At 70.4% G+C, this 57,671-nt stretch carries 22 protein-coding genes and 1 pseudogene (1 of these 23 running past the window's edge); 12 read left to right on the forward strand and 11 right to left on the reverse strand.

Annotated elements, in window-relative coordinates; translation table 11 throughout:
- Nucleotides 1–4 precede the first annotated feature (4 nt).
- From D7X99_RS24645 to D7X99_RS24655, 3 genes are all read right to left on the reverse strand, one after another.
- The gene (locus tag D7X99_RS24645; protein ID WP_121779924.1) at nt 5–1,549 is read right to left on the reverse strand and encodes a DNA polymerase Y family protein; all 1,545 of its coding nucleotides are present in this window, start codon (nt 1,547–1,549) and stop codon (nt 5–7) included.
- Between the two features lie 18 nt (nt 1,550–1,567).
- Entirely contained in the window at nt 1,568–2,422 is an 855-nt protein-coding gene (locus D7X99_RS24650; RefSeq protein ID WP_121779925.1) for an ImuA family protein, read from the reverse strand.
- 247 nt (nt 2,423–2,669) lie between these two features.
- A complete protein-coding gene (locus D7X99_RS24655; protein WP_121779926.1) occupies nt 2,670–3,887 on the reverse strand; it encodes a VWA domain-containing protein in 1,218 nt (405 codons plus the stop codon).
- 270 nt (nt 3,888–4,157) lie between these two features.
- Between D7X99_RS24655 and lon the strand changes: the two genes are divergently transcribed.
- Nucleotides 4,158–6,617, forward strand: a complete 2,460-nt coding sequence (lon, locus tag D7X99_RS24660; protein WP_121779927.1) for an endopeptidase La — start codon at nt 4,158–4,160, stop codon at nt 6,615–6,617.
- Between the two features lie 96 nt (nt 6,618–6,713).
- Nucleotides 6,714–7,694 (forward strand): aldo/keto reductase, encoded by a 981-nt coding sequence (locus D7X99_RS24665; RefSeq protein WP_121779928.1) that lies wholly within the window; start codon nt 6,714–6,716, stop codon nt 7,692–7,694.
- Between the two features lie 23 nt (nt 7,695–7,717).
- Here the strand turns inward: D7X99_RS24665 and D7X99_RS24670 are convergent, their stop codons facing one another.
- The 4 genes from D7X99_RS24670 to D7X99_RS24685 form a co-directional block, all read right to left on the reverse strand.
- On the reverse strand, nt 7,718–8,686 hold the full coding sequence (locus D7X99_RS24670; RefSeq protein ID WP_121779929.1) for an FHA domain-containing protein: 969 nt from the start codon (nt 8,684–8,686) through the stop codon (nt 7,718–7,720).
- A complete protein-coding gene (locus D7X99_RS24675; protein ID WP_121779930.1) occupies nt 8,674–10,020 on the reverse strand; it encodes a serine protease in 1,347 nt (448 codons plus the stop codon). Before D7X99_RS24675 ends, D7X99_RS24670 begins: the two co-directional genes overlap by 13 nt.
- Before the next feature lie 68 nt (nt 10,021–10,088).
- On the reverse strand, nt 10,089–10,757 hold the full coding sequence (locus D7X99_RS24680) for a hypothetical protein (protein WP_121779931.1): 669 nt from the start codon (nt 10,755–10,757) through the stop codon (nt 10,089–10,091).
- Between the two features lie 54 nt (nt 10,758–10,811).
- Nucleotides 10,812–42,323: a non-ribosomal peptide synthetase gene (locus D7X99_RS24685; protein WP_158627062.1), complete on the reverse strand. Its 31,512-nt coding sequence runs from the start codon at nt 42,321–42,323 to the stop codon at nt 10,812–10,814.
- A 313-nt stretch (nt 42,324–42,636) separates the two neighbouring features.
- Here D7X99_RS24685 and D7X99_RS24690 point away from each other — a divergent pair, with 313 nt between their 5' ends.
- From D7X99_RS24690 to D7X99_RS24730, 9 genes are all read left to right on the forward strand, one after another.
- Nucleotides 42,637–44,238: an MBL fold metallo-hydrolase gene (locus D7X99_RS24690; RefSeq protein WP_121779933.1), complete on the forward strand. Its 1,602-nt coding sequence runs from the start codon at nt 42,637–42,639 to the stop codon at nt 44,236–44,238.
- Nucleotides 44,239–44,322: 84 nt separating this feature from the next.
- Nucleotides 44,323–45,330 (forward strand): CPBP family intramembrane glutamic endopeptidase, encoded by a 1,008-nt coding sequence (locus D7X99_RS24695; RefSeq protein WP_158627063.1) that lies wholly within the window; start codon nt 44,323–44,325, stop codon nt 45,328–45,330.
- A gap of 76 nt (nt 45,331–45,406) precedes the next feature.
- Nucleotides 45,407–45,886: a hypothetical protein gene (locus D7X99_RS24700; protein WP_120593861.1), complete on the forward strand. Its 480-nt coding sequence runs from the start codon at nt 45,407–45,409 to the stop codon at nt 45,884–45,886.
- Nucleotides 45,887–46,040: 154 nt separating this feature from the next.
- Nucleotides 46,041–47,138, forward strand: a complete 1,098-nt coding sequence (locus D7X99_RS24705) for a 6-phosphofructokinase (protein WP_121779935.1) — start codon at nt 46,041–46,043, stop codon at nt 47,136–47,138.
- Between the two features lie 22 nt (nt 47,139–47,160).
- A complete protein-coding gene (locus D7X99_RS24710) occupies nt 47,161–49,113 on the forward strand; it encodes a serine/threonine-protein kinase (RefSeq protein ID WP_121779936.1) in 1,953 nt (650 codons plus the stop codon).
- The gene (locus tag D7X99_RS24715; RefSeq protein WP_121779937.1) at nt 49,110–50,108 is read left to right on the forward strand and encodes a hypothetical protein; all 999 of its coding nucleotides are present in this window, start codon (nt 49,110–49,112) and stop codon (nt 50,106–50,108) included. The genes D7X99_RS24710 and D7X99_RS24715 overlap by 4 nt, the downstream gene beginning before the upstream one ends.
- A gap of 22 nt (nt 50,109–50,130) precedes the next feature.
- Entirely contained in the window at nt 50,131–52,029 is a 1,899-nt protein-coding gene (locus D7X99_RS24720) for a sigma 54-interacting transcriptional regulator (protein WP_120593857.1), read from the forward strand.
- Between the two features lie 19 nt (nt 52,030–52,048).
- On the forward strand, nt 52,049–52,633 hold the full coding sequence (locus D7X99_RS24725) for a hypothetical protein (protein ID WP_121779938.1): 585 nt from the start codon (nt 52,049–52,051) through the stop codon (nt 52,631–52,633).
- Nucleotides 52,630–54,267 (forward strand): carboxypeptidase regulatory-like domain-containing protein, encoded by a 1,638-nt coding sequence (locus D7X99_RS24730; protein ID WP_233613698.1) that lies wholly within the window; start codon nt 52,630–52,632, stop codon nt 54,265–54,267. The genes D7X99_RS24725 and D7X99_RS24730 overlap by 4 nt, the downstream gene beginning before the upstream one ends.
- 8 nt (nt 54,268–54,275) lie before the next feature.
- Here D7X99_RS24730 and D7X99_RS24735 read toward each other — a convergent pair whose 3' ends face one another.
- From D7X99_RS24735 to D7X99_RS24745, 3 genes are all read right to left on the reverse strand, one after another.
- Nucleotides 54,276–54,785, reverse strand: a complete 510-nt coding sequence (locus tag D7X99_RS24735; RefSeq protein WP_169819991.1) for a hypothetical protein — start codon at nt 54,783–54,785, stop codon at nt 54,276–54,278.
- A gap of 97 nt (nt 54,786–54,882) precedes the next feature.
- Nucleotides 54,883–55,851 carry a tol-pal system YbgF family protein gene (locus D7X99_RS24740; protein WP_233613701.1) on the reverse strand — a complete coding sequence of 323 codons (969 nt, stop codon included), beginning with the start codon at nt 55,849–55,851 and terminating at the stop codon, nt 54,883–54,885.
- A 178-nt stretch (nt 55,852–56,029) separates the two neighbouring features.
- Nucleotides 56,030–56,764, reverse strand: a complete 735-nt coding sequence (locus tag D7X99_RS24745; RefSeq protein ID WP_121779941.1) for a hypothetical protein — start codon at nt 56,762–56,764, stop codon at nt 56,030–56,032.
- Between the two features lie 180 nt (nt 56,765–56,944).
- Here D7X99_RS24745 and D7X99_RS24750 point away from each other — a divergent pair, with 180 nt between their 5' ends.
- Nucleotides 56,945–57,370, forward strand: a complete 426-nt coding sequence (locus D7X99_RS24750) for a YciI family protein (RefSeq protein ID WP_120593852.1) — start codon at nt 56,945–56,947, stop codon at nt 57,368–57,370.
- Between the two features lie 4 nt (nt 57,371–57,374).
- Here D7X99_RS24750 and D7X99_RS24755 read toward each other — a convergent pair.
- Nucleotides 57,375–57,671: pseudogene (locus D7X99_RS24755) on the reverse strand (DNA mismatch repair protein MutL) (its annotated part continues 850 nt past the right edge of the window); the annotation flags it as partial.

Here is a 57,671-nt window from a genome sequence, read left to right on the forward strand (position 1 = left end):
CCCCTCAATCGAACAGCCCTTGCAGGTAGAAGTCCCCGTCCCGCCCGTCCCGGTACACCCAGGCGGGCCCCAGCCCCTCGAAGTGCACGCGGTAGTAGTCCCTCTGGTACGGGGTGTCCGTCCACCATTCGCCACCCAGTCGCTCCGGCCCCGCCATCGCCATCACCCGGTGCCGCCGCCCCGCGAGCCGCGCCGCCAGCATCTCCCCGGACGCCGTCACCTCCGCGTCCAGCCGGGCCGGCTGGGCCAGGAGCCGCGACGGACGCTCCCGGGCGGCCCCCGTCTCGCGCCAGACGGTGATGGGCGCCCCGGGCCTTTCGCCCTCCGGCGCCGGAGCCAGCGGACCCGACGGGGACAGCAGGCCGCGCCGCGCCTCCGGAGGGTGGAAGGCCCGGGGCGTATGCGCGGACTCCGGCCGGTGCACGGCCTCCAGGGACGCGGCGAACAGCGCCCCCTCGCCCAGCGTCGTCGCCAGCCGCGACAGCACGCCCTCCAGGGCCGCGTCCCCCTCCGGCGCGTCCCCCAGCGCCAGCTGCTGGCCCAGGTCCTCGTCGTGCGCGTCCACCCGCACGGAGACCTCCGCCACCGGCCGCTCCAGCCGCACTTCCCCCAGCCGGTGCCGAGCCAGGTCCAACAGCAGCTTCGCTTGCGCCGTGGGCCGCGCCAGCAGGAGCGGCACCTGGGCCTCGCCGGTGGGGTCCAGGCGCAGCACGAAGGTGAGCCGCACCGCCGCCCGCTGCCGCCCGGACAGCCGCGCACCCAGCCGATCCAACAGCGTCTTGAGCGCGAACTGCACGGGTTCGAAGGTGTCCGCGGGCGCGTCCAGCACCACCCGATCCTCCAGCGCCTCCTCCAGCGGCTCCGGCGTGAAGGGCGTGTCGTCCACGCCTCGGCACCGCGCATGGGCCCGGGCCGCACCGGCGCCTCCGCGCGCCGTCACCGCCCCAGCCGGCAGCACCGCCACCTCTCCCAACGTGGAGAGCCCCAGGACGGAGAAGGCCTTCGCCGCCGCGTCCTCCAGCGCGCCCAGCGGAAGGGGCGCCAGCGCCCGAGCGCCCTGCCCCTCCGGCACCACCGCCACCCGCTGGGATCCATACCGCGCCAGCACTCGCGAGGTGAACGCCTCCGACGCCACCGTCACATGCGCCCGGTAGCCCTGCTCGCCGCAGACCTCCAGCACGCGCGCGCCCAACTCCCTTTCGCCGCCCACCAGGTGCGCCGCGCTCGCGTCGAACCACAGCCCGTCCGGCGAGTCGCGCTGGAAGCCAGGACACAGGCCGAGCAGCGACTCCCCCAGCGCGGCCAGCGCCTGGGCCTCGTCCTTCAACCGGTACGGGAAGTTCCGCAGCTCGGGCTCCAGCGCGGTGGCCGCCGTCAGCGTCATCCCCGTCCGCACGCCGGCCTTCAGCGCGCGCGTGGAGGCGAAGGCCACCCGGCGCTGGCCGCGCACCTCCTCCACCAGCACCAACGGCTGGCCCGCGAGGGCGGGCGACTCAATGACCTTGCGCTGAACCGGGAAGCGCGTGACGTACAGGTAGCCCCTCCGCATGGCCCACCCTCTCTCTTGTCAGCGGCCGGCCGGGGACAGCGCGCTCCCCAGCGAAGGCATGGGCGCGTCCCGGCCGGGGCGCTGGCCCAGGATCCCCATGCCGTTGCGCACGCGGTCGGCGGGGTCCCGGTAGAAGCCCGGTCCCGCAGCCCCAGACACTTCCACGTCCGCGTCCAGCAGCCGCGCTCCGGCATCCAGCTCCACCTCCGGGTAGAGCTCCCGCCAGGGGCTCACGACGCGCGTCCCCATGCCTCCGCCCCGGCTTCGCTCCAACTCCACGGACCAGCCCTGGACGCCCCGGGCCTCCAGCCGCAGCCGCGCGAGCCCGTCCGCGGGCGCCTCCGGCGACGTCAGCAGCAACACCAGCGTCCCGCCTCGCGCCGCCGCGTCCGCGAGCTTGCGCGCCTCCGTCAGGGCCAACCGCTCCGGACGGCCCGGGGCGCCCACGCCGAGCGTCAGATCCACCACCACCGCCGTGAAGGCACCGCTGCGCGCCAGTTGCACGGCGGCCCACACCCGCTGCGCGAAGGCCTGGGGCCGCACGACGAGCAGCCGCTCCAGGTCCACGCCCAGCGCCGCCGCCGCGGGCGGATAGAGTTCCTTCGGACCATCCACCCACGCGCACAAGCGCAGCTCCCGGTGCGCGGCCGCCACCGCGCGCAGCGCCAGGCTGGTGCGTCCCGACGCCGCCTCGCCGCACAGCTCCACGGAGTGCCCCAGCGGCAGGCCACCTTGAGGCAGCAGCGCGTCCACCGCGTCCACGCCCGTGCGCAGCACCGACAGCGCGCGACGGGGCGCCGCCTGCAACTGGCGGATCCGTTCGCGCAGCTCCTCCACCACCGCCAACCCCGACCGTTCGACCGCCGCGCCCATGTGGCCTCCTCGCCTCGCGCACCGCGCGCGCATGGGGCCAGTATCCGAAGCCCTCTGACACCCAAACAGGCTGCATTCCGAGTGCATCGGACCTGTCGCGTCGGGTGCTCCGCTCGACGGAAGGAGGCGGATCCGCGCGCATTATTTTTTTGGCACCGGACATGACAGGTCACGTGCGGACCCACGAAAAAGGGCCCCGCGTCCTTCGCGGGGCCCTTCGGGTGATGCGCGGCGGATCAGCTCCGGGCTATCCGGCGCACAGCACCTTCACCTCCACCTTCGTGTCGCCCACGCGCCTGAGGCATGGGCCCAGGAAGAAGATGCGCGCGGAGCGGTCGCCGCTGGGGGGCTCGTAGCGGAAGTCGCCGTTGCCCGCCGTGCACGTCTGCACGGATCCATCCGCGCGCGTGACGTTCACCACCGCGAGCCGCGGATCCGGCAGGTTCACCACGGCCACGCTCTGCGCCACCGTGGCCAGGTCCGCGATGTCCAGCAGCGTCTGCTGGTAGCTCGTCTTGCAGATGGAATCCAGGTTCGCCCGGGTCGCGTCGAACGCCTTCGCCATGTCGCTCTGCCGGTAGCCGGGCCCGTAGGACGTCGGGCAGTCGACGTTGCGCACGTAGGTGGTGCCGCTCGTCGTGTCCACGATCAGCTCCGCGCGCTTGTCCGTCACCGCCACCGGCCCGATGGTCGCCCACAGCACCTCGCGCGACGCGCCCTGGCTGTCACGCAGGCTCTGGAAGGCCTGGTAGTACTCCGACACCGGCGTCAGCTTGTCCCCCTGCTCCGTGCACGAGTCCACGGCCCGGTCCTCGCCCAGCGCCACCGGGGGCGGCCGCTGCGTGGAGCTGCAGTCCTCCTCGTCGGACACCACCACCACCAGCAGGCGGGCGTCGTCCCGCAGGAAGCCTCCGTTGCCCCCTTCCGCCAGGGGCTGGGTGGCCAGAGGCGAGGCGACCGCCAGCCGCACCGCCTCGAAGGGCGCCTCCTGACCGCTGCCGGAGGTTCCCTGGTCCACCAGCCGCTGGAACTTGGGCAGCAGCAGCGGATCCGAACCCTCGATGAAGCGCTCGGCGGTGGGCAGGTTCGCCTCGTCCCTCACCGGCCGCAGCCGGCCTTCCTGATCCGGGAAGGAGCGGATGACGTCCGCCCCGTCCGCGAAGCGCTGGCGCTGGTACACGGAGGTGGTGATGACCCCCACGCGGAAGTCCTGGGACACACCGTTGCCCTCCTTCAGCGCGGCCAGGAATGCGGGCAGTTCCGTCGCGATGCCCTGCTGCTCCTCGCTCATGGATCCGGAGTTGTCGATGACGAAGAGGATGTCCGTTTTCTGGGGGGCCACCAACGGAGGGCTCGCCTCGCAGGCGTCCGGGACCGTGGAGCCGTCATCATCCACGGGGGAGTGGCATCCGAGCGCCAGGAGCGCGGACAGCGACAGCAGGTGGGCGCAGGTGTGGAGCTTCACATCGTCCTCCAGTGCGGGGACGCGCGCTCGCGCACCGCATCAGGCGTGAGAGGGGGCAAGCATGCCCCACCCCTTCACCGGACGCGAGACTTCTGGGCCGTTACATAGAGGAGAGTCGTACAGCCGACGAGGCACGGAAATAACGCACATCGCGTTTGCCATGTCCCGTTTGGTTGTTACGTTGGTTCATCCGCCGCAGAAAACAACCGGATGGTTCACCGGCCCGGCCGCTTGCTGACCGGGTTCAAGCAAGGAAGAGGCCGAACTCCCATGTCTGACGAGAAGAAGAAGGGCACCGCGGCCAGCGCCATGCCCACCGCGATGGCCCCTCCGGGGCTCATCAACAAGGAAGACATTCCGCAGGTGCTGCCCATCCTGCCGCTGCGCAACAGTGTCTTCTTCCCTGGCGGAGTGCTGCCCCTGGCCGTCGGCCGCCAGAAGACGATTGCGCTGATCAAGGACGCCGTCCGTGACGACCAGGTCATCGGCGTCGTGACGCAGCGCCGCGCCGAGGAAGAGGATCCGGGCGCGTCCGACCTGTACACGATGGGCACCGTCGCCCGCATCGTGAAGCTCTTGAAGATGGGCGAGGACAACTACTCGCTCGTGGTCCAGGGCCTCGCGCGCTTCCGCGTGATGGAGCTGGTCCAGGAAGCCCCCTACCTGAAGGCCCGCGTCGACGCGGTCGAGGACAAGACCTCCTCCGAGAACGTCGAGGTCGAGGCCCTGGGCATCAACCTGAAGAAGCTGGCGCGCGAGGTCATCGAGCTGATGCCCGAGCTGCCCGCCGCCGCCACGGAGCTGGTGGAGAGCATCACGCATCCGGGCCACCTGGCGGACCTCATCGCCGCCAACGTGGACGTGCCCATCGAGGAGAAGCAGGCCGTGCTGGAGACGGTCGACCTCAAGGCGCGCATGAAGCTCGTCCTGGAGCTGCTCAACCGCAAGCGAGAGATCCTCAAGCTCTCCAACAAGATCGACTCCGCCGTGAAGGGCGAGATGTCGAAGACCCAGCGCGAGTACTACCTGCGCCAGCAGCTCAAGGCGATCAAGGAAGAGCTCGGCGAGATGGGCGAAGAGGAAGAGGAGCTGGACGAGCTCCAGGAGCGCCTGAAGAAGGCCGCCCTGCCCCCTGAGGTGGAGAAGGTCGCCCAGAAGGAGCTCAACCGCCTGAAGACGATCCCGGCGGCCTCCAGCGAGTACACCGTCGCGCGCACCTACCTGGACTGGATCGCGGACCTGCCGTGGTCGAAGATCAGCGAGGACAACCTCGACATCGAGAACGCGCGCCAGCAGCTGGACAAGGATCACTTCGGCATCAAGAAGGTGAAGAAGCGCATCCTGGAGTACCTGGCCGTCCGCAAGCTGAAGAACGACATGCGCGGGCCCATCCTGTGCCTCGTCGGTCCCCCGGGCGTCGGCAAGACGTCGCTGGGCCAGAGCGTGGCCAAGGCCACGGGCCGCAAGTTCGTGCGCCTGTCGCTGGGCGGCGTGCGTGACGAGGCCGAAATCCGTGGCCACCGCCGCACGTACGTGGGCGCGCTGCCGGGCCGCTTCATCCAGAGCATGAAGAAGGCCGGGACGAAGAACCCGGTCATGATGCTGGACGAAATCGACAAGCTGGGCGCGGACTTCCGCGGCGACCCGAGCGCGGCGCTGCTGGAGGTGCTGGACCCGGAGCAGAACAGCACGTTCAGCGACCACTACCTGGACGTGGCGTTCGACCTGTCGAAGGTCATGTTCGTCGCCACTGCGAACCAGCTGGATCCCATCCCCGGGCCGCTCCGGGACCGCATGGAGATCATCGAGCTGACGGGCTACACGTTCGAGGAGAAGCAGGCCATCGCCCGCATCCACCTCGTGCCGAAGCAGCTCAGGGAGCACGGCCTCAACGGGGACCACATCGAGATACAGGATGAGGCACTGCTCATCCTGACCACGTCGTACACCCGCGAGGCGGGCGTGCGTAACCTGGAGCGCCGCATCGCGGACATCTGCCGCGCGGTGGCGGTGGAAGTGGCCGGCGGCAAGATGGAGAAGCAGACCATCGGCGCGGAGCGCGTGAAGGAGATCCTCGGGCCCGAGATGTTCTACTCGGAGGTCGCGGAGCGCACGGAGGTTCCCGGTGTGGCGACGGGCCTCGCGTGGACCGCGGCGGGCGGCGATCTGCTCTTCATCGAAGCGACCAAGATGGCGGGCAAGGGCGGCATGACCCTGACCGGCCAGCTGGGCGACGTGATGAAGGAGTCCGCCACGGCGGCCCTGAGCTACCTGCGCAGCAAGGCGGAGGCGCTGGGCATCCCGTCGAACTTCCTGGAGAAGACGGACCTGCACCTGCACTTCCCCGCGGGCTCCATCCCCAAGGATGGTCCTTCGGCCGGCGTCACCATCCTGACCGCGCTCACCAGCCTGCTGACGGGCATCCGGGTGCGGCACGACACGGCGATGACGGGCGAGGCCACGCTGCGTGGCCTGGTGCTGCCGGTGGGCGGCATCAAGGAGAAGGTCCTGGCGGCGCACCGCGCGGGCATCAAGCGCGTCATCCTGCCGGAGCGTTGCCGCAAGGACCTGATCGACGTGCCGGATCAGGCGAAGAACGAGCTGGAGTTCATCTTCGCCACGAAGATGGACGAGGTCCTCAACGCCGCGCTGGAGACGTCTCCGTTCAAGGAGGGCGCCGCGATCACGGCGCCCACCACGGACACGCCCCCGGCGGAAGTCCGGGCGTAACGAGGTCCAGGGTTTGAAGTGACGCGGGCAGGTTCCCTTCATCGGGGACCTGCCCGTCGTCTTTTTCATGCAGGGCATACGCGAAGGAGCGGACCAATGAAGTACGCCAACCTGGGTCACACCGGCCTGCGGGTCTCCCGCATCTGCCTGGGCTGCATGAGCTACGGCACCCCGAAGTGGCGCCCGTGGGTGCTGGACGAAGAGGCGGCGCAGCCCTTCTTCCGTCGCGCGGTGGAGCTGGGCGTCACCTTCTTCGACACCGCGAACATGTACTCGGACGGGGTCAGTGAAGAGGTGACGGGCCGCGCGCTGCGCAAGTACGCGAAGCTGGACGAGGTGGTGCTGGCGACGAAGGTCTACTTCCCCACGGGCAGCGGCCAGAACGAGCGCGGCCTGTCGCGCAAGGCGATCACCCAGGCGTGCGAGGCGAGCCTCAAGCGGCTGGGCGTGGACACCATCGACCTCTATCAAATCCACCGGATGGATCCGAACACGCCCATCGAGGAGACGCTGGCCGCGTTGGATCAGCTCGTGCGCCAGGGGAAGGTGCGCTACCTGGGCGCGAGCTCCGCGTACGCGTGGCAGTTCATGCGCGCGCTCAGCGTGTCCGAGCGCAACGGCTGGGCGCGCTTCGTGTCCATGCAGAACCACTACAACCTGGTCTACCGCGAAGAGGAGCGGGAGATGCTGCCCCTCTGCGAGGCGGAAGGCGTGGGCGTCATCCCGTGGTCGCCGCTGGCGCGAGGGCTGCTCGCGGGTTCGCGCAAGTCGCTGGACGACAAGGAGGCCACGACGCGCGCGGGCTCCGACACACTGTCGCCCATCCTCTACAACCAGCCCGGGGACTGGGACGTGGTGGAGGCGGTGAAGCAGGTGGCGGAAGCGCGCAAGGCCCCGCCCGCGCAGGTGGCGCTGGCGTGGCTGTTGTCCAAGCCCGTCGTCACCGCGCCCATCATCGGCGCGACGAAGCCCGAGCACCTGGAGGACGCGGTGAAGGCCGTGAGCCTCAAGCTCACGCCCGAAGAGGTGAAGGCGCTGGAGGCTCCCTACAAGCCGCACGCGGTGCGCGGCCTGTAGGCGGTGCCATAGGTGGACGCGCTTCAGCGCTCCTTCACGAGCGCGTCCACCTTCTTCTCCAGCGGCTTCACGTCCTCGAAGAACGAGTCCATGGAGTGCGCCGGGGCCACGCGCAGCACCGGCGGCAGGAGCGAGCGGGGGAACTCCAGCTCCTCGCTGAAGGGTTCGTTGCCCAGCATCTCCGACGCGTTCGTGAGGACCAGCACGCCCACCGACGCGATGACGAGCCCGCGAACCACCCGCTTGCCGCTCCAGCGCGTCACGTAGCGCAGGTGCCAGTAGAGCCCCCACCCCACCAGTCCCAACACGGCCAGCATGCGCACGAAGCCCAGCCACGAGCCCAGCGAGAAGCTGAAGCTCACGAGCGCGAACAGGGGCGGTGAAAGCGCGAAGCCCAGCAGCACCAGGGCGGCGATGGTGGTGTGCACTCGGAAGTGGAAGCGCTTCCGCGCGATGCGGCTCGCCAGCGACCAGCCCCCGGCCCACAGGAGCGCCAGTCCCAGGGGCACCACCGCGGACATCAGCAGGTCGCCCCAGTCCGTCTTCCGGAACTGGGTCACCCGCTCGGAGATGAAGGACGTCACGACCAGCGCCTGCAGCGTGACCGCGAAGGCCCGGGGGCGCTCGATCAGGCGCTCGCTGGGGGCTTCGGGGGCTTCGTTGACGACGGTGTCCTCCACCACGAAGGAGCGGGGCCGGAAGCGCAGCACCGTGTCCCCCACGGACACGCGCGCGTCCGGGGTGATGACCAGTTCCTTCAGTGGCGCCCACGGCTCCACGCTGAAGGTGCCGTTGACGCTGCCCACGTCATGCAGCACCACCGCGCCGTCCTCGCGCCGCTCCAGGCGCAGGTGTTCGGCGGAGACCTTCGGGTCGTCCAGGATGATGTCGTTGGCGTAGCCGCGCCCCACCGTCACCGGCAGCGTGTCCAGCCGGTGGCGGGACTGGACGGCGTCCCCTTCCAGCACCTCCAGGAAGATCACTTCGCCCATGACAGGCCCTCCAGGTAGCGGCGCGCCAACTTGCGTGCGTTCTCCGCGGAGAAACCGCCCAGCGTGAGGCTGGTGTCCACGCCGTGCGTGGATGCGTTCAGCGTGGCCGCGCGCAGCACCAGATCATAGAGGCCCGGGAAGCGGCGGTAGGCGCGCATGCAGATGGCGGCGCGCACCGTGAGGCCGTTCACGTCCACGAACTCCGACCTGCAGCGGAAGTTGGTGACGTCCTCGCGCGTGGCGGCCACCGCGTCCGGGTCCTGCGAGAAGAGCGTGCTGTAGAGCGCGGAGAAGCGCATCGCGCCCAGCTTCTGGCTTTCGACGTGCTGGTGCAGGTAGGCCACCACGCCCGTTCGGTGGCTGGAGGACAGGAAGATGTCCTCCTCGGAGGAGCACTGGTAGCTCGTCACCGTGTAGGGCGTCTCTGGATCATGCGGCGTGTCGCCCCAGCACTTGAGGAACGGGCTCCAGCGGCCGGGGACGCGGTACTCGCCCAGCGACTGCTTCGGCAGGTCCGTGGCCATCAGCCGGTCGGTGATGCGCTGCTGGTTGGCCAGCAACTGGTCCTTCACGGATGTCATCAGCGCGGCCGGATCCGGAGGCGCTTCCTGCTCCAGCGCCCGGTCGAGCAGCGCGCGCGCACGGGCCACCGGCACCAGGAAGCCCACCTGGTTGCCCATGGTGGCCACGTTGACGCCCACGACGCCGCCTTCTCCGCTCAGCGTGGGTCCGCCGCTCATGCCGGGGTTGATGGCGCCGGTGAAGTGCACGCGCTCGTAGAGGGCGTCGCGCACCAGGCCGTTGTAGGTGCCCTCCACGATGGTGGTGCCCAGGTCGCGCGGGTTGCCCATGGCGAACAGGCGCGTGCCCTGCGGCGGTTCATGCTCCTCCAGCTTGAAGTAGTCGCTGACGGGCGTGTCCACCTGGATGACGGCCAGGTCGCTCGCCACGTCCACCGCGAGCAGGCGCACCGGCACCGTCGCGTCGCCGCGGTCCAGCTCCGCGGTGTAGTCCTCCGGGTGGAGCACCAGGTCGGAGACGACGTGGTAGTTCGTGAGGGCGTGGCCCTTCGCGCTCACGAAGAACGCGGAGCCGATGGAGGACTTCGTCCCGGAGCGGCGCTCGATGATGCGCACCTGCGAGACGCGGCCCTGGATGCGGCGGAACAGCTCGTGCGTGGCCGGAGGCAGCGAGGCCACCGGCAGGGGCGGCGCCACCGCGTCCGCGACGCCAGCGTCCGGCGCCGGAAGAGCGGGCGGAGCTGGGGACGCCGAGGGCGCCGGAGGAGCCACGGGCCCCTGCGCGAGCACGGCGACAAGGAGAAGGGAGAACATGGGCGGGTGGCACCGTATCCCACCGCGAGCCCCACCGGGGGACGCCTTGGCCCTCCTGTCAGGCCACGCTACGAAGTGGCCGGTCCTTCCCCCTGCCGGCGGCGGCGCCAGGCCGCGTACGACACCAGCAGGGCCCCGGCCAGGGTGCCCGCCAGCGCCCCCGCGAGCCGCCGGGAGACGACGCCCGACACCGGGGCCTCCATGCGGAAGGTCTCCAGCGAGGCGCGCACCCCGGGTGCCAGGGCGTCCCAGCGGGCGGCGGGCGCGCTGACCGTCACCACGGCGTGGCGGCCTTCGGAGGCCAGCCCCGTCACCAGCACCGTGCGCACCTGCCCTGCTTCACGGAGTGTCCCCAGCACCTCCACCCGGGGCACGGGCCCGCCCACGCGGTCCACCCGCTCCGGCGTCAGCGCCACGCCCAGCTCCCGTTGGAAGTGCTGGACCACGGCGGTGGAGAAGGAATCGCGCTCGGAAGGACTGGCGGAGAAGCCTCCGTCCACCACGGCGATGAGGAACGTGGCCGCGTCCGGGCCCTCTCCGTCCGACAGCGCCGCGGACAGGGCGCGCGTGCGCACGCCGTCCTCCGACACCGCGCCCACCTGCGAGCCGGTGTAGCGCTCCCAGCGCGCCATCCGGAACGTGTCCGGAGGCCGGAAGCTGTAGCCATCCCGTCGCAGCTCCGTGCCGAGCGCACCGGACAGCGACAACCACACACCGGTGAGGACGGGCAGGAGCACGGGCCCCGAGGATAACCCCGAAGCCCGCGCCACGCCCGCTCCCCTGCCCCGCCGCTACCCGATCTTCTTCTTCAGGTCGTCCACCGGCGTCGTGTGCGTGACGATGCGGGACTGGAGCTCCCGCGCCACGTTGGTGATGAGCGGCTTGCGCATCATCGTCATGTGCGTGCCCGGCATGTCCACGACCTCCACGCCGCCGGTGACGAGCTCCTCCCAGCCGGTGTGCTCACGCGTGTCCGGCCGCTGGCTGGCGCGCAGCAGCACGATCTTCCCGTCGAGCGGCTTCGCGTCGTACTGCGTGAAGGCGCGCGAGGTGGACTCGAACACCCGGTACAGGTTGCGCACGCGATCCACGCCCACGTCGGCGATCTGCGTGTCACCCTGGCTGCCCACTTCGTAGAAGTAGTTCACGCGCTCCGCTTGCGTCATCTGGGAGATGCGCTCGCGCAGCTCCAACGGGTCGCGGCCCGTGGTGGCCGCCAGCATCATGGTGAGCTCGGAGGTGAGCATGTCCTCCAGGACCTGCTCCGGCGTCTTGTCCGGCACCATGTGCTGCACGGTGTAAGCGTCGATGCTCGCCAGCAGCGCCACCTCTTCGCCCACGGCGCGCAGCTGCCGCGCCATCTCGAAGGCGATGATGCCGCCCAGCGACCAGCCCGCCAGGTGGTAGGGCCCGTGCGGCTGCACTTCGCGCACGGACGCCAGGTACAGCGCGGCCATCTCCGCCACGGTGCCCAGGGGCTCCTCGCCCTCGGTGCCCCGGGCCTGGAGGCCGTAGCACGGCTGATCCGCGTCCAGCTCGCGCGCCAGGTCCACGTAGCAGAGGACGCCGCCGCCCGCCGGGTGGATGGCGAACAGCGGAGGCTTGGTGCCCTCCGGCTTCAGCGCCACCAGCGGCGACCAGGCGCGTGACTCGGCCTCCAGCAGCGCGGCCAGCTTCTCCACCGTCGACGCCTGGAACAGCGACGCCAGGGGCAGGTTCTTGCCGGTGAGCTGCTGGATGCGGCCCATGAGCTGCACCGCCAGCATGGAGTGGCCGCCCAGGTCGAAGAAGTCGTCGCGGATGCCAATGGGCGACATCCCGAGCGTCTCCTCCCAGACGCGGACCAGCTGCAGCTGAAGCGGCGTGCGCGCCACCACCAGCGTGGAGCCTTCCGCGCGCGTGGTGTCCGGCGCGGGCAGCGCGCGGCGATCCACCTTGCCGTTGGACGTGAGCGGCAGCGACTCCAGCGTCATGAAGGCGGACGGCACCATGTACTCCGGCAGCGTGCGCCGCAGCTGCTCGCGCAGCTCCGGGACTCCCGCCACGCTCTGACCCGGCGCGCCCACCAGGTACGCCACCAGGCGCTTGTCGCCCGGCACGTCCTCGCGCACCAGCACCACGGCCTCGCGCACGCTCGGGTGCGAGAGCAGGCCCGCCTCGATTTCGCCCAGCTCGATGCGGAAGCCACGCACCTTCACCTGGAAGTCCGCACGGCCCAGGTACTCCAGCGTGCCGTCAGGGCGCCACCGCGCCAGGTCGCCGGAGCGGTAGAGCCGCGCGCCCGGAACAGCGCTGAACGGATCCGGGATGAAGCGCTGCGCGGTCAGCTCCGGCCGGCCCAGGTAGCCACGGCTGAGGCCGTCGCCGCCCACGTACATCTCACCCGTGACGCCCGGAGGCACCGGCTGTCCGTGCGCATCCAGCACGTACACCTGGAGGTCCGGGATCGCCACGCCGACCTCGCTGCCGCGCCCGCCCTCCGCGTCCGCCGCCTTGAGTGCGCGGTAGGTCACGTGAACGGTCGTCTCGGTGATGCCGTACATGTTGACGAGCACCGGCGCGTTGTCCGCGTGGCGCGCGTACCACGGACGCAGGCTGCCGAACTCCAGCGCCTCGCCGCCGAACACGACCGTGCGCAGGGACAGGCCCTCGTGGTCGCCCGTGCGCTCCTCGTGTTGGATGAGCTGACGGAACGCGGACGGCGTCTGGTTGAGCACCGTGACGCCCTCGCGCTTGAGCAGCGCGTGGAAGTCCGCGGGCGTGCGGCTGACCTCGTAGGGCACCACCACCAGCTTGCCGCCGTACAGCAGCGCGCCCCACATCTCCCAGACGGAGAAGTCGAACGCGTACGAGTGGAACAGCGTCCACACGTCCTTCGCGCCGAAGTCGAACCAGTGCTTCGTACCGTCGAAGAGGCGCACCACCTGGGCGTGCTCAATCTGCGCGCCCTTGGGACGGCCCGTGGAGCCGGACGTGTAGATGACGTACGCCAGGTGATGCGGCGCCACGCCGCTGTCTGGCGTCGTCGTGGGCGCGGAGGCCCAAGCGGCGGCATCCGAGTCCAGGCACAGGCGCTTCGCCGCGCCCGACGGCACCACGTCCAGCAGGTGCTGCTGCGTGAGCACCACCGGCACGCGCGCGTCCTCCACCATGAACTCCAGGCGATCCCGCGGGTACGCCGGATCCATGGGCAGGTACGCGCCGCCGGCCTTGAGGATGGCCAGCAGGCCCACCATCAGCTCCAGCGAGCGCTCCACCGCGAGGCCCACCAGGACCTCCGGCCCCACGCCCAGCGTGCGCAGGTGATGCGCCAGCTGGTTCGCCCGCGTGTCCAGCTCGCGATACGTGAGGCGCTGTTCGGCGTAGGTGACCGCGATGGCGTCCGGGGTACGGGCCGCCTGCCGCTCGAACAACGTGTGCAGGCACGCGTCCACCGGGAAGCGGAAGGACGTGTTCCAGTCCGTCACCACCTGCGTGCGGTCCTCCTCCGTGAGCAGCGGCAACTGGTGCAGCCGCGCGTCGGGGTTGGCCCCGATGCCTGCCAGCAACACGCCCAGGTGACGGGCGAGCCGCTCGGCGGTGCTCGCGTCGAACAGGTCGGTGTTGAACTCGAGCCCGCCCTCGATGCCGTTCGCCGTCTCCGTGAGGCCCAGCGACAGGTCGAACTTCGCGGTGCGGTGCTCCACCTCCACGCCTTCCAGGGTGAGGTCGGTCAGCGTGAACGCCCCTTCCGGCGCGTTCTGCAGCGTCATGGACACCTGGAACAGCGGCGTGCGGCTGGTGTCGCGCGTGGGCGCCAGTTCCTCCACCAGCTTCTCGAACGGGACCTCCTGGTGCGCGTACGCGCCCAGCGTCGTCTCCCGCACGCGGCCCAGCAGCTCGCGGAACGTGGGGTCGCCGTCCAGCTTCGTGCGCAGCACCAGCGTGTTGACGAAGAAGCCGATGAGGCCCTCCGTCTCCGCGCGCTGGCGGCCCGCGATGGGCGTGCCCACGCTGATGTCATCCTGTCCCGAGTAGCGCGACAGCAGCGTCTGCCACGCGGCCAGCAGGACCATGAAGGGCGTGGTGCCCTCCTTGAGCGCCAGGGCCCTGAGCGTCTCCGTCAGCTCGCGGCTGACCTTCACCGGGACGCTGGAGCCGTGCGACGTCTGCACCGCCGGACGCGGACGGTCCGTGGGCAATTCCAGCGCGGAGGGCGCGCCGGTCAGCTGCTGCTTCCAGTATCCGATCTGCTTCTCCAGCACCTCGCCCTGGAGCCAGCCACGCTGCCAGCCCGCGTAGTCCGCGTACTGCACCGGCAGCTCCGGCAGGGACGGCTTGCCGCCGTTGGAGAAGGCCTCGTAGGACGCGGCCATCTCGCGCACCAGCACGCCCATGGACCAACCGTCGGAGACGATGTGGTGCATGACGAGCAGGAGGATGTGCTCCTCCTCGTCCAGCTTGAGCAGCTTCACGCGCAACAGCGGACCAGTGGCCAGCTGGAACGGCTGCACCGCTTCGTCGTCCGCGAGCCGGCGGGCCTCGTCATGGCGCTCCGGATCCGCGATGTCGGAGAGGTCCACCACCGGGAGCGGCAGCGACACCGCCGGGTGGATGACCTGCGTGGCCTGTCCGTTGTCCAGGTGGAACGACGTGCGCAGCGATTCGTGCCGGCGCACCAGCTCCGTGAAGCTCTGCTCCAGCGCCATCACGTCCAGCGAGCCCTTCAGGCGAAGGACCATGGGGACGTTGTAGGCCGGGCTGGACGCGTCCAGCTGGTGCAGGAACCACAAGCGCTGCTGCGCGAACGACAGCGGCAGGCGGCCTTCGCGCGGCATCGGCACGATGGCGGGCGCCTGGGTGCCCGCACCGGCCTGGAGCGCCTGGTCGATGAGGACGGACAGCTTCTGCACCGTGGGCGCGTTGAAGACGTCCCGCAGCTGCAGGTCGATCCGGAAGATGCTCCGGACGCGAGACAGCACCTGCGTGGCCAGCAGCGAGTGTCCGCCCAGCTCGAAGAAGTCGTCCGTCGAGCCCACGCGATCCACGTTCAACAGCTCGCTCCACGCTCCGGCGAGCAGCTGTTCGGTGGGAGTGCGCGGCGCGATGAACGCGTCGTCCTGCGCGCGCTCGTCGCTGGGGACGGGTAGCGCCTTGCGGTCCACCTTGCCGTTGGAGGTCACCGGCAGCGCCTCCATCACCACGAAGGCGGACGGCACCATGTACTCCGGCAGCGTGCGCTCCAGGTGCTCGCGCAGGCCCTTGCGGTCCAGGGACTCCACGTCACCCGCGACGTAGGCCACCAGCCGCTTATCGCCGGCCACGTCCTCGCGGACGACGACGACGGACTCGCGCACGCCGTAGGCGCCCATGAGGGCGGATTCGATCTCCCCCAGCTCGATGCGGTAGCCACGCACCTTCACCTGGTGGTCGACGCGGCCCATGTATTCCAGCGTGCCGTCTGCGCGCCAGCGGGCCAGGTCGCCGGAGCGGTACAGCCGCGCGCCAGCGTCGGTGCTGAACGCATCCGGCACGAACTTCTCCGCCGTGAGCTCCGGCCGGCCCAGGTAGCCGCGGCCCACCTGCACGCCGCCGATGTACAGCTCACCCGGCACGCCCACCGGCACGGGTTGCAGCTGCGAATCCAGCACGTACATCCGCGTGTTGGGCAGCGGCTTGCCGATGCGCACCGCGCCGGAGGCGGAATCCTCCGGGGCCACGACGTGCACCGAGCAGCCCACCACCGTCTCCGTGGGGCCGTACTCGTTGATGAGCCGCGTGGCCGGCGCGTGCTTGCGCCAGAACGCCAGCTCTTCCGAGAAGAGCGCCTCGCCGCCGATGACGAAGGCGCCCGTGCGCCCCGCCGCCGCGTCCGCGCCCAGCAGGTCCGACAACAACCGCAGGTGGCTGGGCGTCAGCTTCACCAGGCTGAAGCCCGTGCCTTCACGCAGCACGTCCGCCAGGCCTTCCACGCCCCGCGTCTCGGACACCATCACCACGCCCCGGCCCGCGACCAGCGGCGCCAGCATGCTGGTGACGGTCAGGTCGAACGCGAGCGACGAGTGCACCGGTGCGCCCGCGCCCGTATCCAGCCCGTACGCCGACAAGCACCACGTCAGGTAGTTGGACACGCCGCGGTGCTCGATGGCCACGCCCTTCGGCTTGCCCGTCGAACCGGACGTGTAGATGACGTACGCCAGGTTGCCAGCCGTCACCGCCGTCACGGGCGCGTCCTCGCGCTCGCGGGAGATGCTGCGCTTCCAGTCACCATCCAGGCTGATGAGCTGCTGGGTGGTGACGGGCAGCTCGTCCGCCAGCGAGTCCTGCGTCAGCACCACCGGCACCTGCGTGTCCTCCAGCATGAAGGACAGGCGATCCAGCGGGTACTTCGGGTCGAGCGGCACGTAGGCGCCGCCGGCCTTGAGCACGCCCATCACGGCGATGACCATCTCCAGCGAGCGCTCCAGGCACAGTGCGACCTTCACCTCGGGCCCCACGCCCAGCCGGCGCAGGTGGTGCGCCAGCTGGTTGGCCTTCGCGTCCAGCTGCCGGTACGTGAGCTGCTCACCCTCGAAGGTCGCGGCGATGGCGTCCGGGGTGCGGGCCACCTGCTCCTCGAAGCGCTGGTGGATGCAGGCATCGCGCGGGAAGTCGGCCCGCGTGTCGTTCCACGTCGTCAGCAACTGCGTCCGCTCGCCATCCGTGAGCAGCGGCAGGCGCTGCACGGGCACGTCCGGCTGGGACGCCACGCCCTCCAGGAGGACGCGGAGGTGCTCCAGCATCCGCTCGGCGGTGCCGGCGTCGAACAGGTCGGAGTTGTACTCCATGGCTCCGCGCAGCTCGCCGTCCACCTCCGACAGGGTCATGTTCAGGTCGAACTGCGCGGTGCGGTGCTCCAGCGGGACGGCGCGCAGCGTGAGGCCCTTGACCTCCAGCTCCGGCACCGGCGCGTTCTGGAACGACAGCAGCACCTGGAACAGCGGCGTGCGGCTGGTGTCGCGCGTGGGCGCCAGCTCCTCCACCAACTTCTCGAAGGGCACTTCCTGGTGCGCGTACGCGCCCAGCGTCGTCTCCTTCACCTGGGCCAGCAGCGCGCGGAAGGACGGGTTGCCCGTCAGCGTCGTGCGCAGCACCAGCGTGTTGACGAAGAAGCCGATGAGGCCTTCCGTCTCCGTGCGGCCACGACCCGCGATGGGCGTGCCCACGCTCACGTCGTCCTGTCCGGAGTAGCGCGCGAGCAGCACCTGCCACGCGGCCAGGAGCACCATGAAGGGCGTGGCGCCTTCCTTGAGCGCCAGGGCCTTCAGCGTGTTCGTCACCGGCTTGCCCACGCGCAGGTTCACGCTGGCGCCCCGGTACGTCTGCACCGCCGGACGCGGGCGGTCCGTGGGCAGCTCCAGCGCGGCGGGCGCGCCGGTCAGCTGCTGCTTCCAGTACGCCATCTGCTGGGCCAGCACGTCACCCTGCAGCCAGCCTCGCTGCCAGCCCGCGTAGTCCGCGTACTGCACCGGCAGCTCCGGCAGGGACGGCGCGCGGCCGGAGGCGAAGGCCTCGTAGAGGGCCGCCATCTCCCGCACCAGCACGCCCATGGACCAGCCGTCGGAGACGATGTGGTGCATCGTCGCGAGCAGCACGTGCCGCTGGGCCTCCAGCTTGAGCACCTTCACGCGCAACAGCGGGCCGTTCGCCAGGTGGAACGGACGCTGCGCCTCTTCGTTGGCCCGACGCTGGGCCTCGGCCTCGCGGACGTCCTCGGGCTGACCGGACAGGTCCACCACCTGAATCGGCAGCGTGGCGGCCGGGTGGACGACCTGCGCGGGCTGGCCATCGCGCATGGGGAACGTGGTGCGCAGCGACTCGTGACGGCGCACCAGCTCCGTGAAGGCGCGCTCCAGCGCGGACACGTCCAGCGTGCCCTCCAGCCGCACCGGCAGCGGGAGGTTGTAGAAGGCGCTGTCCGGCTCCAGCTGGTTGAGGAACCACAGGCGCTGCTGGGCGAACGACAGCGGCATCCGCTCCGCGCGCGGCAGCGGCACGAGCGGCGGAGCCCTCACGCCCCTGCCCTGCGCCACGAGCGCGTCCACGCGCCGGGCCAGGTCCGACACCGTGGGCGCCTCGAAGAGCGTGCGCAGCGGCAGCTCCACGTCGAAGGCCTCGCGGATGCGCGACGCCAGCCGCGTGGCCATGAGCGAGTGGCCACCCATCTCGAAGAAGTGGTCCTCCACGCCCATGCGCTCCACGCCCAACAACTGCGCGAAGAGGGCCGCGAGCAGCTCCTCGGTCGGCGTGCGCGGGGCCACGAAGGTGCGCGTGCGCGACACCTCGCCCGTCGGCGCGGGCAGGGCCTTGCGGTCGATCTTGCCCGCGGGCGTCAGCGGCAGCGCTTCCAGCACCACGAAGGCCGAAGGCACCATGTACTCTGGCACCTCGGTCTTCAGGTGGCGGCGCAGCTCCACCGCGTCCAGCGTGCCCGCGGCCTGGGGCACGACGTACGCCACCAGGCGCTTGTCGCCCGGCGCGTCCTCGCGCACCACCACCGCCGCCTCACGCACCTCCGCGTGGTGCAGCAGCACGGACTCGACCTCACCCAGCTCGATGCGGAAGCCGCGCACCTTCACCTGGGAGTCGATGCGGCCCAGGTACTCGAGCTCGGCCAGGGACGTCCACCGCACGCGGTCACCGGTGCGGTACAGCCGTGCGCCCGGCTCCTGGCTGAACGGGTTCGGGACGAACCGCTCCGCCGTCAGGTCCGGCCGGCCCTGGTAGCCACGCGCCAGGCCCGCGCCCGCCACGTACAGCTCGCCCGGGACGCCCGTCGGCTGGGGCCGGAGCGCGTCATCCAGCACGTACACCTGCACGTTCGCCCACGGCTTGCCGATAGTCAGCCGCTCCGGGTTCGCGCCGTTCTCGGTCAGCGTCGCGCAGACCGTGGCCTCCGTGGGGCCGTAGGCGTTGATCATCAAGCGCCCTTCGCCCCACTTGCGCGCCAGCTCCACGCTCAGCGCTTCGCCGGCGGAGATGACGGTGCGCAGGCCCTCCAGCCCTTCCGTGCCCAGCTGCGCGAGCACCGACGGCGTCAGGGTGATAGCGGTGATGCGCTGCTCCTGGAGCAGCGTGCGCAGCGGCTCATCCGGCAGCAGCCGGTCGCGCGGCGCGAGCACCAGCGTGGCCCCGGCGACGAGCGTGCCGAACACCTCGCACACGCTGGCGTCGAAGCTGGACGCCGCGTACTGCAGCACGCGGCTGCCCGGCGCGTAGCGGTGCGCGCGGCCCGCCTGGATGGCCGTGTTCACCAGTCCCTGGTGCTGGAGCAGCGTGCCCTTGGGACGGCCCGTGGAGCCGGACGTGTAGATGACGTACGCCAGGTTGGCGGAGGTCATGTTCACGGACGGCGCCGTGGTGGGCAGTGCCTGGAGCACGTCCCGCACGTCATCCAGGTGCAGCCCGACACGGTCTTCCGCGTGCAGGCCCGGCATGGGCTCGCCGCGCGTCACGAGCACCGTGGCGCCGCTGTCCTCCAGCATGTAGTCGAGCCGGTCGATGGGGTACGCAGGGTCGAGCGGCACGAACGCGCCGCCGGCCTTGAGCACGCCCAGCATGCCGACCACCAGGTCCAGCGAGCGGTCCAGGCAGAGCGCCACGCGCACTTCCGGCGCGACCCCCAGGGTGCGCAGGTGGTGCGCCAACTGGTTCGCCTGCGCGTCCAACTGCGCGAACGTGAGCGACGTGTCCTCGTAGACGAGCGCCACGGCGTTCGGCGTGGCGCGGGCATGCGCCTCGATGAACGACTGGATGCAAGCCTCGCGCGGGAAGTCCACGCGGGTGTCGTTCCACACCACCAGCGCCTGCCGCGCCTCGTCCTCCGTCATCAGGGGCAGCGCCATCACGCGCTGGTCCATGTCCGTGGTGATGCCTTCCAGCATCATCACCAGGTGCTGCACCAGCCGTTCGGCGGTGGCGCGGGAGTACAGGTCGGAGTTGTACGCGAGCCGGCCCAGGAAGCCCTCGGACGCGTCCGCCAGCGACAGGGACATGTCGAACTTCGCCGTGCGCGCTTCCGCCTCGAACGTCTTCAGCGTGAGGCCGGCCACGGACACCTGACCGGACAGATCCTCCGCCTGGAGCACGAACATGGCCTGGAAGAGCGGCGAGCGGCTGGTGTCGCGCACCGGGTGCAGCTCCTCCACCAGCTTCTCGAAGGGCACTTCCTGGTGGACGTGCGCGGACAGCACCGTGTCACGCACCTGGGTCAGCACGTCGCGGAAGGACGGGTTGCCCTCCAGCTTCGCGCGCAGCACCAGCGTGTTGACGAAGAAGCCGATGATGCCCTCCGTCGACGAGTGCCCGCGGCCCGCGGCCGGTGAGCCCACGCTGATGTCATCCTGGCCCGCGTGGCGCGCCAGGAGCACCTGCCACGCCGCCAGCAGGAACATGAACGGCGTCACGCCCTTCTCGCGGCACAGCGCCTTGATCCGCTGCGACAGCGCCTGCGGCACCTTCACCGCCACGCCGCCGCCCGAGTACGTCATCACCGCCGGGCGCGGGAAGTCCGTGGGCAGCTCCAGCGCGGAGGGCGCGCCGGACAGCTGCTGCCGCCAGTACTCCACGTGCTTGCCCATCACGTCGCTGCGCAGCCAGTCGCGCTGCCAGCCCGCGTAGTCCGCGTACTGCACCGGCAGCTCCGGCAGCGGCGACGGCTTGTCCTCGCGGAAGGCCGCGTAGAGCGCGGCGATCTCGCGGACGAGCAGGCTCATGGACCAGCCGTCCGTGATGATGTGGTGCAGCGACAGGAGCAGCACGTGCTCCGTCTGGGACATGCGCAGGATGAGGGCGCGCATGAGCGGCCCCGTGGCCAGGCGGAAGCCGCGGTTGGTCTCCGCGTCGGCCAGGCGCTTCGCCTCGGCCTCGCGCTCCGCGTCCGGCAGGCCGGACAGGTCCACGACCTGGAGCGACGCCGGTGCGGGCGCGTGGATGCGCTGCACGGGCTGATCGCCTTCCGCGTGGAACGTGGTGCGCAGCGATTCGTGGCGGCGCACCAGCTCCGTGAAGGTCCGCTCCAGCACGGCCAGGTCCAGCTCGCCCTCCAGACGGACGGGCAGCACGATGTTGTAGAACGCGCTGTCCGGCTCCATCTGGTCCAGGAACCACAGCCGCTGCTGGGCAAGACCCAGCGGCAGCGAGCCCTCGCGCGACAGCGGCACGATGGGCGGTGCCTGGAGTCCCTGCTCCGAGCGCACGGACTGATCCACGCGCTGGGCCAGGTCCGCGATGGTGGGCGCCTCGAAGAGCGCGCGCAGCGGCAGCTCCACGCCGAACGCCTCGCGGATGCGCGAAGCGACCTGCGTGGCCAGCAGCGAGTGCCCGCCCAGGTCGAAGAAGTTGTCGCGCACCCCTACCCGCTTCACGTCCAGGATCTCCGTCCAGACCGTGGCGAGCATCTCCTCCGTCGGCGTGCGCGGCGCGGCGAACTCCGCCTCGCTGCGCTCCGTGCGGGCGTCGGACGGCGCGGGCAGCGCCTTGCGATCCACCTTGCCCGCGGGCGTCATCGGCAGCGCCTCCAGCACCACGAAGGCGGACGGCACCATGTACTCCGGCACCTCGCCCTTCAGGTGACGCCGCAGCTCCGCCACGTCCAACTCCGTGTCCTCTTGCGCGACGACGTAGGCCACCAGGCGCTTGTCGCCCGGCACGTCCTCGCGCACCACCACCGCCGCCTCACGGATGTCCGTGTGGTGCAGCAGCACGGATTCGACTTCGCCCAGCTCGATGCGGAAGCCGCGTACCTTCACCTGGAAGTCGATGCGGCCCAGGTACTCCAGCTCGCCCGTCGCCAGCCAGCGCACGCGGTCACCCGTGCGGTACAGCCGCGCGCCCGCGTCCGTGCTGAACGGATGCGGCACGAACTTCTCCGCCGTCAGGTCCGGCCGGCCCTGGTAGCCGCGCGCCAGCGCCACGCCGCCGATGTACAGCTCACCGCCCACGCCCACCGGCACCGGACGCTGTGCCGCGTCCAGCACGTACACCTGCGCGTTCGCCCACGGCTTGCCGATGGTGATCCGCTCGGGGTTCACGCCGCCTTCGGTCAGCGTCGCGCAGACCGTGGCCTCCGTGGGGCCGTAGGCGTTGATCATGAGGCGCCCGGCGCCCCACTTGCGCGCCAGCTCCACGCTCAGCGCTTCACCGGCGGACACCACACTGCGCAGACCCTCCAGCCCTTCCGTGCTCAGCTGCGCGAGCACCGACGGCGTCAGCGTGGCGGTGGTGATGCCCTGCTCCTTGAGCAGCGTGCGCAGGGGCTCGTCCGGCATCAGCCGGTCGCGCGGCGCGAGCACCAGCGTGGCGCCCACGGCCAGGGTGCTGAAGATCTCCCAGACGCTGGCATCGAAGCTGGACGCCGCGTACTGCAACACGCGGCTGCCCGGCCCCACCCGCTTCGCCGCGGCGGCGCGCAGGGCCGTGTTCACCAGGCCCTGGTGCTGGAGCAGCGTGCCCTTGGGACGGCCCGTGGAGCCGGACGTGTAGATGACGTACGCAAGGTTGTGGGCGGACACGCCCGTGCGCGGCGCCTCTTCCGGCATCCGCTCGATGGCGTCCACGTCCATGTCCAGCTGGATGGTCAGGCGGCCGTCGGTGGGCAGCGAGTCCATCAGCGACTCCTGCGTCACCAGCACAGGCGCGCCCGAGTCCGACAGCATGTAGTCGAGCCGTTCCACCGGGTACGACGGATCCAACGGGATGAACGCGCCACCGGCCTTGAGGATGCCGAGCATGCCCACCACGAGATCCAGCGAGCGCTCCAGGCAGAGCGCCACGCGCACCTCGCGTCCGACGTACCGGCGGCGCAGGTGGTGCGCCAACTGGTTCGCCTTCGTGTCCAGCTCCGCGTACGTGAGCGACTGGTCCTCGTACACGAGGGCCACCGCGTCCGGCGTGGCCTCCGCGTGCGCTTCGATGAGCGAATGGATGGTCGCCTCACGCGGCAGCTCCGCGTGCACGCTGTTCCAGCCCACCAGCACCTGGTGCCGCTCCTCGGCGGACAGCAGGGGCAACTCACCCACGGGCGCCTCGGGCTTCGTGACGATGCCCGCCAGCAGCACGTGCAGGCGCGCCATCATCCCCTCCGCGGTCGCGCGGGCGAACAGGTCGGAGTTGTACTCCAGGCGGCCCACGAAGCCGTCCGCCGCGTCCAGCATGGACAGGGCCAGGTCGAACTTCGCGGTGCGCGCTTCCGCTTCGTAGGCGCTCAGCGTGAGGCCCGGCACGGACAGCTTCGCCGCCAGCTCCTGGTGCAGCACGAACCACACCTGGAAGAGCGGCGAGCGGCTGGTGTCGCGCACCGGCTGCAGCTCCTCCACCAGCTTCTCGAACGGCACTTCCTGGTGCGCGTGCGCGCCCAGCACCGACTCCCGCACCCGCGCGAGCACCTGGCGGAACGAGGGGTCCCCTTCAAGCCGCGTGCGCAGCACGAGCGTGTTGATGAAGAAGCCGATGAGGCCTTCGGTCTCCATGCGGCCACGGCCGGCCACGGGCGAACCCACCGTGACGTCGTCCTGGCCCGCGTGGCGCGCCAGCAGCACCTGCCACGCGGTGAGCAGCAGCATGTACGGCGTGACGCCTTCCTTCAGCGCCAGGGCGCGCAGGGCATCCGACAGCTCACGCGGCAGCGTGAAGGGCAGCGTCTCACCGCGGTACGTCTGCACCGCCGGGCGAGGGAAGTCCGTGGGCAATTCCAGCGCGGAGGGCGCGCCGGTCAGCTGCTGCTTCCAGTAACCGACCTGCTTCTTCAGCACGTCGCCCTGGAGCCAGCCACGCTGCCAGCCCGAGTAGTCCGCGTACTGCACCGGCAGCTCCGGCAGCGGCGACGGCTTGCCCTGGCGGAAGGCCTCGTAGAGCGCGGCGACTTCACGCACGAGCACGCCGCGCGACCAGCCGTCGGACACGATGTGGTGCACCGTGAGCAGCAGCATGTGGCGCACGTCCGAGATGCGCACCAGCGTGGCGCGCAGCAGCGGGCCCGTGGCCAGGTTGAACGGCTTGCCCGCGTCCTCGTCCGCCAGACGCTGCGCCTTCGCCTCGCGCTCCGCCTCCGGCAGGCGCGTGAGGTCCACGAGCGGCAGCGGCATGCGGGCCGCCGGGTGGACGACCTGCACCGGGTTGCCACCCTCCGCGCGGAAGGTGGTGCGCAGCACTTCATGCCGGCGCACCAGCTCCGTGAAGGCCTGCTCCAGCGGGGCCACTTCCAGCGCGCCGTCCAGCATCACCGGCGCGGCGATGTTGTAGAACGCGCTGTCCGGCTCCAGCTGATCCAGGAACCACAGGCGCTGCTGCGCGAACGACAGCGGCAGCGTGTGCTCGCGGGACAGCGGCACGATGGCCGGCGCCTCCAGGCCGAAGCCCTGGCGGACGGCCTCGTCCACGCGAGCGGAGAGCGTCTCCACCGTGGTCGCCTCGAAGAGCGCGCGCAGGGGCAACTCCACCCGGAACGCGCTCCGGATGCGGGAGATCATCTGCGTCGCCAGCAGCGAGTGTCCGCCGAGCACGAAGAAGTCGTCCTTCGCACCCACGCGCTCCACGCCCAGCAGCTTGGACCACAGGCCCGCGATCAGCTCCTCGGTGGGAGTGCGCGGGGCCACGTAGGCGCGACCGGCTTCGGTCTCCTGCTCCGGCGCGGGCAGCGCGCGGCGGTCCACCTTGCCGTTGGACGTGAGGGGCAGCGCGTCCAGCATGACGAAGGCGGACGGCACCATGTAGTCCGGCAACCGCGACTTCAGGCCCTGGCGCAGCGCACCGGCCTCCAGCGTGTGGCCGGGCACCGCGACGACGTAGGCCACCAGGCGCTTGTCGCCCGGCACGTCCTCGCGCGCCAGCACGACGACTTCCGCGACGCCGGGCAGGCCGCTCATCGCGGCTTCAATCTCCGGCAGCTCGATGCGGAAGCCGCGCACCTTCACCTGGAAGTCGACGCGGCCCAGGAACTCCAGCGCGCCGTCCGGCAGGTAGCGCACGCGGTCGCCCGTGCGGTACACGCGCGCGCCGGGCTCCGGGTGGAACGGATCCGCCAGGAAACGCTCCATCGTGAGGCCGGGCTGTCCCAGGTAGCCCCGGGCCACACCCGCGCCGCCGATAAACAGTTCGCCGGGCACGCCCACGGGGACGGGCTGCAGCGCCGCGTCCAGTACGTACATCCGCGCGTTGGGCAGCGGCCGGCCCAGCGGCACGGAGGCCGTGGCGGCAAGCGCAGTGCCCCGCTCCACCTTCCACGTCAGCACGCCGACCGTGGTCTCGGTGGGGCCGTAGTGGTTGAAGACTTCGAGCCCGGGCACGAGTGCGTGCACGCGCGCCACGAGCGCCGGATCAGACGCTTCACCGCCCAGCACCAGCCGCTTGCGAGGCAGGACGCGCTCGGGCGACGGCGACGACAGGAGCGCCGTCAGGTGCGAGGGGACGATCTTCAAGCAGTCCACCGCGTGGCGCTCGAAGTAGTCACCCAGCGCTGCCGGGTCGGAGGCGCGGTCGCGGGAGATGAGGTGCAGCGTGCCGCCGCCGCTCAGCGTCGGGAAGACGGCGGTGTGGCCCAGGTCCGCGGCCAGCGTGGACACCGACGCGAAGCTCGCCGCCGGGGGCAGCGCCAGGCGCAGCGTCACGCCCTCCACGTAGTGGTTGAGCTGACGGTGCTCGATGGCCACGCCCTTGGGCCGGCCCGTGGAGCCAGACGTGAAGATGACGTAGGCCAGCGAGCCCGCGTCGCCCAGGCGCTTCGGGTCGTCCTCACGCTCGCGTGAGAGCAGCCCAGCGTCGGAGTCCAGGCACACGTGGCCCCTGGAGGCGTCCGCCACGTGCGCGGCGAGCGAGGCCTGGGTGACCACGAGCGAAGCCGCCGCGTCCTCCAGCACCGTGCGGAGGCGCTCCGGCGGATGCGACGGATCCAGCGGCACGTACGCGCCGCCGGCCTTGAGGATGCCCATCATGCCGACGATGGCGTCCGGGGTGCGTTCGGTGAGCAGGCCCACGCGCGCATCCGGGCCCACGCCGCGCGCGCGCAGCCAGTGCGCGAGCTGGTTGGCCCTGCGGTTCAGCTCCCCGTACGTGAGCTGGCCGTCGTCGCAGACCACCGCCACGGCGTCCGGCGTGCGGGCCGCGTGGACGGCGAAGCGCTCATGGACGAAGGTGTCGCCCGCGGACTGCGCGCCCGTGGCGTTCCACTCCACCAGCAGCTTCTGGCGCTCCGCGTCCGGCAGCAGCCTCGCGTGCTCGTGACGCGCGTGCGGGTTGGCGGCCATCGCTTCGAGGGCGCGGAAGTAGTAGCCCGCCAGCGCCTCCGTCTGGTCCGCGTCGCGCTGCGTGCCGTTGGTGCGCAGCACGAGCATCAGCGCGCCGGTGTCCGGGCGCTGGAGGAACAGCGTGCTCAGCGGAAGCTCCATCCACGCGGTGGACGGCGTCTCCTCCAGCAGGCGCACGCCTTCGAGCTGCGACAGGCCTCCGGCCACGTGGAAGTGGACGAAGTTGAAGATGGTCTCGAACAGCCGCTGGCCCCCCAGCTGCTGCTGCAACCGGCCCATGGGGTAGCGGCGGTGCGGCCAGATGTCGCCGTCCGCCTTCGACACCTGGCGCACCAGGTCCAGCCACGAGCCGTCCGCCAGCGTCACCGGGAACGGGATGCTGTTGAGGAACAGGCCCACCATGCGCTCACTGTCGGCCGTCTCCGGACGGCCGTTGGAGACCACGCCCGTCACCACCGAGCGCTGTCCCTCCATCAGCGCGCGCACGCGCAGGTGCGCCGCCAGCAGCACGGTCTTCAGCGGCACGTTGACCGCCTGTGCCACGCGCTGCAGTCCTTCCTGGAGCGCGGCGGGCACGTCCACCTGCCGCATGCTCAGCACCGGCTCCTGGCCCGCGGGCAGCGGCGCGCGAGGAGCAGGACGGTCCACTTCCGCGAGGCGCGACTTCCAGAACTGCTCGCCCTCGCCGGAGGTGAGCGACTGGTGCTCCAGCGCGACGAACTGACGGTAGGTGACGGCCAGCGGCGCCGCCTCCGGGGCCGGCGTGCCGCGCAGCAGGTTCACGTAGCCGCGGAACAGCTCCGACAACAGCGTCGCGAGGCTCCAACCATCCAGGATGGCGTGGTGGAAGATGAGCGAGAACTGGAGCGTCTTCTCCGTGCGCCGGTAGATCGCGAAGCGCAGCAGCGGCGCGCGGTTCCAGTCGAACGGACGGCAGCGGTCCGCTTCCACGAGCCTGCGCAACAGCGCGTCCTGCTCCGCGGCGGGCACGTGGCGCACGTCGTGGAGCTCCAGCGGCACCTGGGCCTCGCGGTGCACGAACTGCAACGGCTGCTCGTAACCGGTGAGGTCGAACGACGTGCGCAGGATGGCGTGGCGGCGAGCCAGCTCGGCCAGCAACTGGCGCATCTTCGCCTCATCGAGCGCCATCTCCAGGTGGTAGCTGGTGGCGTCGTGGTACATGCCGGACGCCTGGTCCAGCTCGCTCTGGAAGAGCATGCCGGCCTGGAGCACGGCCACCGGATACGCATCCTCCACATCCGCGGGGAGGCGCGCGCGGTCCGCTTCGGACAGCAGGCTGAAGGGCTCCGAGCCAGGGACGGCCTGCGCCGCGGCCTTCGACGGGGCCGCGTGCACCAGGTTCCCCAGCGCGCGGATGGTGGGCTGACGCAGCAGCTCCACCATGGGCAGATCCAACCCGCGCTCGCGAAGCTTCGCGATGAGCTGGATGCTGCGGATGGAGTCACCGCCCAGGTCGTAGAAGCTGTCGTCGATACCGACGCGCTCCACGCCCAGCACCTCCGCCCAGACCTCGCACAGCGCGGTCTCCTCCATGGTGCGAGGAGCGGCGTACGCGGTGGACATCTGCGGACGCTCGCTGCCGGGCACGGGCAGCGCGCGGCGGTCCACCTTGCCGTTGGGCGTGAGCGGCAGCGCGTCCAGCGCCATCAGCGCCGTGGGCACCATGTACGCGGGCAGCTTGTCGTGCAGGAACGCACGCATCGTGTCCACGCCCAGCGGCTCCGCGCCCTCTTCCGTGACGACGTAGGCCACCAGGGCCTTCTCGCCCGCGACCTCCTGCACGGCGACGGTGACGTCGAGCACGGACGCGTGTCCACGCAGCGCCGTTTCAATCTCGCCCGGCTCGATGCGGAAGCCTCGCACCTTCACCTGCTGGTCGATGCGACCCAGGAACTCCAGGGCGCCGTCCGCGCGGAAGCGGACCTGGTCGCCGGTGCGGTACAGCCGCGCGCCGGGCACGGTGCTGAACGGATCCGGGATGAACTTCTCCGCCGTCAGCTCGGGCTGGTTCAGGTAGCCGTGCGCCAGGCCGTCGCCGCCCGCGAACAGCTCGCCGGGGGCGCCCAGGGGCACGGGCTGCAGGGACGCGTTGAGGACATGCACGCGCGTGCCGTTGATGGGCCGGCCGATGGGCACGGAGATGCCCAGCGCGCCAGCGTTCTCCACCGGGTAGCACGCGGTGAACGTCGTGTTCTCCGTGGGGCCGTAGCCGTTGATGACGCGGCAGCCCGGCAGCTGCTCCATCACGCGCAGCACGTGCGCGGGGGACAGCACGTCACCACCCGCCAGCAGCTGACGCACGGGACGCAGGCCATCCAGGTTGCCGTCCACCATCTGATGGAACAGACCGGCGGTGAGCCACAGGGTGCTCACGCCCTCGCGGGTGATGACCTCCCCCAGCTCGTCCAGGGTGGGCGCGCGCGGCGGGAACACAGCGAGCTTCGCGCCGTTGAGCATCGCGCCCCACAGCTCGAAGGTGGACGCGTCGAACGCGAGCGGCGCCAGCTGGAGGAACACGTCCTTCGACGACAGGCTCACCCACTCCGGACCGCACACCAGGCGCACCACTGCGCGGTGGGGCACGGACACGCCCTTGGGCCGGCCCGTGGAGCCAGAGGTGTAGAGGACGTACAGCTCGTCCTCACCGCTCGGCGCGGTGTCGAGGTTGGCATCCGAGCGCTTCGCGAGCGCGGCCGCGTCGTCATCCAGGCAGACCACCTGGAGCCACTGCGCGGGCAGCTCGTCCGCGATCGCGGAGACGCTGACGAGCGCGGACAGGCCCGCGTCGTCGATGAGCATCGAGAGGCGCTCGGTGGGGAAGCTGGGGTCGAGCGGCACGTACGCGCCGCCCGCCTTGGCGATGCCCAGCACCGCCACGACGAGGTCCAGCGAGCGCTCCAGGGACACGCCCACGCGCTTGCCGGGCCTGACGCCCTGGGCGCGCAGGTGGTGCGCGAGCTGATTGGCGCGCGCGTTGAGCTGGCCGGCGGTGAGCGTCCCGCCCTCGAAGCTGACGGCGACCGCGTCCGGGGCGCGGGCGGCCTGCGCCTCGAAGACGCGCGACACGGGCTGGCCGTGCGGGTACGTCCGCGGGCGGTCGTTCCACGCGGCGAGCGTGCTGCGCTCATCCGGCGTGAGCAGCGGCAGCGTGCCGATGCGGAGTTCGGGGTCGTCCACGACGGCGCGCAGCAGCGACTCGAAGTGGGCGAACAGGCGCTCCACCGACGCGCGGTCGAGCACGTCCGTGTTGTGCTCCACCGTGACGGTGAGCCCGCCCTGCCACGGGAAGACGACGACGAGCAGGTCCCACTTGGCGGTCCCGTTCGTCTCCGCGTCCAGGAGGCTCAGCTCCAGGCCGGGGAGCTGGAGCGGCGGCAGCGGCGCGTTCTCCAGCACGAACTTCACGTTGAAGAGCTGGCCACCCGGCTCGCGCGGCGGCTTGAGCGCCTGCACCAGCGTGCCGAAGGGCAGGTCCTGGTGCTCGTAGGCGTCCAGGGTCCCCTTGCGCACGCGGTCCAGCAGCGACCGGAAGGACAGGTCGCCCGACACCTGCGTGCGCAGGACGAGCTGGTTGGTGAAGAAGCCGACCAGGGACTCCAGCTCCTCGCGGGCGCGGTTCGCGATGTCCGTGCCCACGACGATGTCGTCCTGGCCGGTGCGGCGGTGCAGGAGCGCGTCGAACGCGGCGAGCAACACCATGAACAGCGTGGCGCCCTCCCCTCGTCCCAGCGCCTCGATGCGGGACGTGAGGTCCGGGGACAGGTGGAAGCGGCGACTGTCACCGTGGAAGCGGTCGCCCGCGGGACGCGGCGCGTCCGTGCGCAGCGCGATGCGAGGCGCTCCGGCGAGCTGCTTCTTCCACCAGGAGATCTGCTGCTCCAGCACGTCGCCGCTCAGCCACTGGCGGTGCCAGAGGGTGTAGTCCGCGTACTGCACGGGCAGCGAGGGCAGCGGCGAGGACTCTCCGCGCGAGAACGCGGTGTAGAGCGCCTGGAGCTCGTTCATGAACACGCCCACGGCCCAGCCATCCACCACGATGTGGTGCATGGCGAGGCACAGCACGTGCTCGCGCGCGCTCAGCTTCAGGAGCTGGGCGCGCAGGAGCGGGCCCTGAACCAGGTCGAACGGCCGGGCGGCCTCCGCGTTCAGGTGCTTCCGGGCCTCGGCCTCCGCCTGGTCGGCGGGCAGCGAGGACAGGTCCACCACGGGCAGCACGAACGGCTTCGCCGGCAGGATGACCTGCACGGGCGCGCCGGACGCATCCTGATGGAAGACGGTGCGCAGCGCCTCGTGGCGCCGGACGATCTCCTCCAGGCCGCGGCGGAGCACGTCGACGTCCAGGTCGCCGGTCAAGCGGGCCGCGCTGGGCACGTTGTAGATGGGCGTGCCCGGCGTGAGCTGCTCGAAGAGCCAGAGGCGCTCCTGGTCGAACGACAGCGGCAGCGAACCCTCACGCGACGCGGGCTTGAGCGGCGGCGTCTTGAACTTCCGCTCGGCGCCCGTGGCCTCGTCCACACGGGAAGCCAGGGCGGCCACCGTCGGGGACTCGAAGAGCGCGCGCAGGGGCAGCTCCACCTGGAACTCGCCGCGCAGGCGCGACACCAACTGGGTGGCCATCAGCGAGTGGCCGCCCAGTTCGAAGAACGAATCCTCCGCGCCCACGCGCTCCACGGTGAGCACGCGCGCGAAGAGGGCCGCCACGCGCGTCTCCGTCTGCGTGCGAGGGGCCACGTAGGCATCGGGACGCGAGAGCGCGCCCGTGGGGGCCGGCAGGGCCTTGCGGTCCACCTTGCCGGCGGGCGTCATCGGCAGTGCGTCCAGCACCACGAACGCCGACGGCACCATGTACTCCGGCACGCCGTCCTTCAGGTGCTTGCGCAGCGAGGCCGCGTCCACCGTCCGACCCGGCTGCGGCACGACGTAGCCGACGAGCCGCTTGTCGCCCGGGACGTCCTCGCGCACCACGACCGCCGCCTCACGCACGTCCGCGTGGCGCAGCAGCACGGCCTCGATTTCACCCAGCTCGATGCGGAAGCCACGCACCTTCACCTGGTGGTCGATGCGGCCCAGGTATTCGATCTCGCCCTCGGCCAGCCAGCGCACGCGGTCGCCGGTGCGGTACAGCCGCGCGCCGGGGTCCTGGCTGAACGGGTTGGGGACGAACTTCTCCGCCGTCATGTCCGGCCGGCCCTGGTAGCCGCGCGCCAGGCCTTCGCCCGCGACGTACAGCTCGCCCGCGACACCCACGGGCACCGGATGGTGCAGGGCATCCAGCACGTACACCTGCACGTTCGCCAGCGGCTTGCCGATGGTCAGGCGCTCCGCCCGGACACCGCCATGCGTAAGGGTCGCGCAGACCGTGGTCTCGGTGGGGCCGTACGCGTTGATCAGCGTCCTCCCCTGCCCCCACTTGCGAGCCATCTCCACGCTCAGCGCCTCACCGGCGGAGACGATGGTGGACAGCCCGTCCAGCCCGTCCGTGCTCAACTGCGCGAGCACCGACGGCGTCAGCGTCACGGTGGTGATGCGCTGCGACTTCAGCAGCGTGCGCAGCGGCTCATCCGGCAGCAGGCGGTCGCGCGGCGCGAGCACCAGCGTGGCCCCGGACACGAGCGTGCTGAACACCTCCCACACGCTGGCGTCGAAGCTGGACGCCGCGTACTGCAACGCGCGGCGGCCCGTGCCCAGACCCTTCGCCGCGGCGGCCTGCCGGGCGGTGTTGTTGAGGCCTCGGTGCGGCAGGAGCGTGCCCTTGGGGCGGCCCGTGGAGCCGGACGTGTAGATGACGTACGCCAGGGTGTCGGCGTTGGCGCTGGAAGCAGGAGCGGTCTCCGGAAGCGTCCGAAGGTGCGCTGCCTCCAGGTCCATGCGCACGACGCGCAGGCCGTCGGAGGGCAGCTGCTGGCTCAGCGATTCCTGCGTCACCAGCACGGGCGCGCCGCTGTCCTCCAGCATGAAGGACAGGCGCTCACGCGGGTAGGACGGATCCAACGGCACGAAGGCGCCACCGGCCTTCTGGATGCCGAGCATCGCCACCGCCAGCTCCAGCGAACGCTCCACGCAGAGCGCCACACGCACCTCGGGCCCGACGCCCAGCGTGCGCAGGTGGTGCGCCAGCTGGTTCGCCCGCGCGTCCAGCTGCGCGTACGTCAGCGAGGCATCCTCGAACACCAGCGCCTGCGAGTCCGGCGCGCGACGCACCTGGGCCTCGAAGAGCGCCGGGAACGTCACGTCACCCGTGACGTCGCCGCGCGTGTCGTTCCACGCCACCAGCACCTGGTGACGCTCCTGCGCGCCCATCAGCGCGAGGTCGGACAGCTTCGCCGAGGGACGCGCCGCCACGGACTCCAGCAGCACCAGCAGGTGCTCCGTCATCCGGCGAGCCGTCGCCGCCGCGAACAGGTCGGTGTTGTACTCGAGCGTCCCTTCCAGTCCGCCCGCCGTCTCCGTCAGCGACAGCGTCAGGTCGAACTTCGCCGACTTCGACTCCACGTCGTACGGCGACAGCTCCACGCCCGACAGCTTCAGGTGCGGCAGCACGTCCTGCTGCAGCGCGAACATCACCTGGAACAGCGGCGCATGGCTCAGGCTGCGCTGCGGCTGGAGTTCTTCCACCAGCTTCTCGAACGGCACGTCCTGGTGCGCGTATGCACCCAGCGTCGTCTCGCGCACCTGCTTGAGGAGCTGCTGGAAGCTCGGGTTGCCCGAAAGCTTCGTGCGCAGCACCAGCGTGTTGACGAAGAAGCCGATGAGCCCTTCCGTCTCCGCCTGCGTGCGGCCCGCGATGGGCGAACCCACCGAGATGTCGTCCTGGCCCGTGTAACGCGCCAGCAGCACCTGGAACGCGGCCAGCAGCAGCTGGTACGGCGTGACGCCTTCCTGCTTCGCCAGCGCGTTCAGCGTGCGGCTCAGGTCCGCCCCCAGCTTCACCGGCACCGTCGCGCCGCGGTACGTCTGCACCGCCGGGCGCGCGAAGTCCGTCGGCAACTCCAGCACCGCCGGAGCGCCAGCCAGCTGCTGCTTCCAGTAGCCGACCTGCTTCTCCAGCACCCCGCCCAACAGCCACTCCCGCTGCCACTGCGCGAAGTCCGAGTACTGCACCGCCAGCTCCGGCAGTGGGGACTTCTGGTTGAGGACCTGGGCCTCGTAGAGCGCGGCGACCTCGCGCACGAGCACGCCCATGGACCAACCGTCAGAGACGATGTGGTGCATCGTCACCAGCAGCACGTGCTTCGCCTCACCCAGCTTCAGCAGCTTCGCGCGGAAGAGCGGGCCCGTACCCAGATCGAACGGGCGCGCGGCTTCTTCCTCCGCCAGCCGCCGCGCTTCCGTGCCCTGTGCACCGGAGACGTCCACCACCGGCAGCTCGAAGGCCTTCGCCGGGTGGATGACCTGCACCGCCTGACCGTTCTCATCGCGGAAGGTCGTGCGCAGCGACTCATGCCGACGGACGATCTCTTCCAGGGCCCGCCGCATGGCTTCCACATGCAGTGCGCCCTCCAGCTTCACACCGCCCGCCACGTTGTAGAAGGCGCTGCCTTGCTCCAGCTGATCCAGGAACCACAGACGCTGCTGCGCGAACGACAGCGACTCCGTGGCGCTCCGGGGCCGAGGCGTGATCGCCGGGGCCTTGGACGCATCACGGCCTGACACGGCCGTATCCACGAACGCCGCGAGCGAAGCCACCGTGCTCAGCTCGAAGAGCGAACGCAGCGGGACCTCGGCGCCGAAGGCGGCGCGCAGCCGGGAGACCAGCTGCATCGCCAGCAGCGAGTGGCCGCCCAGTTCGAAGAACGAGTCCTCCGCACCCACGCGCTCCACGCGCAGCAGCTGCGCGAAGAGCGAGGCCACCTGCTCTTCCGTCGCTGTGCGCGGGGCCACGTACTGGCCCTGCGCCACCTGGGCTTCCGGAACCGGCAGCGCCTTGCGGTCCACCTTCCCGTTCGGATTGAGCGGCAGCGCGCTCAGCACCACGAACGCCGACGGCACCATGTACTCCGGCAACCGCGCCTTCAGGCCCTTGCGCAGCTCCGCGACGTCCAGGGACGCACCCGCCACGTACGCCACCAGGCGCCTGTCGCCGGGCACGTCCTCGCGCACCACCACCACCGACTCGCGCACGCCGGCTTGCGAGGACAGCACCGACTCCACTTCACCCAGTTCGATGCGGAAGCCACGCACCTTCACCTGGAAGTCGATGCGGCCCAGGTACTCCAGCTCGCCATTCGGCAACCAGCGGATGCGGTCGCCCGTGCGGTACATCCGCGCGCCGGGCTCCTGGCTGAAGGGATTGGGGATGTACTTCTCCGCCGTCAGCGACGGCTTGGCCAGGTAGCCTCGCGAGAGGCCCGCACCCGCGATGTACAGCTCGCCCGGCACGCCCTGCGGTACCGGACGCAGCCATGCATCCAGCACGTACCCCCGCGAGCCCGTCAGGAGACGGCCCACCGTCGGCTCCCGCGTCGCGCCTTTCTCCACTCGCAAGTACGTCGAATACGTCGTGTCTTCCGTCGGGCCGTAGAAGTTGTAGACGGCCGCCACGTTCTTGAGCCCGTAGGCGGCCTGCGCCAGCCGGTTCAGCAGCGGCTCACCGGCGAGGTTTACCGTACGCACCGACTCCGGCACGCCTCCGCTGCGCAGCAACTCCGCCATCGCGGAGGGCACGGTGTTCACCAGCGTCACCCGGCTCGCGTCCTTCATCGTTGGGAGCGCCAGTGCGTTCTCCGCGACGATGACGGAACCACCGATGCTCAGCGGCGCGAAGACTTCAAACACCGAGATGTCGAAGTTCAGCGACGTCGACGCCAACATGCCCGACAGCTGCTGTGGCGTGAAGAACGTCGTCGCCCAGTGGAGGAAGGCCACCACGCTGCGCTGCTCGATGGCCACGCCCTTCGGACGGCCCGTCGAACCCGACGTGTACAGCACGTACGCCAGATTCCTCACGCCCGTGCGCGCATCAACGCGCGAAGCAGGGTTCTTGGAGATGTTCTCCCAATCGGTATCCAGGAACACGTTGCGCGCCGAGTGCGCGGGGAGCACGCCCAGCAACTTCTGCTGCGTCAGCACCACCGTCGCCTGCGCGTCCTCCAACATCCAGCCCAGACGATCCTGCGGGTACGCCGGATCCAACGGCACGTAGGCGCCACCCGCCTTCAGCACGCCCAGCAGCGCCACCACCATCCGTGCGGAGCGCTCCAGGCTCACGCCCACCAGCATGTCCGGGCCCACGCCCATGCCACGCAGGTGATGCGCCAGCTGGTTCGACTGCGCCTCCAGCTGCGCGTACGTCAGCACCTGTCCATCGAAGTAGACGGCCGCCGCATCCGGCGTGCGGGCAACCTGCGCCTCGAAGAGCGCCTGCATCGTCCCGGTCACCGGAGCCGGCAGGTCCGTCCCCGACACGTCCAGCAGCAGCGACTGCTTCTCCTGCGCGCCCATCAGCGACAGGTCGAACACCTTCGCCATGGGCCGCACCGCCACGGACTCCAGCAGCACGCGCAGGTGCTCTGTCATCCGCCGCGCCGTCGCCGCCGTGAACAGGTCCGAGTTGTACTCGAGCGTCCCTTCCAGTCCGCCCGCGGTCTCCGTGAGGAAGAGCGTCAGGTCGAACTTCGCCGTCTTCGACTCCACTTCGTACGGCGACAGCTCCATGCCCGACAGCTTCAGGTGCGGCAGCACGTCCTGCTGCAACGCGAACATCACCTGGAACAGCGGCGCATGGCTCAGGCTGCGCTGCGGCTGGAGTTCTTCCACCAGCTTCTCGAACGGCACGTCCTGGTGCGCATACGCGCCCAGCGTCGTCTCGCGCACCTGCTTCAGGAGCTGCTGGAAGCTCGGGTTGCCTGAAAGCTTCGTGCGCAACACCAGCGTGTTGACGAAGAAGCCGATGAGGCCCTCCGTCTCCGCCTGCGTGCGGCCCGCGATGGGCGAGCCCACCGAGATGTCGTCCTGGCCCGTGTACCGCGCCAACAGCACCTGGAATGCCGCCAGCAGCAACTGGTACAGCGTGACGCCTTCCTGCTTCGCCAGCGCATTCAGCGAGCGGCTCAAGTCCGCGCCCAGCTTCACCGGCACCGTCGCGCCGCGGTACGTCTGCACCGCCGGACGCGCGAAGTCCGTCTGCAGCTCCAACATCGCCGGAGCCCCGGCCAGCTGCTGCTTCCAGTAGCCGACCTGCTTCTCCAGCGCTCCGCCCAGCAGCCACTCCCGCTGCCACTGCGCGAAGTCCGCGTACTGCACCGCCAGCTCCGGCAGCGGCATGGCGCGGCCCTGCGAGTGCGCCTCGTAGAGCGCGGCCATCTCGCGCACGAGGACACCCAGGGACCACCCGTCGGAGACGATGTGGTGCATCGTCACCAGCAGCACGTGCTTCGCTTCGCCCAGCTTCAGCAACTGAGCGCGGAAGAGCGGACCCGTGCCCAGATCGAACGGACGCACGGCCTCTTCGTTGACGCGGCGCTGGGTCTCCGTCTCGCGTGCCGCTTCGGCCACGGTCGACAGATCCACCACGGGCAGGTCCATCCGGCCCGCTGCCTGGATGATCTGCACCGCCTGACCGTTGTCCTCACGGAACGTCGTGCGCAGCGACTCGTGCCGCGCGACGATCTCCTGGAGCGTCAGCCGCAGGGCTTCCACGTCCAGCGCGCCCTCCAGACGCACCGCGCCCGGCACGTTGTAGAGCGCGCTCCCCTGCTCCAACCGGTCCAGGAACCACAGGCGCTGCTGCGCGAACGACAGCGGCAGCACACCCTCACGCGGCACCCGCTTCAGCGGCGGCAGGTTCGCGACTTCCGCCTGCTGCTTCTTTCCGTCGACGAACGACGCGAGCGAGGCCACCGAGTTCAGCTCGAAGAGCGAACGCAGCGGGACCTCGACGCCGAAGGCAGTGCGCAGCCGGGAGGCCAACTGCATCGCCAGCAGCGAGTGACCGCCCAGCTCGAAGAACGAGTCCTCCGCGCCCACGCGCTCCAAGCGCAGCAACTGCGCGAAGAGCGTGGCCACCTGCTCCTCCGTCGCCGTGCGCGGCGCTACGTACTGGCTCTGCGACTGGGCCTCCGGAACCGGCAGCGCCTTGCGGTCCACCTTCCCGTTCGGCGTCAGCGGCAGCGCGTTCAGCACCACGAACGCCGACGGCACCATGTACTCCGGCAGCCGCGACTTCAGTCCCTTGCGCAGCTCCGCCACGTCCAGAGACGCGCCCGCCACGTACGCCACCAGGCGCTTGTCGCCGGGCACGTCCTCACGCACCACCACCACCGACTCACGCACGCCGGGCTGCGACGCCAGCGCCGACTCGACTTCGCCCAGCTCGATGCGGAAGCCACGCACCTTCACCTGGAAGTCGATGCGGCCCAGGTACTCCAGCTCGCCCGTCGCCAGCCAGCGCACCCGGTCGCCCGTGCGGTACATCCGCGCGCCCGGCTGCGCCGAGAACGGGTTCGGCACGAAGCGCTCCGCCGTCAGCGACGGCTTGGCCAGGTAGCCGCGCGCGAGGCCCGCGCCCGCGATGTACAGCTCGCCCGGCACGCCCTGCGGCACCGGGCGCAGCCACGCGTCCAGCACGTACGCCCGCGAACCCGTCAGCGGACGGCCAATCGTCGGCTCACGCGCGGCGCCCTTCTCCACTCGCGTGTACGTCGAGTACGTCGTGTCTTCCGTCGGGCCGTAGAGGTTGTAGACGCCTTCGACGTGCTTCAGTCCGTACAGCGGCTGAGCCAGCCGGTTCAGCAACGGCTCGCCCGCGAGGTTCACCGTGCGCACCGACTCCGGCACGCCCTGGCTTCGCACGAGCTCCGCCATCGCGGAGGGCACCGTGTTCACCAGCGTCACGCGGCCCGCGTCCTTCAGCGTCGGCAGCGCCAGCGCGTTCTCCGCGACGATGACGGCACCACCGCCGGTCAACGGCGCGAAGACTTCGAACACCGACAGGTCGAAGTTCAGCGACGTCGCCGCCAGCACGCCCGCCAGCTGCTGCTTCGTGAAGGTCGCCGTCGCCCAGTGCAGGAAGGCCACCACGCTGCGCTGCTCGATCGCCACGCCCTTCGGACGGCCCGTTGAGCCCGACGTGTACAGCACGTACGCCAGGTTCCCCACGCCCGTGCTCGTCGCGACAGGCGTGGTCGGCTGCCGCGCGATCACGGCCCAATCCGTGTCCACGCAGACGGCCTTCGCGGAGTGCTCAGGCAGCACGCCCAGCAGCTTCTGCTGCGTCAGCAGCACCGGCGCCTGCGCGTCCTCCAGCATCCAGCCCAGGCGATCCTGCGGGTACGCCGGATCCAGCGGTACGTACGCGCCGCCCGCCTTCAGCACGCCCAGCAGCGCCACCACCATGCGCGCCGAACGCTCCAGGCTCACGCCCACCAGCGTGTCCGGGCCCACGCCCACGCCGCGCAGGTGGTGCGCCAGCTGGTTCGCCTGCGCGTCCAGCTGCGCGTACGTCAGCACCTCGCCATCGAAGTGGACCGCGGGCGCATCCGGCGTGCGCGCAACCTGTGCCTCGAACAGGGCCTGCATCGTCCCGCTCACCGGGGCCGAAAGGTCCGTCCCCGACACGTCCTTCAGCAGCGTCTGCTTCTCCTGCGCTCCCATCAGCGACAGGTCGGACAGCTTCGCTCCCGGATCCGTGAGCAGCGACTCCAGCAGCACCCGCAGGTGCTCCATCATCCGCCGCGCCGTCGCCGCGGCGAACAGGTCCGTGTTGTACTCGAGCGTCCCGTCCAGCCCGCCCGCCGTCTCCGTCAGGTAGAGCGTCAGGTCGAACTTCGCCGTCTTCGACTCCACGTCGTACGGCGACAGCTCCACGCCCGGCAGACGGAAGTGCGGCAGCACGTCCTGCTGCAACACGAACATCACCTGGAACAGCGGCGCGTGGCTGAGGCTGCGCTGCGGCTGGAGTTCCTCCACCAGCTTCTCGAACGGCACGTCCTGGTGCGCGTACGCACCCAGCGTCGTCTCCTTCACCTGGGCCAGCAGCGCGCGGAAGGACGGATTGCCCGTAAGCGTCGTGCGCAGCACCAGTGTGTTGACGAAGAAGCCGATGAGGCCCTCCGTCTCCGCACGCGTGCGGCCCGTGATGGGCGAACCCACCGAGATGTCGTCCTGCCCCGAGTAGCGCCCCAGCAGCACCTGGAACGCCGCCAGCAGCAGCATGTACGGCGTGACGCCTTCCTTCTTCGCCAGCGCACCCAGCGCCTTGCTCAGCTCCGCGCCCAGCTTCACCGGCACCGTCGCGCCGCGGTACGTCTGCGCCGCCGGACGCGCGAAGTCCGTGGGCAGCTCCAGCACCGCGGGCGCTCCGGTCAGCCGCTGCTTCCAGTAGCCGACCTGCTTCTCCAGCACGCCGCCCAGCAACCACTCCCGCTGCCACTGCGCGAAGTCCGCGTACTGCACCTTCAGCGCCGGCAGCGGAGAACCCCGTCCGCCACGGAACGCGTCGTAGAGCGCTGCGACTTCACGCACGAGCACGCCCATGGACCAGCCGTCGGAGACGATGTGGTGCATCGTCACCAGCAGCACGTGCTTCGCTTCACCCAGCTTGAGCAACCGCGCGCGCACCAGCGGACCCGCGCCCAGGTCGAACGGGCGCACGGCCTCTTCATCCACGCACCGCCGCGCCTCCGCCTCGCGCGACGCCTCCGGGAAGCCCGTCAGGTCCGCCACCGGCAGCTCGAAGGCCTTCGCCGGGTGGATGAGCTGCACCGCCTCGCCGTTCTCCTCGCGGAACGTCGTGCGCAGCGACTCGTGCCGGCGGACGATCTCCTCCAGGCTCCGGCGCATCGCCTCCGCGTCCAGTGCGCCGTCCAGCCGCACCGCGCCCGGAATGCTGTAGAGCGCGCTGCCCTGCTCCAGCCGGTCCAGGAACCACAGGCGCTGCTGCGCGAACGACAGCGGCTGCGTGGCTCCCCTTGGCCGGGGCGCGAGCACCGCCGCCTTCGGCTCCTGCTTCGACGCCGAGATGCGCTTCGCCAGCTCCACCAGGCTCGGCCCCTGGAGCAGCAGCTCCATGGGCAGCGCGATCCCCAGCCCCTTCTCCACCGTGTGCGCCAGCTCCACCGCGCTCAGCGAATCCAGGCCGTAGCGCGTGATGGGCTCACGCACGTCCACCGTCTTCGCCGGCATCTTCAGCTGCTCCGCCACGCGCTCCACCAGCCACGTCAGCGTGGCCCGCGCGGCCTCCGGCACGTCCTCACGCACCGGCGCCGCGGCGGGCTCCGAGGCCTCGGCGGCATCCGACTCCTCCGCCTCCTCGAACCCCGGCTCGCGCCACACCAGCACCGTGCGCAGCTCGTCCGCGAGGAACTGCGCCTTGCTCGCGTGCCGCTGGATCTTCCCGCTGGAGGTCTTCGGGATGCTGCCGGGCTCGATCAGCGCCACGGCGTGCACCTGCACCTCGTGCCGCTCGGCGACGCGCTGGCGGATCTCCTTCACCGCCGCCTCCGCCATGTCCACCTGCTTGCGCAGGTTGCCCGCCTTGCGCAGGTCGATCTCCTGCACCACCACCAGGCGCTCCTCGCCCGCCACCTCCAGAGACACCGCCGCGACGCTGCCAGCGCGCAGCGCGGGGTGGCTCTCCTCCACCGTCTGCTCGATGTCCTGCGGGTAGTGGTTGCGGCCCCGGATGATGATCAGATCCTTGGCCCGGCCGGTGACGTACAGCTCGCCGTCCCGCATGAAGCCCAGGTCGCCGGTGCGCAGGAACGGGCCTTCGTCCGTGCCCTTCACTCGCGCGTGGAACGCCTCCGCCGTCGCCTCCGGCTTGTTCCAGTAGCCCAGCGCCACGCTGGGGCCGCGCACCCAGATTTCACCCACGCCGCCGGGCGCGCACGCCTCGCGCGTCTGGGGATCCACGATGGCCACGGGGTGTCCCGGCCGCTCGTCGCCGCAGCCCACCAGGACGCGCGCCTCCGGCTTCGCCGCGTCCACCAGCACCGCCCGGCGCTGCTCCAACGCCGGAGCATCCAGCGCGCAGCGCACCGGCGGCGCCTCCACGCGCCCGCCCGACACCAGCAGCGTCGCCTCCGCCAGGCCGTAGCACGGGAAGAAGAACTCACGCTTGAAGCCGTGCGGCCCGAAGGCCTGCTCGAAGCGATCCAGCGTCGCCGGACGGATGGGCTCCGCGCCGGTGAACGCCACCCGCCACGAGCTCAGGTCCAACGACTGCCGCTCCTCCGCCGGGATGCGCCGCACGCACAGGTCGAACGCGAAGTTCGGCCCGCCGCTGATCGTGGCCTTGTAGCGGGTGATGGCCTCCAGCCACACGCGCGGGTTCTTGAGCATCGTCATCGGCGACATCAGCGCCGCGTGGAACGTCGCGTACAGCGGCGTGAGGATGCCGCCAATGAGCCCCATGTCGTGGTACGGCGGCAGCCAGATGACGGCCGAGCTGCTGGGGCCCAGCTCGAACGCGTCGGTGATCAGCGCCAGGTTGTGCGCCAGGTTGCCGTGGCTCAGCATCACGCCCTTGGGCGAGCCCGTGGACCCCGACGTGTACTGGAGGAACGCCAGCGTCGACGCGTCCACCGCCGGCGGCATCCACTCCGCCTCCCCACCCGCCGGAATCTCGTCCGTCCCCACCCAGTGCAGCGAGCGCAGGTCCGGCGCCTGCTCGAAGACGAACTCCGTCATGGACAGGATGCCGGACGTGGTGAGCACCACCGTCGCGTTCGCGTCCTGGATGATCGCGCGCAGGCGCGGCAGCGTCCGCTCCAGCCGCATCGGATCCGGCGGATACGCCGGCACCGCGATGAGCCCCGCGTAGAGGCACCCGAAGAACCCCGCCACGTACTCCAGCCCGGGCGGATACAGCAGCATCACGCGCTCGCCCGGCTTCGCCACCTTCCGCAACGCCACCGCGATCCGCCGCGCCCGCGCATCCAGTCCCGCGTAGCTCAGCGCTCCGTCTTCCTGCCCCGCGTCGTCCAGGAACGTGTACAGCGGCTGATCGGGCCGCGATTCAGCCCGGCTCCGCAAGATTTCAACGAGAGTGGAATGCGAGGGCGTCAGCTCAGGGGAACGCGGCAAGGAAGAACCCATGTGGAAAGCCGGAGATCACCGCAAAGGCTTCAGTGGGCCGACTTCCTGTGCGACGCACACGCACGGTGTGCGTGACACAGGCGCCCTTGCAATGTGTCCGGGGGAGCAGAACTGGATACGAGAATACCACTAGGAATGGGTTCTACTGAACTTGAACAAATTGCTCGAATCGCTCACATTTGCTTGTCAGCCCTGCTTCCTGGTCTTCAGCACTCACTCCGCCCTCCCTTGACTCCGCGAGTTCCCTTCTAGGAACCGCCGTGAATCGAGTCCGGGTGCGGGGAATCCCCGATCGCACACCATGACCGCTCCCCTGTATCGCCTCGCGGACGCCACTCTCGTTGAACCGCTCGTCCAGGACTTCCAGGCCTGGTGGATGACGGTGGCGCCCATGCCCGCGAGCCTGCATCTGCAGGCCTATCTGTTGCCGCTGCTGAAGGCCTATCTGCAGACGCCGGACTTCCACGCGAAGGCGGCGAAGGATCCGGAGCTGAGCGGCAGCTCCTTCGTGGGCATCGCGCCGGAGCGCGCGGAAGAGGTGCGGGCGCTCATGCAGCGGATGACCACCGCGCAGGAGGACAACATCAAGCTGGCGGAGGCGTTCGACGAGTTCCAGACGCAGCTGCTGGCGGAGGCCAAGGGCCAGTCCCTGGAGCCGCTGTATTCTCGGCTGCCGGACGTGCTCAAGGGCAAGGTGGAGCTGGTCTACGACTACGTGAACCGCCCGTCGATGCGCGTGCACGAAGGCCTGCTGTACCGCGGCCATCACCACAAGACGGAGCTCCAGTCGATGCGGCTCCGCCGGCTGAAGGCGGACGCGGAGCGCGACTCGCTGCTCACCACGCCGCGCCTGATGGAGGCGGGGCAGTTGGACTGGAAGGTGCCCTTCCACGACGAGCGCCTGGACAAGCTCTTCAGCCTGGACGTGGAGCCCAAGCCGCTGGAGTGGATCCGCGACCTGCTGGGCGACGCGGTGAAGTCCGACGCGGAGCTGATGCCCCTGCTCACGGAGGCGACGCAGACCCTTCCCGAGACCTGGAACGGGCCGGGGGTGCGCATCCGCTACGTGGGCCACGCGTGCGTGCTGGTGGAGTGGAAGGGCACGTCCATCCTCATCGACGCGGTGGTGCCGGTGCGGCCGGAGAAGATGGGCCCGCTCGCGCGCATGTCCTTCGCGGACCTGCCCCGCCGCATCGACTACGTGGTCATCACCCACAGCCACCCGGATCACCTGGACATCGAAACGCTGCTGCGCCTGCGCCACCGCATCGGCACCCTGATGGTGCCGCGCGCGAGCGGCGCCCTGGCGGGTGACTACTCGCCGCGGCTGTTGGGCAGGGCGCTCGGCTTCAAGAACGTGCTGGAGCCCTACTTCTACGAATCCCTGCCCATCCCGGACGGAGAGATCATCGCCGCGCCGTTCATGGGCGAGCACGGCGACGTGGCCCACGCCAAGTCCGCGTGGATCATCCGCACCGGCGAGGATCGCCTGTTCTTCGCCGCCGACTCCATGTGCGTGGACGAGACGACGTACCGCGACCTGCGCAGCACGGTGGGCGATCTGCACTCGGTCTTCATGAACACGGAGATCGTCGGCGCGCCGCACACCTGGATGCTGGAGGGCTTCTTCCCCAAGAAGCGCGACCGCAAGCTGGAGAAGAACCGCCGGTGCCGCGGCAGCAACTCCGCCGAAGGCCTGCGCCTGCTGGAGCTCGTGGGCGCCAAGCGGATCTTCAACTACGCCATGGGCCTGGAGCCCTGGATGGAGCACATCATCGGGCCCGCCGCCACGCCGGAGACGCCCCGCATGAAGGAGTCGGATCTGCTGCTCTCCACCGCTCGCGAGCGCGGCCTCCAGGCCGAACGACTCGAGGGCGCGCGGCAGGTCCACCTCAAGGGCTGATTCGCACGCGGGCGCTGGGCGGCCTGGCCGCCCCCCCCGTGAGTAGGGCTCGACGGGACGAGCCCAACCGGTATGCTCGGGAACATGAGGAATCCCCGGAAAGAAACCCTCACGTTCATCGCGGTGACGCTCGCGGTGAGCTGGACGATGGCCGTGGCGTTCATCGCTGGCGGCGAGAAGTCCGTGTGGCTGATGCGCTGGATGATGTGCGTGCCGGGCATCGTGGGCCTCGCGTGTTCGTGGTTCTTCCGGCGCGAGCCCCCTTCCGCGGTGGGCTTCTCCTTCCCCGGTTGGAAGTGGTGGTTCCTGGGGCTGGCGCTGCCGCTGGCGTACGGCGCTGTCATCGCGCCGCTGGCCTACGCGATCCGGTTCGCGACCGGGGACGCGTCCTTCATCACGTTCCAGCCGCAGCTGCTCAAGGGTCCGTTCGGAGTGACGGGCGTGGCGACGGTGCCGGTGATGATCCTCCTGTTCTGGGCGCTGACGGTGACGTGGTGGCTGGCCGCCGCGTCCGTGCGCTGGCGCTGGGTGGAGAAGCTGGGCGCGAAGCTGCCCGAGCGCTGGCGCTGGCTGCGGTTCGGCCTGGCCGCGCTGGTGTGGGGGCCCGTCGTGGGCTTCGGCGTCCCCAGCGAGCTGGGTGAAGAGGTGGGCTGGCGCGGGACGCTGGTGCGCTGGTGGATGCACCGGCCGGCGCTGGCCGCGGCCATCACCATGCCGGTGTGGGCCGCGTTCCACCTGCCCCTCATCTTCTCCTCCACGCAGCGCGGGCACGTGGGCCAGAACGTGACGTTCCTCCTGTCCATCGCCGTGGCCGCGGTGGTGTTCGCGCAGCTCTACATGGCGTCGCGCTCCATCTGGCCGCCCGCCCTCTTCCACATCAGCTGGAACATCATCAACCCGCTGCTCTTCGGCAGCGTCTACAACGGCCGGCCGGGGCTCTTCGGCGGTCAGGTCTGGGTCTTCAATGGAGAGGGCGTCTTCGGGCTCCTGCTCCACGGACTGGTGGCCGTGTGGCTCTTCCGCCATTGGAAGCGGAGCGCCCGGACCACGGAAAGCGCGGTATTGCCGGAGTCCTCCGCGACGCCTGCCTGAGGCCTTGCGGCCCGGCGAGCGCAGGCTTTTCCGCATGTGACATCCCGGGTGGGCAACAGTTACTCTCCCGCGCGAGATGACCCCTGCCGTCCGGGCCGACATGGAAGCACGTGCCGACCGCGCCCTGCGCCGGGGCGAGCTGGCGGAGGCGTTCGAGCTCTTCGAGCACCTCCTGGCCGCCTTTCCGCGCGAAGAGAGCCTGGCCGCCAGGCTGGCCCAGCTGCGCGACAGCCTCCAGCCGGAGGAGCTGCAGCACCTGAAGAACCGCGTGCGCGAACCCCAGCGCCTGCCGCTGGGCCCACCGTCGCCCATGCAGGAGGGCGAGCGACTCTTCACGTTGGGTGACTACGTGGGCGCCGCCGCCGCGTACCGTCGGGCACTACAGGAGCGCCCCGGCAACGAGCTGGTGCTGGAGCGGTTGGAAGAGTTGTACCGGATGGCTCGCGAGATGCCCGTGCAGTCCCCCACGGACCGGGCCCTTCCGGAGCAGAAGGAGGATCGCCTCCAGGCCCTCCTGGACCGGCTGGCCTCCCGGCGTCGCCTCAAGCGCGACTGAGGGGCCGCCCCCGCGTCCCAGCGAGCGCGGATCCGACGCAACCGCTGATTCGCGCGTTGCACCCCCCTGGGGTGGCACCTACAATCCGCACCGACGTTGCTGTCATAGTGCCGCCCGTTCCTACTGACACCCGCGTCCGACTTTCTTCGCTCCTATGGCTCGACCTCTTCGACTTGGCGTCCTCACCGGCGGTGGTGACTGCCCGGGACTCAATGCGCTCATCCGTGGCCTCGTCCGTCGAGGCGTGCACGAGTTCGGCCATTCGTTCGTGGGCATCGAGAACGGCTACATGGGCCTGGTGGAGCCGGAGCTCGTCCGCCCGCTCGGTGTGGAGGACACGCGCGGCATCCTTCCCAAGGGCGGCACCATCCTCGGCACGTCCAACAAGGCGAACCCGTTCTCCTACCCGGTGCGTGAGGGCACGGGCTGGGTGGAGCGGGACGTGTCGGATCAGGTCCTGCGCCGCTGTGAGGAATTGCGGCTGGACGGCCTGGTCGCCATTGGCGGGGACGGCACGCTGTCCATCGCGCACCAGTTGGCGGACAAGGGGCTGAAGGTCGTCGGGTGTCCGAAGACCATCGACAACGATTTGTCCGGCACGGACCAGACGTTCGGGTTCGACACCGCGCGGCTCATCGTCACGGAGGCGCTGGACCGGCTGCACTCCACCGCGGAGGCGCATGACCGCGTGATGGTGGTGGAGATCATGGGCCGCCACGCGGGCTTCCTCACGCTGGAGAGCGGCATCGCCGGCGGCGCGGACCTCATCCTCATCCCGGAGATTCCGTACCGCGTGGAGTCCATGCTGGAGACGCTGAAGCGGCGGGCCACGCGGCGGCGCAGCTTCTCCATCATCGCCATCTCCGAAGGCGCGTATCCGGAGGGCGGCGCGCTGTCCGTGCTGGCGGAGGCCGCGGACATCCCGGGGCGCGGCGTGGTGCGGCTGGGCGGCTCCGGCAAGGTGTGCGCGGATCTGCTGGCGAGCCACATCGAAGCGGAGATCCGCGTGACGGTGCTGGGCCACCTGCAGCGCGGCGGCAGCCCGAGCGCGGCGGATCGGGTGCTGGCCACGCGCTACGGGTGCAAGGTGCTGGACCTGGTGCGGGACGGACAGTGGGGGCACATGGTGGCGCTCAGGAACAACGAGGTCATCCCCGTGCCGCTGAGTGAGTCTCGCAAGGAGCGACGCGTGGACGTCCAGGGAGACCTGGTGCGGTTCGCGCGGAGCATGGGCATCGGGTTCGGGGACTGAGGGGAGTGCGCGCGCTAACGCCATGACGCTCGTCGGCCGCCATATCGGTCGCTATCGCATCCTGGAGGAGCTGGGCTCCGGGGGCATGAGCGTCGTGTACAAGGGCCTGGACACGGCCCTGGACCGCGAGGTCGCGGTGAAGGTGCTGCACCCGCACCTGGCCGGCAAGGACGAGTCGCGCCGCCGCCTGGCGCGTGAGGCCCGCGCGGTGGCGAAGCTGCACCACCCCAACATCCTGGAGGTGTTCGACTTCTCCTCGGCGGAGGCGCACGACGCCTTCATCGTCACCGAGTACATCCGCGGCCGGACGCTCAAGACGTACCTGGATGAAGGCCCGCTGGAGCCGCCGGAATTGGCGGCGATGATCATCCACGAGCTTGCGGCGGCGCTGGCGCACGCGCACGAAGCGGGCGTCATCCACCGCGACCTGAAGCCGGAGAACGTCATGGTGCGCGAGGACGGGGTCCTCAAGCTCATGGACTTCGGCATCGCGCGGCTGCTGGACATCGAGGACCGGATGACGGTGACCGGCGCGCTGGTGGGTTCGCCCGCGCACATGTCGCCGGAGATCATCGAGGGCCTGGAGGCCGGGCCGGAGGCAGATGTCTTCAGCCTGGGGATCATGTTCTACGCGCTGATGACGGGCCGCCTGCCCTTCACCGCGTCGAACACCACGGCGACGCTGAAGCGCATCCTGGATGGGGCGTATGAAGACCCGCGCCGCCGCGTGCCCGCGCTGTCGGACGAACTGGCGGAGATCTGCGCGACGTGCCTCCAGCGCGACCCCGCGCGGCGATACCCGAACGCAGGGAAGCTGCGCGACGCGCTGGCGGATGCGCTCGCGGGGCTGGGCTTCTCCCGCGTGGGCGAGGAGCTGATTTCGTTCTTCGCGGATCCGCCGTCGTATCAGCGGCTCGCGCGCCAGCGCATCGTCGCGGCGCTGCTGGAGCGCGGAGAGCGGCAGCTCGCTGAGAAGCGGACGCCGCGTGCGCTGGCGTGTCTCAATCACGTGCTCGCGCTGGACGCGACGAATGAACGGGCGCTGGGGCTGCTCAAGGGCATCCAGCGTCAGCAGCGGCGGCGCACGTGGCGCAGGCGCGGCATCCGCGCGGGCATCGCGGCGGGCGTGGCGCTCGCGTTGGGGCTGGGCGGCTGGCAGTTGTACCGGATGAACGCGAGCGCGCCCGAGACGCCGAAGGTGCAGACGGAGGATCCGCGCGCCGAGGGCTTGAAGGCCCCGGGTTCCCAGTCCACGACTGGCGGTACGCAGGGCACGACGGGCGCCTCCACGGGTACGCAAGGCACGGGCGGCACGACGGGTTCTCCCGACGGTGCGGGCACCCCTCAGGCCACGGGCTCGCGGCCCAACGGCGCGCAGGGCACGGGCGGCACGGGCACGCCCGGCCGGGACACCGACCTCAACCCTCGCGTCCCCTCCCCTCCGGATCGCACGCCCTCGCGCCCCATGGTGGTCGCCAGCCTCGACCCGCAGGACGACTCCAAGGCCGCGCGCAACGGCAAGATCCCCGTGTCCATCCTCGTGCGCCCCTACGGCTCCATCCGCGTGGACGGCGGCCCCGCCGGCGCGCAGCAGCTCGCGCAGCACGACGTGCACCTGTCCCCTGGCGAGCACACCGTCATCGTCTCCTGCGGCTACTGCGAGGACGCCACGGAGACCATCGACGTGAAGCCGGACCGCGAGAACGTCTTCCGCCTGCGCGCCCAGCTGAAGGCCTCGCAGCTGGCCATGGACTACCAGCCGCCGGACGCCACCGTGCGCGTGGGCGACGTGGAGCGCGCCGCGAACGACAGCCTCCAGCACCCCTTCGACATCCGCTCCCCCAGAGGCCCCGCCAGCTTCCAGCACCGCGTGGAGGTGGAGATCTCCTCCCCCGGCTACAAGACCGAGAAGCGCGTCGTCCTGCTGGAGCCCGGCAAGCCCACCACCCTGCGCGGGAGCCTGGCGCCCGAATGAGCCGAGGCCCGCTGCTTCTCGCCGTGCTCCTGCTGGCCGCCCTGCTCGGCCCCGCGTCCGCGCGCGCCCAGACGCCCATGGGCGCGGATCCGGAGGTCGCCGCGCTGCGCTCGTCGTTCGAATACGGCAAGTACGCGGAGGTGCTGGAGCGCGCTGGCCAGCGCATCGACCGGGGCGACCTGCCGGAGGAGGACCTGGTGGAGCTGCACAAGCTCGCGGGCCTGTCCGCCTTCAACCTCAACAAGACAGAAGACGCCGAGCGCCACCTGCGCGCCGTGCTCCGGTTGGATCCCGACTTCAGCCTGGACCCCTTCGTCGTCCCGCCCCCGGCCGTCGCCTACTTCGAGGACCTCAAGAACCAGATGTCCGGCGAGCGCGATTTCCTTCGGCAGGAGCAGCGCCTGCGCCTGGAGCGAGAGAAGACCGAACAGGAGCGCCGGGAACAGGAGCGCGTCGCCCTGGAGACGCAGCGCCGCCGCGCGGAGGAGCTGGCCCGTCAGGTCACCGTGCGCACCGTGGAGAAGCACAACTTCCTGGTCAACTTCGTCCCCTTCGGCGCCGGCCAGTTCCAACAGGGCCGCAACGGCATGGGCATCGCCTTCGCCGCCACGGAAGGCGTGCTGGCCATCACCAGCATCATCGCGTTCTTCGCGTACGATTCGCTCTTCGAGGAGCGGCTCATCAACCTGGACAACGTGCTGGACGAGGACGGCCGCGCGTCCATTCCGGTGCGCTACATCCCCACGGACCGCGCCCGGCAGGCGGACACCTGGCAGCTGCTCAAGCTCGCTTCCGCCACCGGCTTCTACACCGTCTACACCCTGGGCGTGGTGGACGCCGTCTACCACCACGAGGACCAGGTGGTGACCAGCACCACCGTCGAGTCCCGCCCCGAACCGAAGCCCTCTCCTACCGTCTCCCAGGCCGCGCCGCCGCGCGTGCGGCTGTACTCCACCAAGGGTGGGCTGGGCGCCGGCTTCTCTCTCACGTTCTAGCCCCGAAACCCAAAGTCCGCCCATGGCCAGCCTCACCGTCCGCACCCCCGATGGAAAGGTCCGCACGGTCTCCCTGCTCAAGCGCATCACCAGCCTGGGGCGGGGATCCGACAACGACGTGCCCTTGGAGGACGCCAGCGTCCCCTCCAACGCCCTGCACGTCACCTTCGACGGCTCCCGCTACGAAGTGGGCAGCCTGGGCGCCACCTTCCACGTCAACGGCAAGCGCCGTGACAACCACGCGCTCGCCACCGGTGACGTGGTCAAGGTTGGCGGCACCGAGCTGACCTTCTCCCGCGAGGACGCCCCTCGCGAGCCCGTGCGCCGCGAGGTGCCCGAGCGCGAGGTGTCCCTCCCCTCCGCCGCCACGGCCTCGTCCGATTCGCACACGGCGGAGCTGCCCGGCGTGGTGGGCCGCGAGCTGGTGCTGCTCAAGCGGCTCACCGCGTTCAGCGAGCGGCTCTTCGGCAGCTACGACGTGGACCGCATCCTGGAGAGCCTGCTGGACGAGGCCATCGAGGTCACCCGCGCCGACAAGGGCTTCCTCATCCTGATGGAGAGCGGCGAGCCGCGCGTGAAGGCCGCGCGCAACGTGGCCCGGGAGAACATCGAGGACGCGGTGGAGAAGCTGTCCGACTCCATCATCGCCAAGGTGGTGAAGGACCAGAAGGCCATCATCGTCGCGGACGCGCTGGACGCGCCGGAGTTCAAGGCCAGCGAGTCCGTGGTGAACCTCAAGGTCCACTCCGTCATGTGCGTGCCGGTGATGCACAAGGGCGACCTGTTCGGCGTGCTCTACGTGGGCAACGACCGGCTGGTGAACCGCTTCGAACCCAAGAGCATGGACATGCTCACCGTGTTCGCGGCGCAGGCGTCGCTGCTGCTGCAGAACGCGCTGCTCGTGAACGACCTCAAGCTCGACAACACGGAGCTGCGCCGCAAGCTGGAGGACCAGCGCTACGGCGACATCGTGGGCGCGTGCCAGGGCATGCGGGACGTGTACAAGCGCATCGACAAGATCGCGCCCACGGACATCTCCGTGCTGATTACCGGCGAGACGGGCACCGGCAAGGAGCTCATCGCCCGGGAGGTCCACCGCCGCTCGCCGCGCACCAAGGGCCCGTTCATCACGGTGAACTGCGGCGCCATCCCGGAGAACCTGCTGGAGAGCGAGCTGTTCGGCCACGCCAAGGGCGCCTTCACCGGCGCGGTGGCCACGCGGCCCGGCAAGTTCCAGGCGGCCATCGGAGGCACGCTCTTCCTGGACGAAATCGGAGAGATGCCGCTCCAGCTCCAGGTGAAGCTGCTGCGCGCGCTCCAGGACAAGATCGTCTACAAGGTCGGCGAGAACCGCGGCGAGGCGGTGGACATCCGCGTGGTGGCCGCGACGAACAAGATCCTGGAGGACGAGGTGAAGCGGAACACGTTCCGCGAGGACCTCTACTACCGGCTCAACGTCGTCACCGTGAAGCTGCCGCCCCTGCGCGAGCGCGGCGAGGACGTCATCGTCCTGGGCCGCTTCTTCCTCCAGAAGTACGCGCGAGAGTTCAACTCCAAGGCGCGCGGCTTCACGCCCGCGGCCGCCGTGTCCATGAAGAAGTACGGCTGGCCGGGCAACATCCGGGAGCTGGAGAACCGCCTGAAGAAGGCGGTGGTGCTGGCGGACAAGCCGCTGCTCGGCGCGGACGACCTGGACCTCAAGCCGGAGAACCTGGAGCCCATCATGCCGCTGCTCCAGGCGAAGGAAGAGTTCCAGAAGCGTTACATCAACGAAGTCCTGGCCCGGAACAACGGCAACCGCACCAAGACGGCCAAGGACCTGGGGGTGGATCCCCGCACCATCTTCCGCCACCTGGAGAAACTGGAGGCGGAGAAGACGGGCGGTCCGCTTCCTCCCGAGGAGAACGAGGAACTGCTATAGCGTTCCCCCAAGCCACGCCATGCACCGTCACGCGACGCGACAGTCCCGGGGCATCCTCCAGCCGCTGGTGACGGCCCTGGGGTTCGCGGCGCTCGCGACGGGCTCCGGGTGCCTCATCCCCCAGGACGTGGCGCTGCTGGAGAGCCTGCCCGAGTTCAGGAACCGGCCGCCTCGCATCGTGGAGGAGCAGGTGGAGCCCTCCGAGCGCATCCTGCGCGCCTTCGGCGTGGGCAGCTGCACCCAGGACTTCAACGTGGTGGTGGAGGACCTGGACGTCGACGACCGCATCACCGTGGAGTGGTACGTGGACTACAACCCGTCCAACCCCACGGGCTACTACCGGCAGATCGTCCTCGCCAACACCGGCCAGCCCCGCCGTGACGACCGCGGCACGCTGCGCATGGACCTGCGCTCGGCCAACAACCCGCTGGCCCCGCCGGGCATCCACCTGATCGAGGCGTTCGTCACCGACCGGCACCTCACCAACCGCCAGCCGGATCCTCCGGACGAAGTCATCCTCGCGGACGGCGGCGTGGTGAAGAACCCGGGCTTCGTCACCTCGTACGCGTGGGTGGTGAACACCGTGGCGGGGGACTGCCAGTGAGGCGCGCGCTCCGGGCCCTGGCACTGGCGCTCGGGCTGACCGGGGCCGGGTGCGGCTTCCTGGATGACGAGCCGCCCCCGGAGCAGCTGGTGTGCCGCTCCGACGCGGAGTGCGCCGCCGGCCAGGTGTGCTTCGTGGATGGCTGCGGCAACCCCGGCGGCGACATCGTCGTGGAGGTGCAGCCCCATCCCAAGGCGGGCCTGCTCGCGCAGGACTTCCCGGTGGACCGGCTGCGGGCGGAGCAGAACCTGGAGCTCTTCAGCCCCGTGCGCCTGACGGGCACCGTCACGAGCGGCACCACCGCCACGGAGGACGGTGGCACGGAGCCCGTCCCCTACCGCGCCCCCATCCACCTGTTGGCCACCGGCGACAGCCGCCTCATCCCGGGCGTGGCGCGGCGCTATGAGACGACGCTCACCCCGGACGACGGCGCGTGGGTGCTGCCCGTGGGCAGTGGCCAGTACACCGTGACGCTCACGCCGGTGGACCCGTCCCTGCCGCCGCTGTCGCGCGACGCCTTCGTGGATCCCTCGTCGGGCGGCATGGTGGCCTTCGACTTGCCCACCGCGTCGCGCGTGGTGACGGTGGCGGGGACGCTGATGCTCCAGGGTTCGAAGCGGGTGGACGCGGACATGGAGGTGCAGGTGCTGGATGAGTCCCTGCGCCCGCTGTCCCAACGCGCCCGCGTGGCCCGTGACACGGGCGTGTTCCAGTTGGTGCTGGGCGCGGACGACGCCCGGCGCGCCACGGTGCTCGTGCGCGCGACGCCCGTGAACGCCGGGGACCTGGTGCCCTGGAAGACCTTCGTGGTGGATCCGTCCACCATCCTCCCCATCCCGCTGGAGCTGGGCGACCCCGGCGCGGCCGTGACGGTGGAGGGCCGCGTGCTGGAGATGAACGGCCAGACGCCCATGGCCGGCGCGCGCGTGTCGCTCCAGGGCCGAGTGGCCGGCGGCGGCACCTTCAAGGGCGTGCCGGTGCTGACGGACGCGCAGGGGCGCTACCAGCTCACGTCCCTGCCTGGCGTCGCGGAGTCCCCGCTCACGCTGGTCATCGTCCCGCCGCCCAGCTCGTCCTCGCGCCTGACGCCCCAGCAGGTGGCTGTGGCGGCGGTGGACACGGTGCTGCCAGACGTGACGTGCCCGGAGCGCATGACGGTGGTGGGCAGCGTGAAGAACCCGGAGGGCACCGGCCCGGCGTCGGGCGTGCGCGTCGTGGTGGAGCCGGTGGGGGCGCTCGAAGGCTATCCGCAGCCGCCCCTGGGCTTCGAGTCGCCCCTCACCACCAACAGCGACGGCAACTTCGCGCTGGCCCTGGACCCGGGCGAGTACCGGCTGGACTTCCTGCCCGGGGAGAACCTGCCGCGCGTCAGCCGCTTCGTCACCGTGCCGGCCGGCACCGCCGATTCGGAGGTGATGACGTTGGCGGCCTTCACGCTGTCACGAGGCCGTTCGTTGAGCGGCCGCATCACCCTGCCCCCGGACCCCGCGCTGGCGCCGGACGGAATCGCGGCGAACGCGTCCGTGCGCTTCTTCCGCGTGGTGACGGTGGGAGGACGGCCAGAGTCCATCCTGCTGGCGCAGACGGTGTCCGACAGCACGGGGCGCTACTCCACCGTGCTGCCCACGCGCTGAAGCAGTGACTACCGGCCGCTGTCCTTGCGGCGCGCGGTGTCGAAGGCGGCGTGCAGCGCGTCCACCGCGCCGCCCACCTCGCCCGCGTACTGCACCGCGTGGATGGTGTAGAGGTCCTGCACCCGCGTGAGGTGGCGGTACACCGAGCGCAGCTCCACGCGCGCCGGATCCCTCGACTCCAGGGCGCACTCGGACTCGGACTTGCGCACGCGCGTCAGCCAGTCCGTGCGGAAGCGCATCCACTCCTGGTCGACCTTGCGAGCGGGGAGGACGTGCACGAGCTTCTCGCGCTCGGACTCCAGGTCCTTCCAGTGCGCGTCCGCGGCGTCCAGACATTCGCGCACGGTGAGCGGTGGCGTCACGGCCGGGGGCCTCGCGGGCGTCATCGCCGCGACAGAGTGCCCCACGTTCCAGATCATCCACAGCGAGACCAGCGTGGCCAGCGTGATGTGGACCGCGTACGCGGCGCCACGGTAGCGGCGGAAGCGGGCGTCTTTCTGCGAGTCGGGAGCGGACACGGGGCCCAGGTCTTACGACCCTGGACCCCGGGTGGCAATGCTTCCCTTGCACACCGTCCGGAAGGCGAACCCTGCCCGGACGGCAGCGGTGTGGGGACTACTGGCCCGCGGCGGGGGCGGCCACGGCCGGAGCGGCCTGGGGCGCGGCGGCCGGCACCGGGGCGGCGTCGCCACCGGAGGCAGCGCGCTTGGCGGAGTTCAGACGGCCGCGGAACTGCGACAGGTACTGGGTGGCCGGGTACGTGGCCAGCGCGTCGCGCACCGTGTCCGCCGCCTTATCGAACGCGCCCGTCTCCTGGTACGACTGGGCGAGCAGCAGCATGGCGTAGTCACGCGTCTTGGACTTCTTGTCGCCTTCCACGAAGCGGGCCAGCAGCGGCACGGCCTTCTCGTGCTGACGCAGCTGGTTGTAGGCGGTGCCCAGGAAGAAGGACGCGTCCAGCGCCTCCGCCTCCGCCGGGTTCATGGCCAGGAAGCGCGACAGGTCCTCCACCACGGCGTTCATCTCGTTCTTGCGGAAGGCGAGCTTCCCACGCTCGAAGGCGGCGTCGCCCGTCTCACGGCGCAGGATGGCGGCGCGGTCGTTCAGCGCCTGGCGCTCCAGCGAGGACAGCTTCTGAGTGTCCAGCTTCACCAGCGCATCAATGCCCTTGAGTCGCTCGTCGCCCGGCAGCGTGGTCATCATCTTGTAGACCTCGCCCGCGGCGCGCTGGGCCGTCAGGTGCGAGGTGGTGTCCGCGCGCTGCTTCTCCAGCTGCCCGGAGAGGTCCGCGACCTGCTTCTCCAGCCGCTCGCGCTCGTTGGTGTTGCTGGAGCTGCGCGCGCCGTTCACCAGCACCGCGCCACCGACCGCCAGCACCGCGAAGAGCGTGTAGGCCACCGCCGAGGAGAGCCATTGCCGCTTCTGGAAGTCCTCGTGGCGCTTGCCCACCGCCTTCACCTCCGCATGGAGGTTCTTCAGCAGGTTGTCCGTCTTGATGACGAGGTTGCGCGACTCGATGACCTCGCGGCGGAGCTCGGAGAGTTCCTTCTCGAGGTCAGTCTTCGGCTGTTCAGAGGGGGGCATGGACATCTTCCTGGGACCGGAAATGACTTCGGCCGACTCACGCATGCTAGGGGACTCTCCGGGATGAGGGGCGGGTTCTTTTTCCGCTCCCAAACAGGGCCCTTGGTGGCCACCATTCCCCGAAAGTCCCTGCTCCGCGCGCGCTCGCCTGCTTTCGTCTTGGAACTTTCCCGAGCCTCTAGAACGAGGCCATCGGGCGGGACGGATTCGGCGGGAACGTATACGTCACACCGAGCCCAAACCAATTGCCTCCGTGGCTGAAACTGAAGGGCCCGGACCACTTCGCCGCATCCGGGGACTCCACGGGGCCACGCAGGAACATGAAGCGGTATTCAGCGGTGATACCCCACTCCGCGGACAAGCGGAGCGTGGCGCCGAGCGAGCCCGCCCAGGCCTGGGTGACCTGCTCCTTGATGGACGAGCCCTCGCGCGTCGAGGAGATGACCGTGGGCCCCGTGAGCACACCCGCGAAGGGCACCAGCCCCTGCGGCCCGATGTCGAGCACGCCCTGGAAGCGAAGACCGAGGAGCGCGCCGTACGACACGGTGCTGACCTTGCGGAACACGGTGCCGTCCGCGCCGGGCTCGGACAGGCGCAGGCTCTGCGCGGTGCCGAACAGGTCGATGCCCACCTCCACCAGGTCCGACACCGCGTACGCGAACGAGGCCACACCGGAGGGCCCCCCCGAGGACTCCGGCGCGCGATCCAGGCCGTTGCCTGGCCCCTTGGCCCCATACCAGGCGTCGTAGAGCGTGCCGTTGGAGGTGAGCCGGTAGCCGGCCTGTACGGTGATGCGGCCCACCCCATCCAGGTTGGCGGGAGCCCGCCCCGCGCTCCAATCGCCGTCATCCTGGGCAAGGGCGAGGGCTGGCGCGGCGACGAGGGCGAAGACGAGCGGCAGACGGCGGAGCATCAAGGCGCGGATCCCGGGGCTTTCTGCCGGCACGGGCGCTCGCGGCCCGGTGCTACAGGCGTGTCGCACACCGTATCCGGGGGCCATGCCGCGTCAATTTTCCGGCCGGCCCCCACGGTGTCGATTTCGCGCCCTACCATTCGTCGCCATTTTGAACCCGACGTTCCAGGAGAACTCCCCATGCGCTTCATGATGATCGTCAAGGCCAACACCGACAGCGAGACCGGTCGCATCCCCTCCACGGAGGAGCTGACCTCGATGGGCAAGTACAACGAGGAATTGGTGAAGGCCGGCATCCTGCTCGCGGGTGAAGGACTGCACCCCAGCTCCAAGGGCGCCCGCGTGGCGTTCTCCAAGACGGGGAACACGGTGACGGATGGCCCCTTCTCGGAGACGAAGGAGCTGGTCGCCGGGTTCTGGATCATCGAGGTGAAGTCGCGCGAGGAGGCCATCGCCTGGGCGCGCCGCATCCCCTTCCAGGAGGGGGAGGTGGAGATCCGCCAGGTGGCCTCCGCGGAGGACTTCGCGGAAAGCGATCCCACTGGCGAGCTGCGCGCGAAGGAGGAGGCGCTGCGCGCGCAGGTCGAGGCGAAGGCCAAGGCCTGAGCCGTCAGCGAGCGCGCCGCTCCAGCTCCAGCAGCGGCATCTCCAGCACCACCACCGTGCCGTGCGTGCACGGGGGTGTGAAGTCCGCGCGGTCCAATTCGCCCAACAGCGCGCGCAGCTGCGCGTCGGTGAGCGGTGAAGACGATGCGCGCCGCGCAGCGTGACAGGCCATCACGCGCACGGCCTCCGCCAGGCTCGTCACATCCAGCGGAGCGCTGCGCGGAGGCAACGCGCGCGACAGGGCCTCCAGGAGCGCGCGCGGGTCCACGCCCTCCAGGCCCGCCGGCACCGACTTGAGCGC

It is taken from the genome of Corallococcus sp. AB032C, assembly GCF_003668935.1.
Lineage (GTDB): Bacteria > Myxococcota > Myxococcia > Myxococcales > Myxococcaceae > Corallococcus > Corallococcus exiguus.

Bases quoted from the DNA above. Each gene is read 5' to 3' on its own strand.
- D7X99_RS24710 (WP_121779936.1), top strand. From the start codon at position 47,161: ATGACGCTCGTCGGCCGCCATATCGGTCGCTATCGCATCCTGGAGGAG.
- D7X99_RS24705 (WP_121779935.1), top strand. From the start codon at position 46,041: ATGGCTCGACCTCTTCGACTTGGCGTCCTCACCGGCGGTGGTGACTGC.
- D7X99_RS24700 (WP_120593861.1), top strand. From the start codon at position 45,407: ATGACCCCTGCCGTCCGGGCCGACATGGAAGCACGTGCCGACCGCGCC.
- D7X99_RS24725 (WP_121779938.1), top strand. From the start codon at position 52,049: ATGCACCGTCACGCGACGCGACAGTCCCGGGGCATCCTCCAGCCGCTG.
- D7X99_RS24720 (WP_120593857.1), top strand. From the start codon at position 50,131: ATGGCCAGCCTCACCGTCCGCACCCCCGATGGAAAGGTCCGCACGGTC.
- D7X99_RS24665 (WP_121779928.1), top strand. From the start codon at position 6,714: ATGAAGTACGCCAACCTGGGTCACACCGGCCTGCGGGTCTCCCGCATC.
- D7X99_RS24740 (WP_233613701.1), bottom strand. From the start codon at position 55,851: ATGCCCCCCTCTGAACAGCCGAAGACTGACCTCGAGAAGGAACTCTCC.
- D7X99_RS24715 (WP_121779937.1), top strand. From the start codon at position 49,110: ATGAGCCGAGGCCCGCTGCTTCTCGCCGTGCTCCTGCTGGCCGCCCTG.
- lon (WP_121779927.1), top strand. From the start codon at position 4,158: ATGTCTGACGAGAAGAAGAAGGGCACCGCGGCCAGCGCCATGCCCACC.
- D7X99_RS24675 (WP_121779930.1), bottom strand. From the start codon at position 10,020: ATGTTCTCCCTTCTCCTTGTCGCCGTGCTCGCGCAGGGGCCCGTGGCT.
- D7X99_RS24690 (WP_121779933.1), top strand. From the start codon at position 42,637: ATGACCGCTCCCCTGTATCGCCTCGCGGACGCCACTCTCGTTGAACCG.
- D7X99_RS24745 (WP_121779941.1), bottom strand. From the start codon at position 56,764: ATGCTCCGCCGTCTGCCGCTCGTCTTCGCCCTCGTCGCCGCGCCAGCC.
- D7X99_RS24695 (WP_158627063.1), top strand. From the start codon at position 44,323: ATGAGGAATCCCCGGAAAGAAACCCTCACGTTCATCGCGGTGACGCTC.
- D7X99_RS24645 (WP_121779924.1), bottom strand. From the start codon at position 1,549: ATGCGGAGGGGCTACCTGTACGTCACGCGCTTCCCGGTTCAGCGCAAG.
- D7X99_RS24650 (WP_121779925.1), bottom strand. From the start codon at position 2,422: ATGGGCGCGGCGGTCGAACGGTCGGGGTTGGCGGTGGTGGAGGAGCTG.
- D7X99_RS24670 (WP_121779929.1), bottom strand. From the start codon at position 8,686: ATGGGCGAAGTGATCTTCCTGGAGGTGCTGGAAGGGGACGCCGTCCAG.
- D7X99_RS24750 (WP_120593852.1), top strand. From the start codon at position 56,945: ATGCGCTTCATGATGATCGTCAAGGCCAACACCGACAGCGAGACCGGT.